Consider the following 57671-nt stretch of genomic DNA (forward strand, 5'->3'; position numbering starts at 1 on the left):
GAAATTCGACTCAGTTTTATCAACTTAGGTCGTTGTCGCGAGGTGGCGTATATTACGCTTTCCTCATTGAGAGTCAAGCTTTTTTTTGCTTATTCTTTTCAGAATCTCTCGCTGCCGGTTCAGTGTTCATCGCGCTTTGCGTTGGCTTGTTCCCGGTCAGTGGATGCGCATTATAGGGAGTCAGAAAAATCTGGCAACCCTTTTTTTGATGTTTTTTTTCGTTCGCTCAGCTTTTCAACGAATTTAGCTTAAATTGCCAATTTTTTCAGCGATTTGAAGCCTTCAGCCTCTAAAACAGGGCGTAATTCTTGTAAACTCTCATTCATTAATAAGCAATAAGCAAAGTCTTCTTCATTTGAATCTGTTACTTCAGCCTGATTATTGATGAGCCAAACGGTTCTTCTGGCAATTGCGGCGCCAGAATCAATAAATCGAGTACCGTTAGGAAGCACTTTTTCGAGTTCTTCTACTATAAGAGGAAAATGGGTGCAACCTAGGATCACGGTATCAGGTGCTTCTTTCATTTTTAGCCATGGTTTGACTGCTTGAGCGATCTCATCGAGCGGTAGCATTTCGCCATGTAATTTTCTTTCTGCTAACTGTACTAGTTCCGCTGAACCTAAAGAAATCACTTTGCAGTCTGTCGCAAAACGCTCAATAAGCTCTTTAGTGTATTCTCGATTCACCGTACCTTTCGTAGCAAGTAAGCCCACTACCCCATTACGTGTCAGCTTCGTCGCCGGCTTAATAGCAGGAACGACACCCACAATAGGAAAAGTAAAATGAGCTCGTAAGTTGGGTAAGCTCACCGTACTTGCTGTATTGCAGGCAATAACGGCAATGGTGAGTGGGTGTTTTTTTGCGATGGCATTAACGATTTGGTACACCCTATCAATAATAAACTCTTCACTTTTTTCACCATAAGGGAAGGCTTCATTATCAAATGCATATATATAGTGTGCATTAGGGATCAATTTTTTGACTTCACGATAGACAGATAACCCGCCCACTCCAGAGTCAAACACCAGAATGGTCGGGCGAACAGATAGGTTGTTATCAGAAGTTGTAGCTTCCTGTGAGGAAATATTCTCTTCCAGCGGTGCGATAACCATACGCGGTCTCATAGTCTTTATCGAACATATTAGCTATTTTACCACGAATTGTGAGATGTGAAGTGATTGGATATGCAGCAGTGATATCCCAAAGGCTAACGCCCCCGAGTTTTAGGCTTTCTGACTTACCATTCTCATAATAAGCAGTATCATGTCGTGAGCCGATATATTGATAGGTCAAGCCCATATCGAGTTTTTCTATATTCCAATCTAACTGATACTTAACTTGTTGCTGAGCTCGGCGTTCCAATACCTTATTGGTATCTTTATTACGAGGATCAATATATTGATACGTAAATTGGTGATGGAACATCCACGTATCAAACTCGCCAACCCATTCCACACCTTTAATTTCAGCCTTACCAATATTTTCATAAGAATTGAACTGCGCACCAGATTTATATGCGATTAAATTGTCAATATCATTATGGTAAGCATTGAGTTGCCAGAATAAAGGACCTGTTGTACCTTCTAAACCAATTTCCCATTGTTGGCTTTCTTCAGGTTTTAGGTCTGGATTTCCTTTCATTTTCCATGAAGGGTTATCTACATATAACTGATTTAAATTAGGAGCTTTATAGGCGGTGGCATAAGAACCAACAAGTTTGTAGCCATCATAAAACTCCCAGCTCAGCCCAGACTGCCATGTCGTATGCCAATCAAACTCTGAGTGGTGATCGGAGCGTATAGCTGCTTCAGCAATCACTGAATCTATTAGTGCATATTGCCCCGTAAGATAGATTCCCGTGTTATTAACTGTTTCTTTTTTACTCGTATTTGTGTAACCACCTGGCTCAACGCTTTGACGTTGATAATCAACGCCGGTGCTAAGACTACCTTTACCAAATTGGTAGTTATTGCCCCATTGCAAATTATATTGTTTCGACTCATCCAGATTAGAATACAACCCATATTGACCATATCTTGGATCGTAATTGTAATCTTTAGAGTGGCTATAACTTCCTAGCAGTGATGTTGAGTAATTGCCTTGATGGTATTTCAGACCTGTTTCATAAGTTCGACTCGAGAACTTACGTGTATCAACAAGGTAATGCTGCATATTTGTATAATCGGTATCATAGCTACCATCATAATCAGTGCGGTTATCATAACCATAGCCACGGGCATAAGCCGAAACATTCGGAGAGAATTGATGTTCAATTCCCAACCATAGTGTTTTATTTAAGAAACCGTCTTTATCTGACTGGGGATATCCATTTGGATAATTCCCTGTACTTCCTCTTGCCTCCACATCAAACCCTTTTGTATAGGTATAAGCCGCCGCGCCCGTAACGGTTGTATTTTCACCAATTTTTTGCTGCGTTGAACCGTTATAGTTTTGATAGCCATAAGAACCAATGCCCGCATTTAATGTGGTTCCATCATTATCGCGACGCGTAATGATATTGATAACACCACCTACCGCATCAGAGCCATAAACTGCTGAACGGGCGCCACGAATATATTCAATACGCTGAACTAATGAGATTGGAATTTGGCTCATATCCGAAGAACCAGAAATTCCCGCTTGATTAAGACGAACACCATCAATTAAAACCAAAACATGGCGTGATTCTGTTCCTCTAATAAAGAGGGAACTTTGTTGCCCTATTCCCCCATTCTGAGCAACATCCACACCCGGCAAACGCCTTAATACATCAATCACGGTATTTGACTGCCAATGATCAATATCTTCACGGGTCACAACGGTAACTGGCGCTAATATAGAAGAGATGGGTTGTTCGAAACGGTTAGCAGACACCACCATTGCATCAGCCGAGTTTGGATTCGCACTTGCCAACGAGGAAATGCCACACAACACTGCCAGAGCTGCCACCGATAATGGTAGCGACTTGTTATTATTCATTATATTTACACTCGGAAAATCAATAGAATTAACATTCCGCGACGCCGAAAATCAGATCCGCGCTGAAATTCAACAAAGCGATAAGAAGTGTGGTAGGTATCGGACTTATAAAGTGACAAGTTGGGTTTCTATATATGAAGCGATATATAAAATGAAAATTCGACCTGTTATATCCCCTAAATAATTCAAGCTGCATGTAGGCGGCAAGCGAAGATATTCCTAGGAGCATACTGAAGTATGTGACTAGGATAGCTGAGCGATGCCAACACCCATGTAGCTTGAAGAATGACAGGGATACCTTAATTACCGTTGCGCGTCAGTTCTGGACTCTCACCAAATTCCCTCAACCACAGCACATAATCCTAAATTGAATAGTTATCAGTGTCCATGAATCGATAATGAAAACTGGACATCTTCGCAGCTTGCCCTACAATTTCGCCCCTGACGTGAATTTTGACTGTTTTATGGGGCCATATGATGCAAAACACCTTGCACACCGAAGATTACCAACTGCAACTTGCAGAGAAAGTTGACCGCCTGAAGAGCTTAATGGCCCCTTATGCTGCGCCTGAACCTGAAATTTTTTCATCACCAACATCCCATTATCGGATGCGTGCAGAATTTAGAATTTGGCACGAAGGCGATGACCTATTTCATATTATGTTTGATAAAGAGACTAAAGAACGTATCCGAATGACGTCATTTCCAGTCGCTAGCCAGCTAATCAATGACATGATGGCTGAACTGCTTCCTTTATTAAAACGCACTGAACTACTACGCCATAAATTATTTCAGATAGATTACTTATCTACGCTAAGCAATAAGCTAATCGTTTCTCTGCTCTACCATAAAAAACTCGGGGATGAGTGGACTGAACAAGCGAAACAATTAAAAGAAGATCTCGTTGCGAAAGGTTTCGACGTTCAGATTATTGGTCGTGCCTCCAAAACAAAAATTATGCTCGACCACGATTATGTTGATGAAATTTTACCTGTAAAAGGTAAAGACATGGTTTATCGTCAAGTTGAAAATAGTTTCACTCAGCCTAACGCGCAGGTAAATATTAAAATGTTAGAGTGGGCAATTGATGCAACTCAACATTCAACAGGCGATTTATTAGAGCTTTACTGTGGGAATGGTAATTTTTCATTAGCGCTAGCTCAAAATTTTAATAAAGTTTTAGCCACTGAAATTGCCAAGCCTTCCGTGCATGCGGCTCAATACAATATTGAAGCTAACAAAATAAATAATGTGCAGATTATCCGAATGTCGGCGGAAGATTTTACCCAAGCCATGAATGGTGTCCGTGAATTTAACCGTTTAGAAGGCATTAATTTAGCGGATTATCAGTGCAATACTATCTTTGTTGACCCTCCGCGTAGTGGCTTAGATGACAAAACGGTTCAGTTAGTACAAGAATATGATCATATTCTGTATATTTCCTGTAATCCTGAAACACTGTGCGATAATTTAGCTGAACTCACCAAAACCCATAGAATAGAAAAGCTCGCGTTGTTTGATCAATTCCCGTACACCCATCATATGGAAAGTGGTGTGTTATTAACTCGACGCTAATTCTTCACTATAAACATCCCATAAAAAACGCCGCACTATAATGTCGCGGCGTTTCTTTTATAGCTTATTAATATTCGGGCAAATATTAATGCTCAGTTTCGCTTTCTAGTGCTTGTTCTTGCAGATCTTTTTTACGCGCTTTCCAGCTGGTATACATCCACAATGCAATAATGACAATTACGGTTGCAGGGATAAAATTAGAACCAACGTCAGGATGTTGGACACGTAAAATTGCAGCATAGCCGAACATACCTAAGAAAAAACTACCTGCGACAAATTTTGGTAATCCCATTGGCATGGCTTGGTGTAAATAACGCTGGTGTAAACAGTAAACAGCCAAAATTAACGTAACGATGGGGAAAATAGAAAATTCCACAAGGGAATTAAACAGGGTAGAGAACGTTCCATGAGTCGATAAGCCAATTACTAAAGACAGCAGTAATGTGCTTCTCTCATAATTTTTGTGTTCCGTCATTGTCTCTCCTTTAACTATTCGGTTAAGTCAGGGTCTGTATCATTTTGTTTTTCTTGCTCGCGGCGGTACCAGTAATAAGCACCTTTAGCTATCATACGTAGCTGTAATACTAACCGCTCTTCGAGGCGACGACGTTTTTCTTCATCAATATCAAGCGCTTCGGCACCCGCACTAAACACTATGGTGACCATCGCTTCAGCTTGCATTTCAGTGAAATAACGAGGCATACGGTTTTCTAATTCAAGATAATCCGCTAATTCCGCAATAAAATGTTGGATTTCTCGTGCGACTGCGGCACGAAATTCAGCAGAAGTTCCTGAACGCTCACGCAATAATAACCTAAACGCATTCGGGTTATTACCTATAAACTCCATAAAAGTGGAGACTGATGTACGGATCACACTCCCGCCTTTTGCGATACGTTGACGTGCTTGTCTCATCAGCTGACGTAACATCAATCCGCTTTCATCAACCATGGTGAGTCCAAGTTCATCAACATCTTTGAAGTGACGGTAAAACGAAGTTGGTACAATACCCGCTTCACGGGCGACTTCCCGTAAGCTGAGGCTAGTAAAACTGCGTTCTGCACTTAATTGGCTAAATGCCGCTTCCACAAGCGAACGACGAGTTTTTTCTTTTTGTTTTGCTCTAACGCCAATAGTGTTGCTCACGATTTTCCTAGTTTTCTACAATTAAAACGTCGCGAATAGATCAAAATATCACTTTTGAATGCGCCCATTCCCTAAGCATACCTGAAAATCATTAATCTAGTTTAGTGAAAAGATGACTCTCCCATCAATTTTCCCATTTTCAGAATTTCACCCAACTTCGTTTTTTCTACGCTGTGTCTTTTATCGACTTTTTTTTCATAAATTTTTTATATACTTTGCGCTTCTTTATTTTTATCTACTTTCTATACTTATTTGTCTTTAGGATTTCGAATTGAGACAAGATGGCAAACGAATGTTACTATCACAACGTCCCTAGAATTAAAACAGGCTTACCTCATGCAACAACATACCCATTTTGATGCAATTGTCATTGGTTCAGGTCCTGGTGGTGAAGGTGCCGCTATGGGGCTGGTCAAACAAGGAAAAAACGTTGCTGTTATAGAACGTTATAACAGTGTCGGCGGCGGCTGTACCCACTGGGGTACTATCCCTTCTAAAGCGCTCCGTCATGCTGTCAGTAGAATTATCGAATTTAATCAAAACCCGCTATACAGTGATAATTCCCGCAATTTACGCTCCTCTTTTTCTGAAATTCTTACCCATGCCGAAACGGTGATTAGTCAGCAAACTAGCATGCGTGAAGGGTTTTATGAACGCAATGGTTGCCAAATGTTCTCTGGTGAAGCAACTTTTGTTGATGATCAGCATGTTAGTGTGCGCTATGCAGATGGTAGTTGCGATGTCCTTAGCGCGGATAAAATTATCATTGCGACTGGTTCACGCCCTTATTGTCCTCCTGATGTCGATTTTACTCATTCCCGAATTTACAACAGCGATACTATCCTCAACCTCTCTCATGAACCTCGCCATGTCATTATTTATGGTGCGGGTGTGATTGGTTGTGAGTACGCATCAATATTTCGTGGATTAGGGGTCAAAGTCGATTTGATCAATACCCGTGATCACTTACTCGCATTCCTTGATCAAGAAATGTCTGACGCACTGTCTTATCACTTTTGGAATAGTGGCGTTGTTATCCGTCACAACGAAGAATATGAAAAGATTGAAGGTTTAGATGACGGCGTTATCGTTCACCTAAAATCGGGCAAGAAAGTGAAAGCTGACTGTTTACTTTTCGCGAATGGACGTACGGGTAATACCGATAATATCGGCCTAGCGAATGTTGGTATTGAAGCCGATGGACGTGGATTAGTCAAAGTTGATCATGCTTATCGTACCAGCAACGAGCATATCTATGCTGTTGGTGATGTCATTGGCTATCCAAGTTTAGCATCCGCCGCGTATGATCAAGGTCGGATTGCAGCTCGTGCAATCACATCAGGCTTAGGCAATGCTCATTTAGTTGAAAATATTCCAACGGGAATTTATACCATTCCAGAAATCAGTTCTGTGGGTAAAACAGAACAAGAATTGACGGCAATGAAAGTTCCTTATGAGGTGGGTCGTGCTCAATTTAAACATTTAGCGCGAGCTCAAATTGCAGGAATGAATGTAGGTAGTTTGAAAATTCTCTTCCACAGAGAAACGCTTCAAATTTTAGGTATTCACTGTTTCGGTGAGCGGGCGGCAGAGATTATTCATATCGGTCAAGCCATTATGGAACAAAAAGGTGAAGGAAATACCATCGAATACTTTATTAATACTACGTTTAACTACCCTACCATGGCAGAAGCGTTCCGTGTTGCGGCGCTGAATGGTCTAAATCGACTATTTTAACCGATAATAACGCTTTCCATGTAAGTGATTGCAGGGTTGACTCCCGCAATCACTTTTTTTGTTTCAACGCTTTTTGCTGCATTTAATCTGAGTTCTTACTTTTTATTTCTATAATACTTATCCATTGAGCTATAGATAGTCTCAGCTAGCTGCTCATAACGACCACGTAATGGAGAACCCGGACGGTAGACCAGAACAATTCGGCGTTTAGGTTCTGGCTCAATACAATTCAAATAACAAACCCCATCACGGCAAGCTTCATGTGGTACCGCCAAATCAGGTAGTAATGTAATACCACTACCCGCCGCTACCATGTTGCGCAGTGTTTCTAAGCTGGTTGCACGAAAATGTGTATCTTCTTTTGCACCTGCTTGGAAGCAGAATCCCATCGCTTGATCACGCAAACAGTGACCATCTTCTAGCATTAATAATTTCTCGCCCGCTAATTCCCCCATTTCAACCGTGTCGCGGTCATGCCATGGGTGGCTTTCATAAATGGCGAGTTTCATCGGTTCTTCAAATAATGGAACCACGATAAATGGTTCTGTTTCTTTGACTTCTGCCAGAATAGCGCAATCCAATTTACCACTGTCTAACTGTGCCAATAATTGCTGGGTTTGTGCTTCGTGTAAGTAAATTTCCAGCTTCGGGTGCACTCGATGTAATTCGGGGATAATGTGTGGGAGCAGATAGGGAGCGACTGTTGGGATCAGTCCTATATGTAACGGTCCCGACATGCTTTCGCCTTGTAACGCTGCCATTTCTTGTAAAACTTTAATTTCTCTTAAAATCGTTCTTGCTTGCTCAACGAGCAGTAAACCTTGTTGAGTAAAAAGTACTTTTCGGCTGGTTCTTTCTAATAACATCACGCCAAGCTCTTCTTCAAGCTTACGGATTTGACCGCTCAGTGTAGGCTGACTTACATGGCAAGAATCCGCAGCACGTCTAAAATGTTTGTGCTCAGCAAGTGCAACTAGGTACTCCAGATCACGAATATTCATCCGCCTTTTTCCTCTCGTTATGCCTATCTATATAGATAATACCAATCATTATAGAGAATATATAATGTTTCATCTATCAATAAAATTAAAAAATGCTAGATAAGCTTTTAGGGTTTCTCTCATTTGAGATTAAAACAAAATGCTCCTCTAAGAAAGTAAATGTATTTTCGCTATTTTATTGGAAAAACAACACCAAACAAAATCACAAACCCAAATTACCTTTATTTCAGGTAACCAAATTTATATCAAATTAACATATCCAATATATTTAGAATTAATATTTACCAAACCCAAGTTGAACAAAAATTTAGATATTTTAATTAAGAGGCAAAAAAATGTGAGAGACACTGTCAACCTTAAATGATGCAGCAAAAAACAGTCAGCTACGTTAAAACTAAAACCTGTTCAATACCGATAATATCAAATGTAAATCATACCTTACTTGTCATATCAGTACGGAGTGTTGGCTCTAAGCCATCTAGATAATGATGCTTATGTTTTTATACCATATGATTATTAAAAGCTTTTCAAAACTGATAATGAAAAACAAATCAGAGGCACATTAATAAGATTTAATACCTGAAAATTAGGTAATAACAAGAATAAGAGTGAAATTGTGTAAGTACTATTCCATAGCAATGAAATATTTTGTTATATTCTCTTTCATATTTAATTAAAGTTTGTAAATACATATAAAAGAATATATTAAATTAATCGACATTAAATCAAACACACATTTACACTCACCTAATGAGGCGGATGGCACCAAAACGAATAAACTGGAGTTATTATCTAAAAATAAATGATAAATTGAATTTTTGCACCACAAATATCTCAAAATTAGTTTGAATATGGTTTTTTATTGGTAAGTGTTTACGCTTATACTATATTTTAATTATCCCATATTGTTTAATTTAATTTTAAAATTCCCATACATTTCATTTTCAATATTTACACCTTAATCGAGTTTTTTGTTTTATTATATCCTCCGTCGAATAAAACGAGGTAATTGAAAAAAGAAAAGTAGCCAATATATATATTACGTCACAATAAAATTACTAATTAATACAATTAAATAAATTGATTAAACACAAATCAGTTAGGGGATACTATTATGAAAAATTTAACTTCTATTACTAAAAAAATCTTCTCTCGCGCTGTCATGGCGTTATTATTAGTTCCAACGTTAGGTGCTATCAATGCCTATGCAGACAACAATGGGCACAGTGGCACAATCCAATTTACTGGCGCGATTGTCTATGGAGCATGCTTAAATGAAGTCGGTAATAATAACGTCACTTTAAATTGCCTAGATGATAATGACGATATGGTTGCTAATAATATTGACCTCAAGAAATTAGTAAAAACTCAAGGTTGGACAGTCTTGAATGGTGGTCGAAGTTCCTATTCTTATAATTGGGTGAATAAAGATAAAAAAATCGGAATGTTAACAATTAAATATAGCTAAGCGTCAATGTTATGGAAATTGGGGTAGTCATGCTACCCCCCATTTTTTATTGCATCTTCAAACGAGCTTTCGCATCCCCAATAGCTTTCGCCACCTGCATTTGAGATACCCCACCTTTTGCTAACCGCTTATCTAGGCAAGATTGTAGAGACAGAATCTCATACACATCTAATTGAATTGCAGCACTAAATTTTTGTAAATCACTTAACGCCATCTCTTCTAATGCCTTACCTTGGGCGATTGCAGCCACTACCGCTTCACCGACAATATGGTGCGCTTCACGGAATGGAACGCCTTTTGCGACTAAGTAGTCCGCCAGCTCAGTTGCATTCGCATAGCCTTGCTTAGCGGCATCTTCACAACGAGCACGGCGAATTTGAATGCCATCTAATACTAATACCGCCATATGCATGCAGTCTAACCAAGTATCCAATGCATCAAATAGCCCTTCTTTGTCTTCTTGCATATCCTTATTGTAAGCAAGAGGAAGCCCTTTTAAGGTCATCATCATCCCAGTTAATGCCCCTTGAACACGACCACATTTACCACGAATAAGCTCCAGTGCATCCGGATTTTTCTTTTGTGGCATGAGGGATGAACCCGATGTGACTTTATCTGAAAGCTCAACAAATCCAGCTTCGCCACTATTAAAGAAAATTAAATCTTCAGCGAAACGTGATAAGTGAACCATACCGATACTCGCATCCGATAATAGCTCTAATACATGGTCTCTATCAGAAACAGTATCTAAGCTATTACGTGTCGCAGAGGAAAACCCTAACCATGATGCTAATTGCTCACGGTCAATATCATAGGCCGTACCCGCCAACGCCCCACAACCTAATGGGCTGACATCTAAACGCTTTAAAGTATCTTGCAAACGGCTTTCATCACGAGACAACATTTCGCTATACGCTAAACACCAATGGGCGAATGTCACTGGCTGAGCACGTTGTAAGTGGGTATAGCCTGGCATCACTGCATCTTGGTTATTTTCAGCGGTGATGACCAACGCTTTTTGTAACTCAGTCACAGCTTCTAATAACAGCGCCACTTGGTCTTTACACCACAGTTTTAAATCTGTCGCGACTTGGTCATTACGGCTACGACCTGTGTGCAATTTTTTTCCTAAATCACCGACTTTATCAATCAGTTTACCTTCAACCCAGCTATGAATATCTTCGGCGTCGCTTTGCAGGATAATTTCAGGATCGGCTTGCACTTCCGCCAATAGCACATTGAGTGCTTGCTCGAGAGATTTTTGCTCGCTATCAGATAACACACCAACCGTCACCAATGCTTTTGACCATGCGACTGAGCCAATAATATCTTGCTCCGCTAAGCGATAGTCAAAACGCAGTGAGTCATTAAACTGTTTAAACCGTTGATCTGCCTGCTGACTAAAACGTCCACCCCAAAGTGCCATAACGAGTCCCTACCTGATTGATAAAATAAGTGTCTGCCCGACAGCCTTATTTGGCTATCGGGGTCATACTAATAAAACTATTTTGCTTTGTTCTGCTCTTTCAGCGCACGAATACGTGAAGAGAGTGAGTAGAGGCGGATAAATCCACCAGCATGGCTGTGATCGTAAACTTCATCTTCACCAAATGTTGCAAACTCTTCAGAGTACAGGCTCTTATCTGCTTTCTTCTGGATAGCCGTCACTTGCCCTTTATACAGTTTTAGCACCACTTCACCCGTCACATCCTGAGCTAATGACTCTGCGGCGGCTTGTAAAGAATGGCGTAATGGCGCAAACCAACGACCGTCATACACGACATAAGACATTTCCAGACCTAACTGCTCACGCCATTTGTAACTATCGCGGTCTAATACCAGCTGCTCAACACCACGTAGTGCAGCCATCATGATGGTACCCCCTGGGGTTTCATAGCAACCACGAGATTTCATACCCACTAAACGGTTTTCCACAATATCGATACGACCCACACCGTGTTTTGCGCCCAGCGTATTGAGTGTTTCTAAACAACCCAATGGAGACAATGTATTGCCATTCACCGAAACCACTTCGCCGTGTTTCACGCCAACAGTCACCAGCTCAGCTTCATCCGGTGCGTCTTTCGGATCAACTGTCCATACCCAGCAATCTTGGTTAGCCGCATTCCATGTGCTTTCCAATACGCCACCTTCTGTAGAGATATGCCATGCGTTTTCATCACGGCTGTAGATTTTTTCTAAGCTTGCAGTCGTTGGAATATTACGTTCTTTCAGGTAATCCAATAACGCTTCACGAGAACGCAGATCCCATTCACGCCAAGGTGCAATAACTTTCAGTTGCGGTGCTAATGCTGTATAGGTACTTTCAAAACGAACTTGGTCGTTACCTTTACCTGTTGCGCCATGGGCAACTGCATCCGCACCCACTTTTAGCGCGATTTCAACTTGAGCTTTGGCGATAATCGGACGTGCCATTGATGTCCCCAGCAAATAGCTACCTTCATACAGTGCACCGGTTTTCAATACTGGGTAGATATACTCTTTGATGAATTCTTCACGCAGGTCAACCACGTAGCATTCAGAAGCGCCGGATTGCAGTGCTTTTTTCTCAACGCCCACTAAATCTTCTCTGTCTTGACCCACATCGGCGACGAATGCCACGACTTCACAGTCATCGTAATTCTCTTTTAACCACGGAATGATCGCCGATGTATCTAGTCCACCAGAGTACGCTAATACAATTTTCTTAATGCCCTTTTTCATAACTTACCTATCCCATTAAATGCGTTATTTGTCTGTTTGCTTATTCAGTCCATGACTCAAGAAGCGAGAATTCGTGTACCGATTGCGGTGCCATTAAATAACGATGGCAATTGTTCTGCATGGCGCCAGCTAGCAATATCGACAGGGCGCTGTAAGGTAGAAGCCGCTTCCAGTGCCGCATTCACTTTAACAATCATGCCATCTGTAATAATGCCTTGTTCAATCAGCTTCTGTGCTTTGGTGGTAGTCATTTCATCAATTTTTTGACCTTTACCATCCAAAATGCCACTGACATCAGAAAGCAGTACCAGATCCGCATTCAATGCCTGAGCAATCGCTGTTGCAGCTTGGTCAGCGTTAACATTCATTAATTGCCCATCATTCGTGATCCCGATAGAGCTAATAATTGGCAAGTAACCCGAAGACAGTAAAAGCTTCAGTAATTTCGCATCACCCGCTTTTGCACTACCAACATGACCCAGTTCATCATTAATTTGCGTTACCACTGCGCTGTGACCATCCCCAAGAGACAATCCTACTGCTTGTAGTTGATGTTTAATCGCCCACGCTAATAATGTTTTATTCGCCGTACCGGCTAAAGCACCTACAATAATGTCGATTTGATCAGCTGGAGTCACACGCAGCCCTTGTTTCTTCACGACAGGTAATTGCAGCTTTTGCATCAATTCATCCACTAAACAACCACCACCGTGCACAATGACCAACTCACGTTGATGAGCCTGACGATAGGTTTGGATTGCCGTAAATAATCTTTCTAGCGCTTCTTCGCTATCGAGTAACACACCGCCCAGTTTAATGACTAAAGGTTGCATGGAGATTTATCCTTAATAAATTGCCATAAGAGCATTAAAGTAATGATTGCGTTTCGTTGAAACCAAACCGAATATTCATGCATTGAACCGCTTGTGCGGCGGCACCTTTTAATAGGTTATCTTCTGTCCCGACTAAAATCAGGTGTTCACCTTTCAATACAAATCCGATATCACAAAATGGCGTGCCAACGACCGATTTCAGTGCAGGTACACCTTTGTCATATAAACGAACTAACGGTTTATCGTGATACGCGCCTTTAAATGTTTGGCTAATTTGCTCCGTTGTTACGCCGGCTTTCACTTTACAAGTGATGGTCGCCAGTATACCCCGTGCAAAGTTGCCTAAATGTGGCGTGAAGATGACCTCTCTACCTAGATGTGTGGCTATTTCAGGTTGATGACGGTGGGTAAAAATACCGTATGGCTGCAAGCTCACTTCGCAGAAGCTATTGGTCATTGATGCTTTACGCCCTGCCCCTGAAACACCGCTAGTCGCATTGATCACTGGCCACATGTTTTCATCGAGTAAATCCGCTTCAATCAACGGCTTTAATGAAAGCTGAGAAACAGTTGGGTAACACCCCGGTACAGCAATCAGCTGAGCTTGGCGGATTTTATCTGCCTGCCATTCCGCTAAACCGTAAACTGCTTGCATTAACCACTGGGTGTTTGTATGTTCGAAACCGTAGTATTGCGGATAAAACGCCGCATCTTGAACACGATAAGCACCAGAAAGGTCAAAGACCACACAACCCGCTTCAAGAAACTGAGGCGCGATGTCATGACTCACTTCATGGGCGGTTGCGAGGAAAACAACATCGATACCTTTTGCCGCCTCAGCCACATCTGTGAGGGGTTGGACCGGAAGATCAATGATGCCTTTATACTGGGGATGTAAATCAGAAAAGCATTTACCCGCATCTGCACTTTGTGCAGAAACCATCAATCCAGAAAGATGAATTTCAGGATGACGTTGTAAGTAAGCGGCTAATTCTGCTCCAGTATAACCACTGGCCCCGACAATGAGTGTGTTCAACATGTGTTTTCTACCTTGTACTCGTGACCCAAACAGTTTAATGTGTATTTTTATTCAAATAAAGTGCATGAATATTGATACTATTATGGATAAAGGCTGTCAACAGTGAATATTAAATTACCTGCATTTATTGAGATTTATCGTCAATTAATCGCCACTCCGTCGATCAGTGCGACCGATTCGCAACTCGATCAGAGTAACCGAGCACTCGTGGAGCTCTTAGGTGGATGGTTAGAAACCTTAGGCTTTACGGTGAATATTCAACCGGTCCCTGATACACGAGATAAATATAACCTATTAGCGTCGATTGGTGAGGGCAATGGCGGATTGATGCTCTGCGGTCATACGGATACTGTTCCATTTGATGACGGACGCTGGAGTAAAGATCCTTTCAAGCTCACCGAGCATGACGGCAAGCTATACGGGCTTGGTACCGCCGATATGAAAGGTTTTTTTGCTTTCATTATTGATGCACTGCGCGATGTTGACCTCAGCACCTTAAAACGCCCATTACATATTCTCGCGACCGCCGATGAAGAAACCTCCATGGCAGGAGCGCGCTTTTTTGCTGCTAGCACGGAATTACGCCCTGATTTCGCCATTATCGGCGAACCAACATCCTTGCAGCCTATCCGCGCGCATAAAGGTCACCTTTCTAATGCTATCCGCATTACGGGCCAATCAGGGCACTCCAGTGATCCCGATAGAGGCGTGAATGCGATTGAATTAATGCATGAATCCATCTCTCACCTGATGACCCTAAGAAATACATTGAAAGAACGCTATAACAACCCCGCGTTTGTTATTCCTTATCCAACAATGAACTTTGGTCATATCCATGGTGGTGATGCGGCAAACCGAATTTGTGGATGCTGTGAATTGCATATGGATATTCGCCCACTACCGGGTTTAACCTTGCAAGATCTCGACGAACTTCTCAATGAAACCCTTGAGCCAGTTCGTGCAAAATGGCCGGGTCGTTTAGCGATTGAAGAGATGCATCCCCCAATCCCTGGCTATGAGTGCCCAACGGACCATAAAATGGTCGCTGTGATTGAGCAGCTATTAAATAAAAAAGCAGAGACCGTTAACTACTGTACAGAAGCACCGTTTATCCAAGAACTTTGCCCAACGCTGGTACTCGGTCCCGGCTCTATTGAACAAGCCCACCAGCCTGATGAGTTCATCGATATGAGTTTTATTGAACCAACCCGCCAACTCATCAGCCAAATGGTCGAGCACTTCTGTTTTACTGAATAGTGTTTTACTGAATAATTTTGCACTTCATGCGGAGCCGACCAAGCTCCGCATTTTCTTCATCATGAATTTTTCTCTTGTTGTACCTGAAAAAACATCAATTCTAGATTTGATTTAAGGGTTGACTCTCGCTCAATATCAAGTAATCTCTATCTAGACGTCTAAACGTATAGAAGTTTACATGGATGTATATAATCGGATAGTGAAACTAATAATTAAATAATAAGTCTGTTAAGGCGAGGTCACGGGTATGAGTTTCTTTCACGCAAATCAGCGCGAGGCGTTGAACCAAAATTTAGCTGAATTAGATGGGCAGATTAATGTCTCATTTGAATTTTTCCCACCTCGCTCAACAGAAATGGAACAAACTCTGTGGAAATCCATCGATAGGCTCAAAGTATTAAAGCCGAATTTTGTCTCTGTCACCTACGGAGCCAATTCCGGTGAGCGAGACAGAACCCATAGCATCATTAAAGACATTAAAGATAAAACTGGGCTGGTGGCAGCACCTCACTTAACCTGCATTGATGCCAGTCGTGATGAGTTAAGAGCTATCGCACGGGATTATTGGGATAACGGTATTCGCCATATTGTTGCGTTACGCGGCGATCTCCCCGATAACAGCCAAAAGCCTGAGCTGTATGCTGAGCATCTAGTCGAATTACTGAAAACAGAAGCTGACTTTGATATTTCAGTGGCAGCTTACCCAGAGGTACACCCAGAAGCTAAAAGCGCCCAGGCGGATTTAATTAATTTAAAGAAAAAAATTGAGGCTGGTGCCAACCGCGCAATTACTCAGTTTTTCTTCGATGTGGAAAGCTATCTACGCTTTCGTGATCGCTGCGTTGCAACCGGCATTGATGTGGAAATTGTTCCAGGAATTTTGCCTGTCTCTAACTTCCGCCAGCTCGAACGTTTTGCCAAGCTCACCAACGTGCGTATTCCAAGTTGGATGAACAGAATGTATGAAGGGTTAGATGATGACCCTGAAAGCCGTAATCTTGTTGGTGCATCGATTGCGATGGATATGGTGAAAATTTTAAGTCGTGAAGGGGTAAAGGATTTCCATTTTTATACCTTAAACCGCTCTGAGTTAACGTATGCTATTTGCCATACCTTAGGTGTCAGACCGCAATAACGCTTCTATTCCATATAACTTATCGGGCTATTTCATCAGAAATGAATTAGCTCGATAATATTTCCTATTTATCACGTCACTTGTAAATTACACTCAAAATTAGAGTAAATATAACCCATCATTATTAGACTGGTTTAGGAAGGATATTACAGAAATAATTTCAAAAACACGTCTAAATAGAATTAAATACAGTAAGCTTTTAATTTAAAATATGAAGATAGATCAATCCAAAACAAATAGTCTTTTAATGATGAATTATACAATGTCATTAAAACCCTAGAAAAACGCTACGTTATCTTTAATAATGACAGTACCTCACATCATAGAAATATTAATTTTCAATAACTTACCCCTCTCACCAAAAATCACATCCTATTGATACAGCTCACTTTTTCACATTAAATGACTTAGTGAAATTTCAAATTAACAGCGTTGTAAAATTGTTACTTTGGATTAACTTCAAATTTAAATTATATTTACTATGAAAACAAACCATCAAAATAACCACGATTAAAATAAGACTTTTCCTTAAATGACTTTATTCTAATTTATTTTTATGCTTATATGAAAATATAAGTTCACTGATCCTTCCTAGTAATACTGTCTCAATTATTGAGGAGATTCGTTGTATGAATAATAAATCAGTATCTTCAAAATATAGTGAATTAGATGATATCTATGCATCACTTGATTTATCCCAATCATTACCAAAATCGAAATTCCCAACCAAAGAAAGCGACCCACGAAATGTCTTTAGTGCGGTGCGTGATGAGTTAATGCTAGATGGTAATTCCCGACAAAACTTAGCGACATTTTGCCAAACATGGGTTGATGATGAAATCCGCAGTTTGATGGATCTCTCTATCGACAAAAACATGATTGATAAAGATGAATATCCACAAACTGCCGAAATTGAAAATCGTTGTGTGCATATGCTAGCCGATTTATGGCACTCCCCTGATGCACTCAATACATTAGGTTGTTCAACCATTGGTTCTTCTGAAGCGGCAATGTTGGGCGGTTTAGCGTTAAAATGGCAATGGCGTAAAAAACAAGCCGCCAAAGGAAAACCGACCGATAAACCCAATTTAATTTGTGGTCCAGTACAAATCTGCTGGCATAAATTTGCGCGTTATTTTGATGTCGAACTGCGTGAGATCCCACTGGAAGGCGACCGCCTGATTATGAGCCCTGAAGAGGTCATCAAACGTGTCGATGAAAACACTATCGGTGTTGTTCCAACATTAGGTGTGACCTTCACTTGCCAATATGAACCCGTAAAAGCCGTACATGATGCACTGGATAAACTGCAAAAAGAGACGGGCTTAGATATTCCTATTCACGTGGATGGGGCAAGTGGTGGTTTCCTCGCACCTTTCTGCGCGCCGACATTGGAATGGGATTTCCGTTTACCACGCGTCAAATCCATCAACGCTTCTGGGCACAAATTCGGTTTAGCGCCATTAGGTGCTGGCTGGGTTGTTTGGCGTGAAGCGAAAGATCTCCCTGAAGAGCTCATTTTCAATGTGAACTACCTTGGCGGTAATATGCCAACTTTCGCCTTGAACTTCTCTCGTCCTGGTGGGCAAATTATTGCTCAATACTACAATTTCCTACGCCTTGGTCGCGAAGGCTACGCAAAAATTCATAATGCGTGTTATGCCACCGCTCAATATCTCGCCCGTGAAATTGAAAAACTGGGTCCATTTGAGATGATTTTTGATGGCGATAGTGCCAAAGGTATCCCTGCACTTGCATGGAAATTAAAAGATGGCGTAAAAAACAGTAACTACTCTTTATACGATATTGCTGACAAATTACGTAGTCGCGGTTGGCAAGTTCCTGCCTACTCAATGCCTGCAAACCGCGAAGATCTGGTTATCCAACGTATTCTCGTCCGTCATGGTGTTAGCCTAGACCTTGCCTCATTACTCATTGAAGACTTCAAACGTACTCTCGAATATTTCGAGAAACACCCAGTCAGTACACCACTTTCTGAAGAAGAAAGCGGTGGATTCAATCACAGCTAATCCTTAGTCGTTTATCCAGTCGGCGTATCCATTCATGCGCCGACTGATTTCAGAAACATATGACAGGAGAATGAGCATGGCGACGTCAACAGCAGCTCCGGCCGCAAAACAACTCACCTTGTTAGGTTTTTTTGCGATCACCGCTTCCATGGTGATGGCAGTCTATGAATATCCGACATTCGCCACATCGGGTTTCAGTTTAGTCTTCTTTTTACTCTTGGGGGGATTACTGTGGTTTATTCCTGTTGCCCTCTGCGCTGCCGAAATGGCAACTGTTGAAGGCTGGGAGGAAGGCGGTATTTTCGCGTGGGTTTCCAACACATTGGGAGAACGTTGGGGATTTGCAGCTATTTCATTTGGCTATCTACAAATTGCGATAGGGTTCATTCCGATGCTGTACTTTGTGCTCGGGGCACTATCCTATATTTTAAATTGGCCTGAATTAAACACCGACCCCATCACCAAAACTATCGGCGCACTGGTGATTTTATGGGTACTCGCTTTTACCCAATTTGGTGGTACAAAATATACAGCCAGCATCGCAAAAGTCGGTTTCTTTGCTGGGATTTTATTACCCGCTCTAATTCTCGTTGGATTAGCAATCAGCTATCTCGCGAGCGGTGCACCTTTAGCTATCGAGATGAGCACAAAAACGTTTATTCCTGATTTCACACAAATCGGCACCTTAGTCGTCTTTGTGGCGTTTATCCTGAGTTACATGGGAGTCGAAGCTTCTGCAACTCACGTTAATGAGATGAAGAATCCTGGGCGAGATTACCCAGCAGCAATGTTTTTACTGATGATTGCAGCAATTTGCCTCAGTTCAATTGGTGGGTTATCTGTTGCTGCGGTGATCCCAAACAGTGAAATCAACCTGTCTGCTGGTGTGGTACAAACCTTTGAAGTGCTCGTTAGCCACTTTAATTCAACCCTAGATTGGGCAGTACGAATTATTGCCGCTTTACTATTACTGGGTGTATTAGCAGAAATTGCATCTTGGATTGTGGGACCTTCCCGTGGGATGTATGTGGCTGCCCAGAAAGGCATTCTGCCGAAAAGCTTTGCGAAAGTGAATAAAAATGGCGTGCCCGTCACATTAGTTATTTCACAATTGCTGATCACCACGGTTGCCATTATTGTGCTAACCAATACAGGTGGCGGCGGAAACATGTCCTTCCTTATCGCCTTAGCGTTAACTGTGGTTATTTATCTGTGTAGCTACTTTATGCTGTTCTTGGGTTATATGCATTTAGTCTGCAAACAATCTGATAAAAAACGAGCATTCAACATTCCGGGCGGTAATGGTCTTAAATTGTTAATCGCCGTTGTTGGATTGGTCATTTCAATTTTGGCTTTCGTTGTGTCGTTCTTCCCACCAAGCTCATTACCGGGTGGCGCAGATGACACTACTTACGTCACACTGCTAGCCGTGAGTTTTGTGATAATCTTCCTGCTACCTTTTGTGATTTATGCTTTCCATAATAAAGCCGGAAAATCCACTAACGTTTCCATGGTGCACATCAAAACCCACAATGCCCCCGCAAACCATTTCTTTATCCATCCACGGGCGCGTTCTCCTTATCATTTAATTCATAATGATAAGAACAAAAAATAACCTTCGACCATAAACTAAAAAGGCTGCCAATTGGCAGCCTTTTTACTGACAATAATTAATTGCTAACCTGTATTACGCATACCCGCTGCGACACCAGCAATCGTCACCATCAACGCTTGTTCCACACGAGGGTCTGGATGCTCTTGCTGACGAGAACGCTGAAGTAATTCTGCTTGAAGTACGTTAAGTGGGTCGGTATAGACGTTACGCAGTGCGATGGATTCAGCGATCCACGGTAAATCTGCCATAAGGGCTTCGTCTTTAGACACCGCCAATACGCTCTTAATATCTTCCGATAACTGGTCACGTAGTTTTTGCCCTAACGGCCATAAGCGTTTTTCCACGAGGCAATGGTCATAGTATTCCGCCAGCCATAAATCCGCTTTCGCATACACCATTTCTAACATCGCAATACGCGTTTTGAAGAATGTCCACTCTTGCCACATTTCATCAAGAACGGCTTGCTTGCCTTCTTTTTCAATAACATGTTTCAGTGCTGCCCCAGCACCTAACCATGCAGGTAACATTAGACGGTTTTGCGTCCAAGCAAAAATCCAAGGGATCGCGCGCAGCGTTTCTACCCCACCTGTAGGACGGCGTTTTGCAGGTCGAGAACCTAATGGTAATTTACCTAATTCCAATTCAGGCGTTGCGGCTCGGAAATAAGGAACAAAGTCGGGTTGTTCGCGGACATAATCACGATACATCGCGCAGGAGACATCCGACAGGGAATTCATCACCGATTTCCACGCTTCTTTAGGTTCCGGTGGTGGCAGTAGGTTAGCTTCGAGAATTGCACTTGCATACATCGCCAAACTGCTAATGGTTACTTGCGGTAAACCAAACTTAAAGCGAATCATCTCGCCCTGTTCCGTCACACGCAATCCACCTTTTAGGCTTCCCGGTGGTTGAGAAAGCAACGCAGAATGTGCAGGTGCACCGCCTCGACCAATGGTGCCGCCGCGACCGTGGAACAGTGTCAGTTTCACACCTTCTTTGTCACACAGTTTAATCAACGCATCTTGCGCACGGTATTGCGCCCATGATGCCGCCATCACCCCGGCATCTTTCGCTGAGTCTGAATAACCAATCATCACCATTTGGCGATCGTCAATCAGATCTCGATACCACTCAATACTGAGCAGCTTGGTCATCACACTTTCCGCGTTATTTAAATCTTCCAGCGTTTCAAACAGGGGGGCAACTGGCAATTTGATTGAGGCGCCAGCTTCTTTTAGCAGCAATTTCACGGCTAAAACATCGGATGGTACTTTTGCCATTGAGATCACGTAAGCGGCAATGGAATCATTCTTCGCTTTGGCAATGACGCGACACGTTTCGAATACTTCTTGCGTTTCTGGCGTTGGTTGCCAGTTTTGTGGGATCAATGGACGACGCGATTGCAGCTCGGTCAGTAAGAAATCTTGTTTCTCTTGTTCAGACCAATCGCCATAATTACCCAGCCCTAAATATTCAGTCAGCTCAGACAACGCATCGGTATGACGAGTGCTCTCTTGGCGCACATCGATGCGCACTAATTGCAGACCAAAACTGCGGATACGCCGTAAAGTATCTAACAATGAGCCATTAGCAATAATGCTCATGTTGCAGGCCACCAAAGATTGGTAGCAGGCGTATAGGGGATCCCATAATTGGGCATTATCCGTCAGTAAATCTGCGGGAGGCAGGACTTGCTCGCCCTTCACGCGGCGTTCCAAATATTCCAATGTAGAGAATAACTGACTACGCAAATTTTTGGCTATTTGACGATAGGGTTCATCCACCTCATCACCGCCCGCCAGCGCACGCAACTCAGGCGTTGCTTCCGTCATAGAAAGTTCAGACACCAGCACTTGAATATCTTTTAAGAATAAATCTGCGGCTTTCCAACGACTTAATAATAAAACATGGCGGGTCACTTCAGCGGTGACATTCGGGTTACCATCACGGTCACCGCCCATCCATGAGGTAAAGCGAATTGGGTTTGCTTCAACAGGTAATTGTGCACCAATCGATTCTTCGAGCTGTTCGTTGAATTCCCGTAAAAATGCAGGAACACCTTCCCATAAGGAATTTTCAACCACGGCAAAACCCCATTTCGCTTCATCAATGGGTGTTGGACGAATTTTACGGATTTCATCAGTGTGCCAAGATTGCGCTACCAACTGGCGTAAACGGCGCATGATATTGTTGCGTTCGTAATCCGCTAAATCATCATGATCGAGCTGGGATAAACAGGTGTTCACCTCAACCAATTTATGAATTAAAGTGCGGCGCGCAATTTCTGTTGGGTGAGCGGTGAGAACTAATTCGATAGAAAGCTCTTCAACCGCTTTTTGAATATCTTCGTGGCTAAAATCGTGCTCTTTCAAGCGCCCAAATAGCTTTTGCAGGGCAACAGGATTGCTGGCCGCTTCGCCATGAGGAGAAATACTGTGGTACTGCTCTGCCACGTTGGTTAAGTTTAAGAATTGGTTAAACGCCCTCGCAACGGGTAGTAGCTCATCGTTAGTGAGTGTTTGCAAGGTCATTAATAATTTTTGGCGCTGAACTTCATTACCCGCACGGGAGGATTTGGATAGCTTACGAATGGACTCAACCTTGTCGAGGATATCTTCACCAAGAGCGTCTTTGATGGTATCACCGAGTAGCTTACCCAACATACTGACATTACTGCGCATTGCGGAATATTGCTGATTCATGGGACTCCTGATCTTGTGCTGTTGGCAGGATGCCACCCCGCTTCTGGTGAACGGTTAACAAACTGCGCTGGATTTCCTGTAATAAAATTTCAGTCGGCTAGAATTATGTTTTGTGATGCAGACCGCGAATTTCACCCTGTACCCTATATTCATATCAGAAAAAAAGTGCTTTGGGTGATTTTTATGAAATTTAATTACAGCTCTATTTTTATTAATTTTTCTTATTTAAGTATTGTTTCAGCGCAATCTATCGTCGATTCAGCACTTTTAAGTCATGAATCTTACTTAAGAATAAAATAGGAATGAGAAAATTTGAGAAACAGCGTTAGCGCACGAGTCAATCTACCCCGTGCGCCTTGGATAATAACGGGTAATGCCGTTTATAAAAGCTGAGAAAGTCGATTCAGGTCTGACTGAATTGCACCGGCAGTCACATCTCGTCCAGCCCCCGGACCACGAATGACTAATGGGTTATCACGGTACCAACGGCTTTCTATAGCAAATACGTTGTCGCCCGGTAATAAAGACGCAAGAGGATGCTCAGGTTTAACCGCCTCAACCCCCACTTTCGCTTTGCCTTTTACCGCATCAAAACGCGCCACGTAACGCAGAACCAGTCCCAATTCACGTGCTGCTTCTAAGCGCTGCTGCATCTGCTCGTTAATCACCGCACTATTTTCGAAGAATTCATCCAGTGAACCCGTTTCGGCTTGCGCTGGCACTAAAGATTCCACACGAACCTCATCAGGCTCAATATCATAGCCCGCTTCTCGCGCTAGAATAATCAGCTTGCGCATAACATCTTGCCCAGACAAATCAATGCGAGGATCTGGCTCCGTTAATCCTTGTTGCCACGCTTGCTCCACTAATTCACTGAATGGTACCGAGCCATCAAATTGTAAGAATAACCATGATAATGTCCCAGAGAAGATCCCGCTGATCGCCAAAATGGCATCACCGCTTTCTTTGAGATCACGCACGGCGTAGTTGATCGGTAAGCCAGCACCAACAGTTGCATTGTACAGCCAGTGACGCCCTGTTTTGGCGAATGCGTCACGAATGTCACGATACTGCTGAGTGGGTGCCGCACCCGCTATCTTATTTGCACTGATCACATGGAAACCGTAACTGGCAAAATCCACATAACTATTAGCCAATTCACCACTGGCCGTCACATCCAACACAATCAAGTCATCGTATGGGTGTGCTCGCATCCATAAAAACAGATTATCGTCCTGATGCTCCACCGCTTCATCATCAAAGAAGGCTAACGCACGACTTGGATCAATACCTTGGTAATTCAGTAAGCTACGACGGCTATCGACAACTCCCGCCAGCACAAAATCAAAATCACTGCGTGCTGAAATATTTTGCTGCTCGACTGAAAACAGCTCTAGCCAACGAGCTCCGATATTGCCTTTCCCAAACAACACTAAGCCAATACGCTTTTCGGCGCGGAATAAGCTTTGGTGCATTCCTTGAATAATATGTTCAGTTTGATTAGTACGCAGTACCGCAACTAAGCTAATGCCATCTTCTGAGTGCCAGATAAACTCAACCGGCTGTCCTTTGAGTTCTTCATAGAAACGGTGGCTGTGCAGTGGTTTTTTACACACGCCAGCACCGACCAGAGCGACCAGAGAAAAACCTTCACGTAATGAAAGCGACCCCGGTAGCGCAGCTTCTTCCAACACATTCAATGCGCTTTCCACCACTTCTGAGGTGTAGCAAAGCTGCAAAATTGCACGATCGTGGTGGATGCCCCGCGCCAGTGGGCGAAGCTGTACGCGCTTTAATAATAAATCCACATCTTTGCAAATCTGATTAAAGTCGCGACCTGCTGCAATACGCAACTCAATTAAGCAAACATCATTGTGACTAGTGACAATTTTTGCGCCTGTACCTGATGCTAATACACGCTCAATTTTAGTCGAGCCTTGTTCTGGCTGGTAGCTACAGCGCAGCTGCAAATCAATATTACTGACCGAAACGGGCTGTAAAGTACGCGTGTGCAATACAGGTGCAGCAAGGCGAGCCAATTCACTCGCTTCATCTAAACGTAAAAGTGGGAGCAAACACGCATCCTTGACCTTACGAGGGTCGGCGCTGTATACCCCTGCGACATCACTCCAAATCGTCACTTTATCCACATCCGCTAATGCCCCAACTTGGGTTGCGGAATAGTCGCTACCATTACGACCTAAAAGGACAGTTTCACCTTTTTGGTTACGGGAAATAAAGCCTGTTACCACAAGACGGCGTTGCGGATATTGCACGAGTAGTTGCTGTAACAGCTGGCGAGACTGAATTTCATCCACTTGAGGCTGAGCCGCTCTTTCTGCACGTAGAAATGCGCGTGCATCCAACCAAGCGCTTGCCATATCAAACTGTTCTAGTACAGCGGACATGAGCCGTGCAGACCAAATTTCACCGTGTCCGACGACTTCAGCATAAGTGGCATCATTGATGGGTTTGTCCAATAAACTGCTGAGTCGCTCTAAATCTGCGATAAAAAGTGAATTTAATTCGTCTGCCTGCGCTTCCGGTAATAAACCGGTGATCAAATCTTGTTGATAACGGCGCAGTGTTTGCTGCACTTGATGAGCCGAAATGCGGTCACTCTGACTCAATTTTAGCCAACTAATCAGCTGGTTTGTGGTACTCCCTGCCGCAGAAACAACCATTAAATCGCCGGGTTGGCTATAGTTCGCCATAATGGTAGCAACACGCTGATAACATTTCACATCAGCTAAACTACTTCCCCCAAACTTATGTAACTGTCGGTGACAAGGGATCACCTCAAATGCTGTTATTGCACTCATCAAAAACTCCGCTAACGTTATGACGCAACCTTAAATGCGTGGCTCAAATCTGCGATAAGATCCTGACTATCTTCTAGACCAACCGAAATGCGCAGTAAACTATCCGTAATACCTGCTGCAGCTCGCGCTTCAGAAGACATGCCGGCATGGGTCATGGTCGCCGTATGGGAAATCAAGGTTTCTACACCACCGAGAGATTCCGCTAATGTAAATAGAGTCAGCGCATGTAAAAATTGACGAATTTGCGCTGCATCTCCTGCAAATTCAAAACTTAACATTGCTCCAAAACCTGCTTGTTGTGCGGCAGCAATGTGATGTCCCGGATGATCACTCAAAGCAGGATAATATATTTTCTTCACCAGTGGCTGAGTTTTAAGATATTTTACGATTTCACCCGCATTGGATTGCTGCTGTTTTATACGAGGTAGTAATGTTCTCATGCCTCGAAGTAATAAATAACTGTCGAATGCGCCCCCAGTGACACCAATATTATTCGCCCACCATGCTAATTCTAGAGCCCATTTCTCTTCCTTGGCAATCACAGCCCCCGCAATAATATCTGAATGACCATTAAGATATTTTGTACAAGAATGTACAACAAAATCAGCGCCTAACGCTAACGGTTGCTGTAATGCGGGACTTAAAAAGGTGTTGTCCACCACCACTAATGCCCCGACTTGGTGCGCCAATGCTGCAATATGCTGGATATCGTAAATCCTCAGGAGGGGATTACTGGGTGTTTCGATGAGGACAAGTTTCGGCTTTTTCGCCAGCGCAGCTTGTAATGCTGACTCATCGCTTTGATCTACAAATTCAACCTGATAAGCTCCCTTTTGGCTCAAGCTGTTGAACAATCGATAACTTCCGCCATAACAGTCATGAGGGGCAACGAGCAGATCGCCCGGCTGCAATAATACCGTGCATAATAGATGGAGAGCTGACATTCCACTGTTAGTCATTACGGCACCACTTCCCCCTTCCAGCTGCGCCAGTGTCCGCTGTACGATATCTCGCCCAGGATTACCACGACGAGAATAGTCATGCGCTCTCGGCTCATTAAAATCGGTAAAGTTATAGGTGCTGGATAAATAGATGGGAGGGACAACGCAACCAAATTGCGAGTCTTCATTCAGTCCATTATGTATCGCGATAGTGGATGGCTTGTATGTCATAAACGTCTCTCCAAGTATGGGATAGCTCAAATCATACTCAAAGCAAATTTAGACGTCAACATGTCCGGACGTCTAAACCTCTTTACGTTTATAACAACTAATGGAATAATCAGCCATAATAATTATGTGCCAATGGATAGTTGAATCCCGTTTCTGGCGCAATAATGGCTTTAATTTGTTGATTATTAAATGTATTTAATAATGATTTATGCCATTTGCTCTTAACCTGTATGTCGAGAATGTCTTGAAAAAAATTCATCTTCAGAATTTTGAAATGGGCACTCGCATATGACTTTTATTATTAATGAACATATCCAAGGTATCTCATGGCTGAATGGAATGGTGAATATGTCAGTCCGTATGCTGAACATGGCAAAAAAAGCGAGCAAGTCAAAAAAATCACAGTATCTATTCCTTTAAAGGTACTAAAAATTTTGACGGATGAACGTACACGTCGTCAGGTCAATAACTTGCGCCACGCGACTAACAGTGAGTTACTGTGCGAAGCCTTTTTGCATGCGTTTACTGGTCAACCTCTGCCGGATGATGATGATCTGCGCAAAGAGCGTAGTGATGAGATTCCTGAAGCAGCAAAAGGAATCATGCGCGAGCTCGGTATTGACCCAGATACTTGGGAATATTAAATCCCTCGGCAATTTTTTAACACTCGACACGCAAATGCGAGTCGAGTGTGGTCCACCCTACGCTTTATCTAGTCATATCCCTCATTAATTCTCATTATCTTCATACTGTTAAGCAAACTCATTTACTGCCGATAACCAATGTGCACTTATCATCACGGGTTAATCTCTCAAACCTTTAATTCGTCAAATAAGGTGTGATTATTTTTTCCTATAAAGGTTATTTTTACAGCCAAGTGCTTAATGATATTAAAAATAATAAAGCATGCTGTGTATAACAATTTTATAGGAATACAGCATAGATAAAAAATCGTTATCTATACTCATATTGCGCGATCCGATTACACAGCTAAATGGAATTTATAATGAAAAAAATTATTGCGGTATCTTTACTCAGTTTAGTGTCTAGCACAGCCATTGCGGGCGTAGAAAGCCTGTATGTTTCAGGTAAAATGGGCGCTTCCATTGTTCAAGTATCAAACCAAAAATGGTTAACCAGTGATAACGAATTTGAAAAAACCAATCTCGGAAATACTCATGATTCGGTTTTCGGTGGCAATATCGCCGTCGGTTATGACTTTGCTAAAACCACTAAGTTACCTATCCGTACTGAACTTGAATTTGGCATGAAAGAAAAAGCATCAATAAATCATAATCTTGAATCGTTCAATGACCCAGGAGTTCTCAGCAGTTCCGATGACGCCAAAACGGACATCACATTAAATACTGTGATGGTCAATACATACTATGATTTTAAGAATGCCACTAAATTTACCCCATATGTCAGCGTTGGGTTGGGCATGGCAAGTATCAACCATAAAATGCGCTATGACTATAATGAGCATATTGTGAGTTTGAATCAGTATACTCATGAGCAATATACCCAATCCAAAACCACCAATAACTTTGCATGGAGCGTTGGGTTAGGTTCGCAATATCGAGTGAATAACCATTTTTCGTTAGATATGGGATATCGCTTCTTAGATGCAGGGAAATCTGAAGCGAATTACTACGCAGATGACCAAAAAAACACGTCAAAAGTAAAAGTGAGAAGCCATGATATTATGTTTGGTGTAACTTACCGTTTCTAAGTATTTTTCGTACGCACCTTAATAGATATCATTGAGGTGCCCAACTCTATAATTGAACATTAAATTCAAATATTCATATTAAGACTTAAATTAATTCTTAATATTAGGTGATTATCAGAATTTACATCTAATAACTATTCATTTTATTCTCTCTTTTTAGTTCAATACCTCAAAGTTTCTTACGCTGACTATAACCTCTCCTACATCACTTATACTCCAGTTAAGTTTCTATCTGGAATAATTAACTGGTGCTTAATAATGAAAAATTTACTTTTAGCTTTGAGTTGCTTGTTGTTTGCTAATTTAGCAATAGCATCCAGTCATAATGGTGTTTATATATCAAGTAAAATTGGTGTATCGGTATTGAATATGTATGATTCTAAATTCGAATACAGTAATGAAAAAAAATCTGATTTCAGAGCCTTAAAATTTAATGATAAAAGTCACCCTGCTTTTGGTAATTTTATCGGTATTGGCTATGATTTTTATGACCAATTTTCAGTACCTATACGCACTGAGCTAGAAGTGGGTATGCGAGGGAAAGTTAGCGATACGCACAGCCTTAATGCACTTTCTACCGTTCCAAATAGTTCCGCGGATATGAAAAACGAAGCCACACTGACCACACTAATGCTAAATGGTTATTATGATATGAAAAACCAAACCGCATTTATGCCTTATATTTCCTTTGGACTTGGACTTGCCAGTACTCGCTATGAGAATACACAACACTCTGAGTTTGAAATTTTTGGCCTCAAACAAAATTCTAACCAATCAAGATCTGAGAGGATTAATAAATTAGCTTGGAGCTTAGGAATGGGCGGTCGATATGCTTTCAGTGACAACCTCTCATTTGACTTGGGCTATCGATTTACCGAAGCCGGTAAATATAAAATATCCATGCCAAATTCTTTCGACAAAGATGCCACGGACACCTCAACCATAAACCTAGCCAGCCACGATTTTATGTTTGGTGTTGTTTACCGATTCTAACATCAAGATATACGCTAGTTTTAAGCAATAAAAAAACCTGTTCAATGAACAGGTTTTTTTTACTGAATACGTTAAATCAACTTCAACGTGACAGGTTCGATTACTTTTTAGAACCTGGGATGCTGAAACGCTGGTTGAAGCGATCAACACGACCACCAGTAGCAACATCACGTTGTTTACCAGTATAGAACGGGTGGCAGTTACCACAAACGTCCAGGTTCAGAGAGTGACCAGCTGTTGAGTTAATTTTCATTACGTTGCCGCAAGAACAAGTTGCAGTAACTTCTTCGTATTTCGGGTGAATACCTTTTTTCATGGGAGAACCTCTAATAAGGCCGTGTCGCCATTCCAGCCCTAACGCCGGACACCACACGTCGTGTTGATTAAATTTAGTTTATTGGCAAAACAAAATTAATTGATACCAAAGGCGGCGGATCATACAGAAAATCTGTTTATCACGCAATGAAAATAGCGTGCTTTTTATGTTACTCTAACAGAATACCTTCATATTTTTGTACAAAAAACGGACGGAAATCCAGCTATGATCGTCGTTCAGGTGGCGTTACCTGTTCCTTTAAATCGCACATTTGATTATCTCTTGGGCTCAAATATGCCTATCCCCGTCATTGGTGGACGAGTCATGGTCCCTTTTGGTAAGCGCCAAGCCCTTGGTGTGGTGGTCAATCTGAGCGATAAAAGCGAGTTTCCCGAAGACCAATTAAAAACCGTGGAACTGGTTTTGGATTCACAAACTCTGTTTCCAGATGATCTCTGGCAGCTTTTATTGTGGTCGTCTCAATACTACCATTATCCTATTGGCGAAGTGCTATTCCATGCGATGCCAACCTTACTACGCCAAGGGAAACCAGCCGAATTTACGCCAATTTGGCAATGGCAAGTCACTGAAGAAGGCAACGCCGCGGATCTTAATGAACTAAAGCGATCCCCAAAACAGCAACAAGCTTTAGCATTATTACGTCGCCGCCCTATTTATCGTCATCAAGTTGGGGAATTAGAGATCAGTGAAAGTGCCTTACAGGCACTAAAGAAAAAACAGTACGCTGAATTACATCCCGTTCAACCTGTTGCTGAAAAGTGGCAGTCTCAATTTGCAGTGAGTGGTGAACGTTTACGACTCAATAGCGAACAAGCCACCGCCGTAGGTGCTATCCGTGCAGAAGATAATAATTTTTCACCTTGGCTATTAGCAGGGATCACGGGTTCAGGAAAAACCGAGGTGTACCTGAGCGTCTTGGAAAATATTCTAGCTCAAGGTAAGCAAGCACTGGTTCTAGTACCCGAAATTGGGCTAACGCCACAAACCATTAATCGATTTCGAGAACGTTTTAATGTGCCTGTTGATGTGCTGCACTCCGCACTGAATGATAGTGAGCGCCTAGCCGTTTGGTTACGAGCTAAGCAAGGGTCTAATGGCATTATTATTGGAACGCGCTCCGCACTGTTCACACCCTTTGCCCATCTGGGCATCATTATTATCGATGAAGAGCATGACAGTTCTTATAAGCAACAAGATGGCTGGCGTTATCATGCCCGTGATTTAGCCGTATTTCGCGCCAAAAAAGAAAATATTCCCATCATCATGGGAACCGCAACGCCGTCGTTAGAAACCTTGAGTAACGTCCAGCAAAATAAGTATCGGCAATTAAATTTGACGATTCGAGCCGGTAACGCGCGTCCGGCAGAGCAGCATTTAATTGACTTAAAAGGTCAACCCCTCAAGTTTGGGTTATCCCATTTACTGATTCAACACATTAAAAATCATCTCTCACAAAATAATCAGGTCATTTTATTTCTAAATCGACGAGGTTATTCACCCGCCCTTATCTGTCATGAGTGTGGCTGGATAGCAGAATGTCAGCGTTGCGATCACTACTACACCCTTCACCAAAATTTTCATCAGTTACGCTGCCATCACTGCGATAGCCAGCGACCTGTTCCACGTCAATGTCCGCAATGCGGTTCAACCCACTTAGTCCCTGTTGGTATGGGAACGGAACAGTTGGAAGAAGGTATTTCGGAATTATTCCCAGATGTACCCGTGACTCGTATCGACCGTGATACCACAAGCCGTAAAGGGGAATTAGAGCAACATTTAAACGCGGTGCATGAAGGCGGTGCACGCATTCTGATCGGCACACAAATGTTAGCAAAGGGACACCATTTTCCGGATGTCACCCTCGTGGCGCTGCTGGATGTTGACGGTGCACTATTTTCAAGTGATTTCAGAGCCGCAGAACGCTTCGCACAATTGTACGTGCAAGTGTCGGGGCGAGCAGGGCGAGCAGGCAAACAAGGGGAAGTCTTCTTACAGACCCATCATCCCGAACACCCTCTTCTACTGACTTTGCTAGAAAGTGGTTATGACGCCTTCTCCGCAGAAGCGCTCGAAGAGCGTCGAGTCGCCATGTTGCCCCCATTCACCAGCCATATTTTGATCCGTTCTGAAGATCATAATAATCAGGATGCGAGACAGTTTTTACAAAATGTCCGCCACTATATTAGTCAGCACCCGCAAAGCGACTCCCGATTATGGATTTTAGGTCCAGCGCCCTCCATTCAGGCAAAACGCGGCGGACGTTTTCGTTGGCAGCTGCTACTACAGCATCCATCACGCGCTTACCTTCAACAATTTATGGCGCAACTATTGCCTGAGTTACTAAAACAGCCGGAAAGTCGCAAAGTGAAATGGAATATTGATGTGGACCCTACTGACGGTTAATCATGCTATTTACCTGAGTTTTGAGTAATGTAACTCGCTGACAATCATCACTAAACATTCTTTTTCGCTATAATCTCATGCATTCAGAATTTGGATTAAGTGATTATCACTATAACTATTTTTTAAATTTGCGAGGCAGCTCTAAAAAATGATGCAAGTCACACTTTTTATGTAAACTAGGTAACAGATATTATTGTGAAACTCATTAGAATGTCTTTTAATTAGCTAAATGACGTGTTTGCGCCATTCAAAAAAAGCAATCGATTAACTAGACAAAGGAAGGCGTTGTGGAAAGTAAAAAGCACAATAATACGGCGACCATGAAAGATGTCGCTAGCGCAGCAGGAGTATCAACCGCGACAGTTTCTCGGACGTTGATGAATCCTGAAAAAGTCTCCCTACAAACACGTCAAAAAGTTGAGCAAGCTGTCTTAGACGTGGGTTATTATCCCCATAACCTCGCCCGCAGCTATAAACGCAATGAATCCAAAACCATTCTGGCGATCGTCCCAGACATTAGCGATCCTTTCTTCAGTGATGTGATCTGTGGTATTGAAGAAATCGCCGCCCACGAAGGTTACTTCGTGCTCATTGGTGATTGTAAACATCAACAAAAACAAGAAAATGCCTTTATCAACCTTATCATCACTAAGCAAATTGATGGCATGGTATTGCTTGGCTCTAACTTACCGTTTGATGTATCAACAGAAGAGCAAAAAAACCTACCACCAATTGTTATGGCGAACGAATTTGCCCCAGAGTTAAAACTTCCCACCGTGCATATTGATAACCTCACGGCGTCTTTCAATGCTACCCACTACCTATTAAAGCAAGGGCATAAACGCATTGCGTGCATTGCGGGTCCTGAAGAGATGCCCCATAGCCAATATCGCTTAGAAGGGTACAAAAAAGCGATGCTACGTACTGGTGAAGGGCTTAGAGAAAACTATATTGTGCGCGGCGATTTTTCCCATGAAAGCGGCGCCGAAGCATTAAAAACATTGCTTTCACTGCCCGAACCACCAACCGCTGTTTTTTGCCATACTGATATCATGGCATTCGGAGCCATGTGGCAAGCGAAAAAAATGGGTCTAAAAATCCCAGAGGATATCTCGTTTATCGGTTTTGATAACCTTGAGCAAGCAAAATATACGTTACCCGCACTGACGACAATCAATCACCCTCGTAGGGAAATTGGTCGCCATGCGATGCTATTGCTGCTAGAACAGCTACAAGGAAATAGTGTCACCCCAGGTTCTCGTCTCCTAGATTCTGATTTAATCGTTAGAGAGAGTACAAAAGCGCCTAAATGCTAGGCAAAATCGTTAAGGTTAAGTAACATATGCCTAAAATAACGATTTACAACTGACAACTAGTGAATTAATAGCGTGGCACAAAAAGATTATGTAGCTCGAGGACGGTCGTCCGCTCGCAAAAAAAGCAAAGGCAAATCGAAGAAAGCCCAAGGGCTACCATTAACCACGTTACTTGTGGCGGTTGCTATTGTCGTCTTATTCGTAGGAGGGCTATTCTTTATTACTCACAATAAAAAAGACGCTCCTCAAGCGAATCTCCCAACTCAAGCTGCAAAACCGGGTAGCACGCTGCCACCTAAACCTGAAGAACCTTGGCGCTATAAAAGAGAGCTCGAGGAGCCTTGGCAAGATTATACTTCGCCGGCACAACCAAACACGAATAGCGGTAATATTCGTCAGTCTGATCTCACCACCGAACAGCGCCAATTATTAGAGCAAATGGACTCCGATCGTCGCCAGCCAGTGACGAATCTGCAAGAGGTTCCATTTAATGGTAAACCTGTTCCGCGCTCCCAAGTGGTCATCAACGAACCGGTAAAACCAATTGAAACACCGACGCAGCGTAAGCCTTCTGTGGTTGAAGCTAAACCGGAGACACGCCCAGCCGCACCAGTTCAGCAGGCTCAACCGGCAATAAAACCCGAACCTAAATCCGAGCCTAAGCCCGAAACGACCCCTGTGAATAAAATGCAGAATATGATCGTGCAATGTGGTTCATTCAAAACGGCTGAGCAAGCAGAATCTGTACGTGCAACCCTTGCCTTTGCTGGAATTGAAAGCCGTGTCACCACTGGTGGTGGCTGGCATCGCATCATGTTAGGACCTTATTCTAAGTCCACCGCCGAAAGCATGCGCGACCGCGCGGCAGGTGTTGGCGTGAGTGGTTGCATTCTTCGCGCTTCTGGGGGTTGAAAAATCCCCTCACCTCCCCCATCTACTGTTTTAACGTACTCGTAAGCAGTTATTTTTGAGCTAAATCTCTTTCAAGTGATAGTGAATAACTCACTATCACTTGAAATTTATCTATCAAAAAACGAAATCAACTGCATTCTTTTTGTAACAAAACCAGGGGCTAACTCATGACAACAATCGTAAGTGTTCGCCGTAATGGCCAAGTTGTAATCGGTGGTGATGGACAGGCGACGATGGGTAACACCGTCATGAAAGGCAATGTCCGCAAAGTGCGCCGTTTATATAACGACAAAGTCATTGCAGGATTTGCCGGTGGCACCGCAGATGCATTCACTCTCTTTGAACTGTTCGAACGTAAGCTTGAACTCCATCAAGGACATCTCACTAAAGCGGCGGTGGAATTAGCCAAAGATTGGCGTACCGACCGTATGCTTCGCAAACTTGAAGCACTGCTTGCTGTCGCAGATGAACACACTTCATTAATTATTACGGGTAATGGTGACGTTGTTCAGCCTGAAAATGACCTAATTGCCATTGGATCCGGTGGTCCATACGCACAATCAGCTGCACGCGCCTTACTCGAAAATACAGATTTAAGCGCCCGCGAAATCGCAGAAAAAGCCCTCGCGATTGCGGGAGATATCTGTATTTACACCAACCATAATGTCAACTTTGAAGAAATTTCTTCAAAATCATAAGGATTGCTAGCATGTCCGAAATGACTCCACGCGAAATTGTCAGCGAACTCGACAACCATATTATTGGTCAACATAAAGCTAAACGCTCTGTTGCTATCGCCCTGCGTAACCGCTGGCGCCGTATGCAATTAAATGAGCATCTACGCCATGAAGTGACCCCAAAAAATATTCTGATGATTGGTCCTACTGGGGTAGGTAAAACCGAAATCGCGCGCCGCTTAGCGAAACTAGCCAATGCGCCATTCATCAAAGTTGAAGCAACTAAATTCACCGAAGTGGGTTATGTTGGTAAAGAAGTTGACTCCATCATCCGCGATCTTACTGATTCCGCAGTAAAAATGGTGCGCTTACAATCTATCGAGAAAAACCGTTACCGCGCAGAAGAAATGGCGGAAGAACGTATTCTTGATGTCTTAATCCCACCAGCAAAAAATAACTGGGGGCAAGCAGAGCCGGTTGATGAACAATCACCAGCACGCCAAGCATTCCGTAAGAAATTACGTGAAGGTCAGCTAGACGATAAAGAAATTGAAATTGAAGTCTCTGCGGCACCTATGGGCGTTGAAATCATGGCTCCTCCGGGCATGGAAGAGATGACCAACCAACTGCAATCTATGTTCCAGAACCTAGCAGGTCAAAAACAGAAGCCTCGTAAGATGAAAATCAAAGAAGCTTTCAAACTGCTGGTGGAAGAAGAAGCTGCAAAACTGGTTAACCCAGAAGAACTAAAAGAACAAGCGATTGAAGCCGTTGAGCAAAATGGTATCGTGTTTATTGATGAATTCGACAAAATCTGTAAACGCGGCGGTCAAAGTTCTGGTCCAGATGTTTCCCGCGAAGGGGTTCAGCGTGACCTACTACCACTAATCGAAGGCTGCACCATCTCAACCAAACACGGTATGGTTAAAACTGACCACATCCTATTTATCGCGTCTGGTGCATTCCAAGTCTCTAGCCCATCAGACTTGATCCCTGAACTGCAAGGTCGTCTGCCGATTCGCGTTGAACTAGAAGCACTAACGACGGAAGATTTCGAGCGCATCCTAACTGAACCGAATGCATCATTGACTGAACAGTACAAAGCGCTGATGGCAACCGAAGGTGTTAGTATTGAATTTACCGCTGATGGGATTCGCAAAATTGCAGAATCTGCATGGCAAGTGAATGAATCAACTGAAAATATCGGTGCTCGTCGCTTACATACCGTACTAGAACGTCTGATGGAAGATATCTCTTTCGATGCAAGTGAGCGTGATGGACAAAGCATTACAATTGATGCTGAGTATGTCCGTCAACACTTAGACGAACTCGTTGCGGATGAAGATCTGAGTAGATTTATTTTATAATCTTATTAATTATCAGGTTTTCATGTATCCTTACAAAGTGCAGCTAAAATGCTGCACTTTTGACATATTGAACCCAACTTAATAAAAACATTTACTCTCAATAATTCAAATGGTCACTCAGCAACAAGCCACGTTACCCATTGAAATATCCGAGTACGGTGAATAAATTACATGAACTCATCTTCAATCAGCCGCAAACAAGCTTGGCTAGAAAGTTTACGACCAAAAACCCTGCCATTAGGGGTGATTGCCATCGTGACAGGCTCTGCATTGACCTATTTTACTGGCAACTTTAAGTGGCCAGTGGCTCTGCTTTCAATCATTACAGCAGGCTTATTGCAAATTTTATCTAACCTCGCAAATGATTATGGTGACGCCGTCAAAGGCTCAGATACCGCTGAACGTATTGGTCCCTTGCGAGGTATGCAAAAAGGGATTATCACCAAAGAAGATATGAAAAAAGCCCTGAAGCTCAATATCTTCGCGGCTTGCCTTTCTGGCCTATTACTGATTATTGTCGCGTGCGAAAAGCCTGAAGATGCTATCGGATTTCTTGGCTTAGGGTTAGTCGCAATTGTCGCTGCAATTACCTATACCGTCGGTAAAAAACCCTACGGCTATCTTGGTCTGGGTGATATTTCCGTTCTGATTTTCTTTGGTTGGTTAAGTGTGATTGGCACATTTTACCTGCAAGCCAACAGCTTTAATGTCATCACTATTCTGCCAGCCACTGCCTGTGGATTACTGTCGGTTGCAGTATTAAATATCAATAATATGCGTGATATCGAGAACGATGTTAAAGCGGGTAAAAACACGTTAGCCGTGCGTTTAGGTCCACAAGGTGCCCGCATATACCACGCGATTCTTATCATCGTCTCAATCTTATGTTTGGTCTTTTTTAATTTAATCTACTTAACGGGTTGGGCTGGTTGGCTATTTTTACTGGCAGTACCGATGCTAATGAACCATGTTCGTAAAGTCCTTGCTGATCCTACCCCTGAAGGAATGCGCCCAATGTTAGAAAACATGGTAAAAACCGCGTTAGTAACCAACGTTTTATTCTCCCTTGGCGTTATTCTGAGCAAATAGTCTTAATTATTTGCTGTTTTTTTGACTTTTCCCGCCTATTTTTTGGCGGGAATTTTGCCAATCAGTAACGAAAAGGGATATACTGACCATCCTCTTGCAGCAAAAAAGACCTAAATCCTATGAAATATGATACTTCCGAACTCTGCGACATCTACCAAGAAAGCGTTAATGTAGTAGAACCTTTATTCTCCAACTTTGGTGGACGTACTTCATTTGGCGGTCAAATCATTACAGTAAAATGCTTTGAAGATAATGGCATTCTGTATGATTTGCTGGAAGAAGACGGCCATGGTCGCATCTTGCTTGTTGATGGCGGAGGCTCAGTGCGTAAAGCGCTGATTGATGCTGAACTCGCTCGACTCGCGGTAGACAATGGCTGGGAAGGTATTGTTGTTTACGGTGCCGTCCGTCAAGTCGATGCATTAATGGAGTTAGACCTCGGCATTCAAGCCGTTGCAGCAATTCCTGCGGGCTGCCCTGATGAAGGGGTTGGCGAAAGCGATATCCGTGTCAATTTTGGCGGTGTAACGTTCTTCTCTGGCGATTATCTGTATGCCGATAACACGGGCATGATCTTATCCGAAGAACCACTGACCCAAGCAGCCAACGACGATTTCGACGAAGCCATCGACGAATAATCCCCACCAAATTCCAAAAAAAGGCAGATATCACTATCTGCCTTTTTCTTTTCTGTTTTCCGCTTTCTGTTTTTCTACTACTTTTTACATCTTTCAGAAAACACTCCTCTGCATTCCCAAAATAATTCGAGTCACAGGTAGGCGGCGAGTGGAGGATATCCCGATGAGCATACACAAGTATGTGATTCGGGTATCCAAACGAAGCCAACACCCCTGTGGCTTGAAGTATGAAGGGAATTAGACTTCTTCCATCTTGCCAAGAAGAGTACGTAAACGCTCCTGCCAAGTTGCCTGTTCTTGCTTCAGTTGTTCATTCTCACGAACCAAAGACTCAGTACCTGACTTAGTCGCTTGCAACTCTTGGTTTAATGCACCGTTTTGTTCTTTTAGTTCATCAATTTCCATTTGTAATAATGCGATGGTATCAATGGCTTGTTGAACTTTAGATTCTAGTTTCTCAAATACTTCAAATGACATGTTCTGATCTCCCTTATGAGCGCTTTCCCCCGATTGTAAGTAGCATGATCCTCTCTGTCCAGTGACTTACACTTGATTACAAACATTATTCTTTTAATTGTTGAGAGAGTGACTATTCAAATGTTTGAATTCGACCTTAAAAATGATTGTTTGTTTTCGTTTTTTGGTGATTTGACACACAGTTTTTACAAACAGCAATATTCGATTATCTTTTTTCCCGCTAAATTAACAGAATAAATTTTTGTAACGAAAATTATACTCGTGCAAAACACCTATCTTAACAACTATTGCAGGATGAACATTTATGAGCAAAATGACGCCTTCAACACTGACGGGTCAGTGTATATCGGAATTTTTGGGTACTGCTCTGTTGGTTTTTTTTGGTCTAGGATGTGTCGCAGCAGTACGTATTGCAGGTGCTCAATTAGGTCTTTGGGAAATTAGTGTGATTTGGGGCTTCGGTGTTGCACTTGCCGTTTACCTGACTGCGGGAATTTCTGGTGCCCACTTAAACCCAGCCGTCACATTGGCATTATGGCTATTTGCTTGTTTTGATAAGCGAAAAGTTGTTCCTTACATTATCGCTCAAATGCTAGGGGGTTTCTGTGCCGCCGCCTTAGTGTATTCGATGTACTCCCCTGTTTTTTTCGATTACGAGCAAGTTCACCATATTGTCCGTGGTACACAAGAAAGTTTATTTACCGCAGGTGTCTTCTCCACATACCCTGCCCCACAAATCAGCGTGCTCCATGCTTTCTTTATTGAAGTCGTGATTGCAGCCATTTTAGTCTGCTTAATTTTAGGTTTAACCGATGATGGTAACGGTGTACCTAAAGGTCCACTCGCACCATTACTCATTGGTATCTTAATTGCTGTTATCGGTGGCTCTTTTGGTCCACTGACTGGATTCGCCTTAAACCCAGCCCGTGACTTTGGTCCAAAAGTCGTGGCTTATTTAGCGGGATGGGGTGATATTGCGCTAACAGGCGGACGTGATATTCCTTATTTCCTTGTCCCATTGACTGCACCGATTGTTGGTGGTCTGCTAGGGGCATTCGGTTACCGTAAATTAATTGGTCGCCATCTACCTTGCATGACATGTGAGTCTGATGAAGAAGAGAAAAAAAACTCTTAATACCGCTTCTTATTCCCAAACAATGTTTAACCATTGCTGAACAGGTTTAAATTATGACAACAGAAACCAATATCGTTAAAAAATATATTGTCGCCCTTGATCAAGGCACAACCAGTTCGCGAGCTGTCGTTCTCGACCATGATGCAAACATCGTTAGCATTTCTCAGCGCGAATTCACGCAAATTTACCCAAAACCAGGCTGGGTAGAACATGACCCAATGGAAATTTGGGCAACACAAAGTTCTACGTTGATTGAAGTCCTTGCCAAAGCAGATATTCGCACGGATGAAGTCGCCAGTATCGGGATTACTAACCAGCGTGAAACGACTATCGTTTGGGAGAAAGCAACTGGTAAGCCAGTCTATAATGCGATTGTTTGGCAGTGTCGCCGTACTGCGGATTTCTGTACCCACTTAAAAACCAACGATAAAGAACTCGAAGAGTATATTCGTCAGAACACAGGCTTAGTCGTTGACCCTTATTTCTCCGGTACAAAAGTGAAGTGGATCCTCGATAATGTCGAAGGTGCTCGTGAACGCGCAGAAAAAGGTGAATTATTGTTCGGTACTGTTGATACTTGGTTAGTATGGAAAATGACCCAAGGTCGAGTACATGTGACTGACTACACCAACGCTTCCCGTACTATGTTATTCAACATTCGTAATTTAGAGTGGGATGATAAAATCCTTAAAGCACTGAATATTCCTCGTAATATGTTGCCAGAAGTTCGCCCATCTTCCGAAGTGTACGGTCAAACCAATATCGGCGGTAAAGGCGGGACTCGTATTCCAATTTCAGGCATTGCAGGTGACCAGCAAGCCGCGCTGTACGGTCAATTATGTGTGAAATCAGGGATGGCGAAAAATACCTACGGAACGGGCTGTTTCTTATTAATGAACACTGGCAATACGGCGGTTCGCTCCAATCATGGTCTATTAACGACTATTGCTTGCGGTCCTAAAGGGGAAGTTAACTATGCCCTTGAAGGTGCGGTGTTTGTTGGCGGGGCATCCATTCAATGGCTACGTGATGAGCTGAAACTCATTGATGAAGCAACAGATTCAGAGTATTTCGCAACCAAAGTCAAAGACAGTAATGGTGTCTATGTTGTCCCTGCATTTACTGGATTAGGTGCCCCGTATTGGGACCCTTATGCTCGTGGTGCTATCTTTGGCTTAACACGTGGTGCAAACCGCAACCATATTATCCGTGCCACACTGGAGTCTATCGCATACCAAACTCGCGATGTCCTTGATGCAATGCAAGCCGACTCGGGTGAACGCCTAAAAGCGCTGCGTGTAGATGGTGGCGCGGTTGCCAATAACTTCCTGATGCAATTCCAATCTGACATTCTCGGTACATCCGTCGAGCGTCCTGCTGTACGTGAAAGTACTGCGTTGGGTGCAGCTTATTTAGCCGGTATTGCTGTTGGATTCTGGGAAAGTCTGGATGAGCTGCAAAGTAAAGCCACGATTGAGAAAGTCTTTAAACCTGGCATCGAAACCACAGAACGTAATTATAAATACGAAGGCTGGAAAAAAGCCGTTGCTCGTGCCCAAGAGTGGGAAGACCGCGCGTAGTATTATTTCTCTTTATCTATCAAAGCAGTGCTTCGGCACTGCTTTTTTATTTCCCACTACAGAAATAAATTACTAATTTATAATTAGCAAACAAATAGTTAACTAGTAAATACAATCATGGTTACCTAGACTAATAATAAATTAGAAAGAACCGACTCGCTTATTTAAAATCGTTTCCTGCAATAACAGTGTTTATCTTTTATTTCAGGAGATCAGGTTATGGATAACCAAAAAAAAGGCATTTTTAGTCGCTCAAACCAACATGCTGTACAACTCATATATCAAGATATACTGCAAGGAGAGATACAATTAGGTCTCTACAAAAACCGAGGTCGGGTCGCGAAAATTCATACAGACAGTTTTTATCTTGACGGCTTAAAAAACTCACCACAACAAGATCTCGCCGGACAGAACGCATTTGCACTCACAAATTGGCTACTCGATAAACCCCGTTTACCGGGAGAACAACGCACAAGTTACGTATTAAGTACGGTAGATTCTAGTGAATTCTCAGGCTTTGAATTTCACCCCCAACATAGTGTATGGATTGACAGCTTTAATTCCCCTCACCAATGGCGTGATGGTGAACCTCGCTCCCAAGCTCAATTGGTCGATTTACTCTTACCTAGCGGGCAATGGCATCGTAATTACAATACTGTCATACTCGCCACTGATGCAAACGACTTACAAGTTGAATTAATCAAACATTGGCTGGAGCTGACGGGAGGAAGTGTCATTCTCATTGAAAATGATAAAAACGAAATATCCTTACCCATTCAGCAATTACTTAATGAATTAACCCCCATAGATGTTCATGAGGAAGCACAGGCTATTCAGCCAACGCAAAAATCTGCAGGTCTTCTCGTGACCTCTTACCAACCAGAAAAACGAGTCGAAAGCAGCAACTGCACAATTACAAATTTGAGTTTCTATGATAGCGAATTAGCCGATAACACAGACACTACGGTATGGATTTATGAAAGTGTCATAACACCGACGCAATTTGACGATGTTCGTATTTATGTTGATACCCAGTACCATTCAGAAGAACTCATTCTCGAAGTTGGATCAAATACTCAGATAATTGCCGAGCATAATGAATTCGGTGAAGTTTACCTAAGTAGAGTGAATAAAAACCAACATATCCCCATTAAAATCACGACAAAAACGCAGGGAACAGCTCCAAAAATTCGTTTAGGATGGGGATTTTCTGACAGTGAATCCATCCATGCAATCCCAGATACGGCATTTCATTATGTACCCGCTAACCATATTCCGAATAACCAACCTGAATCGCCGCCAATAATCCAAAAAACTCCCCAGCAAACCACTTTCAACCCGTATGGTTTTCAACAAACGTTGGTTTTACCTGCTACATCGATAAATTCGCTAGCATTAACAGATGACATTCTAAAAAATAGCCACTATTTCACTTTGGTTATCAATAGTTCACGCCAAAATATAGCCCTTAGGCTCGATGATATTACGCTATCCGAATCTGACTCTTGGCATGAGCTAGCCATCAAAATAGAAACTGAAGTTAACCAGCAACTGGTTGCCAATGAATTACCGCCTATCACCCTCCAGTATTCTCAAGGGCGATTATTGCTAGAATGTAAAGGTATGATAGTTTCTCAGTTTCAGTTCAAAGACAGCCAAAAGCACCCAATTCTCATCGTTGAAAATCCAAATGGAAACGCTAATCAACTCGTCATTGGCGCTATTTCAGGTAGGCTTCCAACACACGAAGATATTGCCTACTTTCAACTCATTGAATCTCCGCTGTTTGGCAAAGTAGAACTCAATAGCCAAACAGGCAAGTGGGTATATCGTCCTGATGAACAGCGCCACTTCCAAGGACATGACCAATTTGATGTTTCTGCGGTTATGGAGGACGGTTCGGTATCAGCCCCAATGTCGATTCAATTACAGTCTGAAAGCGCGCCAGATGTCTCCATCCCCGGTCAAAGAACTTTTACCCTTCCTGACCCAATCTATCATCAACCTGAATTACGGGACGACAAAACTCCCGCCGACATGCAAGTATTAAATGTTCAAATGGCACAAACACACTTACTTGCACCTAATTCTCCCCATTTCACATTGACAGCCAACCGCTGGGCATTATTAAAAGTTGACCTCATTAGCCCATCCGCCGCAAATGCACCTGATATTGTCGCTATTATTCGTAATAAATCAGGAATAGAACTCGAACGAGTTATTTTGACTGGTCCCCAAAAACTGCCGACAAACATTGATGAAAAACCCCAAAGTCCCAGCATAGAAGCTCAAGATCTACATCGTAATAGCTACACTGCACCGATTAGAGGGAAATGGATACAACCAGAGATCCAAATACAAATCATGGCGGGTGATACACCAATAATTCAACCTTATACTGATGCTGAAGGTTGGTTTTCTCCCCCCGTTAAACATGTCACACCCATCATTGCTCATGTAACTAATAAAAGCTTATATCAACCAGGTCATGGCAGTTATGCCTATTCACCTTTAAGCTGGGGGCTAGAAGCTGCGGCAAAGCTTCCTACTCATCAATTTTCACTGTTTAGTTACCCATCACTGGCGAAACAACCGAGCTTATTCCCTTACCTTATTAAAGAGGGAAACGCTTATACTGATGATAACAACTTGATTCATCTGCTATACGATGCCCCAAAAACCATTGAAGAACCCTCTAGATCTCAAATTGGGTGGGCCTATCAAGATAGCCAAAAAGCAGCTCGTCGAACCAAGCTATATTCAGAATTTTTTTATTCCTCTATCAATCGGTTACCAATGAGTGGAGGGTCCTCGGGGGTGATTGGACTAGCAACTCATCATTTTGGTGGCGGGATCACTAAATCCAGTATTCTCTGGCATGAAACATTCGGGCATGGACTAAGTTTGGGTCACACCACAGGCTCACGTTATCCTTATGCAGCCGAAAGCCATGGAGAAACTATCGCCTTCGATCAATATCGCCAACAATACACGACCTATTTCGATAAAGATCAAAATAGTGAAATCATGCCTGCTATGTACCCTCGAGACTATGCACATTTCACTGAACAATATGATGCCTTCTTATCTCATGCCGACTATTTAGCGTATCGAGCTCAACAGTTTTTAGCTCGAATAGATGAGCAAGAAATACCCCGTGAATATCTGCCCGTTTATCAACTGAATGGTTCTTTTTTATCTCTCGCTGATGGCTCACTCCATCCTTATAGCCAGCTCACCGTCACACAAACACTAGGGCATTTAATATCCAAAGAATATCTTGATGCCAATCATCATTTAAAAATCACCTATGCAACTCAAAATGGATTACTCACGGAAACAATGCCTATTTCCCTAGGTGGAAATGAACTCAATGTGAATATTGCAAATAAAGGCGAGTTAGTCAGTTTAGAAATTATAAAAGATCAAGATGATACAACGCTCTATCACTACAAAAATCCGGAATCATTAGCGAATCGCCTATTTATTCACGGTAATGGTAAAGCAGTACCAAATGAATTGCAGATGGATAATTACTGGCGAGGCAGTAAATTATTTTGGGCATACGATGGAGACAACCAAGCTTTGTGCGCGACGTGGGTTGAAAATGGGCGGCTTAATCAGCAATATTTTTCATTAAAAATGCCCTTCAATCAGCATCAAGTAAATACTGAGGCAAAGTTTACACCCCTTAACCATCTGAATTTATATTCCGATAGCCAATCTGCATCAGAAACCCATGTTGTATCCGACGTTCGACTGCTTTCTGATGTTCAACTCAATCAGCGGATCGATATTAAACAATTAGGTATACAGACTAACAGCGACACCAACTATTGGGCCACACTACTGGTTTATAATGAGCACGGGGAGCTTCAAGAATATGCACCTCTGGAAACGTGGTACCTTTCAGTGCAAGACGATACGTTGATCGCCAAGGGCACCATAGATAGTACCCCGAACTTAAATATTGCGGGTATCAAAGTCCATATTGACTCACATTTACAAGATGACGCCGCCGCCAGCACTATACTTATCCAACAAAATGAATATGCGCTTGCTGAAAATCGTGAATGGTTAAACTATGACCGCCCTGTGGAATTTAACTCGCTCATTTCACACATGGCGGGAATGAAAGAGGACGCAATCAGCGCACAACAACAAGCTTCTCAATGGGTTGAAGCCATGCATTTCGTACCATTAGCCGCATAAAGATAAAAATAAGGGGGCTTAATTGCCCCCTTATTTTAGATTCTTAAACGAAAGTCTTAGGTTAAACCATTCGCTCAGTGTGGTTCATACGGCGAGCTAACGGCAGCCAGCACAATACCACCAGCATTGACATCAAAAACATCAGTAGACCAAGACTGAATTGTCCATTTTGTGGCATCAACGCTGACACCCATGTCGCCACACCAGAGCCCACATTTTGTAGTCCGCCCACCAATGCCCCTGCCGCACCAGCTAAATAGGGGAATGGCTCCATTGCGCCCGTTGTCGCCAATGGGAATAACATGCCTGCACCGAAAAAGAAAATAGAAGCGGGAACAAGTAGTGTCCATGTATTCATGATGCCGAACCAACCAGGAACCCACATCATGACTCCTGCAGCTAAGCAAATCAGCACAGACTGCCACATAAGTGCCGAGAAACTCTTACCTTCACGCCCTGCATACCAAGCGCCAAAGAATGCCGCGGGAATAGGCAGAATAAACAGAATACTGACCGTGATACTGCTCAGCCCTAACACTCCGCCCATCAATACACCGCTACATGCTTCAAAAACGGCGATCCCAGCTAATGCACCAATCAACATCGTTAAGTAAGAAAGGAACGAACCGTTAGACAATAATTCACGGTATGATGCCACTAAATTATGCTTTTCTGGCGAGATTGGACGGGTTTCTGGCATCCAGCGATACATGCTTAGCAATACCCCTCCGCCCAGTAAGAATAAGAAAATATAGCAGGCATGCCAGCCAAAGAAATAGGCCAATACCCCACCAAACATCGGCGCTAACAGCGGGCTAACTAATACCCCCATATTTAGCAAACTGTTGGCATAACGTAACGCTGTGCCTTTATACAAGTCACGAGGCATGGTTCTTACCATCACACCAGCAACACCGGTTCCTAATCCCTGCAAACCGCTCGCGATCGTTAATACGGTTAACGTTGGCGCGAAAATTGCGACAACCGTTGACACTAAGAAGATGGATAAACCCGCTAAAATCACAGGACGGCGGCCAATTTGGTCAGACAGAGGACCGTATAATAATTGCGAAAAACCGTAAGAAAACAGATACGCCGCCATGACGCGTTGCACAGAACCGGAAGGCTCACCGAAATAAACAGCAATTTCAGCAATAACCGGAACATAGACTGTTTGAGTCATTTGCCCAACCGCAGCGAGGGCAATCAACATCAATAATAAATTAAAATTTTCAAGCTTTCTCATTTTGCTCTCAGACATTCACAATTCCCGAGCACAATATAGCGCTGCATTATTAAGGTTTAATAACGCGAACACCTGCATTCAGGATTAAATAATAGATTTTTGTTTGTTGTTTTGCCCGTTACATTGGAATTATATAACTAGCAAACAATTGAAATTGTTCTTATGTGATTAAGATAACAAAATTTATGAATTTTTCGAGCTGGAACACCATTTTAATTTTCAATGCATTGGCAGTAATATTCGCCACCTCTGTCAACTTAACTGTACATTAAAATTACCAAACCCTCCATTTGCAGAATAATCCACTAAAACACTTTATCGATAAGCATAAACAATGAACTGATCTAGTATGAAATCCTATTAAGTTCAGCAATGTATATCTTAAATAATTCACTGTGCTGAACACTTTCTCTGTGTTTTTTCGATAACAGGATACAGTTATGGCAAATTGGGTAACAGGTCGGGTAGTAGAAACCAAATATTGGACGGACACTTTATTTAGTTTAGTGGTTGATGCCCCAATTCAGCCGTTTATTGCAGGACAATTTGCCAAGCTTGCCCTTGAAGTTAATGGAGAACGCGTTGCTCGCGCCTACTCCTATGTGAATGCCCCTAGTGATAATCGACTCGAATTCTATTTTGTTATCGTCCCAAATGGTAAATTGAGTCCAAAACTTGCTGAGCTACAGGTTGGCGATACACTGCAAATCACCGATGAAGCGTCGGGTTTCTTTGTGTTAGATGAAATTCCTGAATGTCGGCATCTTTGGATGCTTTCTACAGGAACAGCAATTGGTCCATTTCTCTCCATTTTACAAGAGAACAAAGGGTTAGAACGCTTCGATAAAATCGTCCTGTTACATGCCGTCCGCTACCAAAAAGACCTCAGTTACCTGCCACTAATGCAGAAGTTAGAGCAACAATTCGCAGGAAAATTACGCATTGTAACCGTAGTCAGTCGTGAACAAGTCGCCGGCTCACTGTATGGACGCGTTCCCGCATTAATTGAAGATCATCAGTTAGAGACGTTTGTGGGACTACCAATTGACGCAGAAAATTGCCACATTATGCTGTGTGGCAACCCTGAAATGGTGAGAGATACCCGCGATAAACTCAAAGACACTCATGGGCTAATAAAACATTTACGCCGTAAACCGGGGCATATTACCAGCGAGCAATATTGGTAATCGTTTTACTGCTAAGACAGGTAATCCACATTATCTGTCTTTTCTCCATAGGGATTTTCAGTTTCCATTCCCACAAAAACGCCGCAATCAATCAACATAATCATCGTAATCAACAGTGGAAGGAAGCGCCCAATTCCCCATTGCCAAATATCGGCTAATTGGCTCACATCGATGGAATAAAGTGCAAAAGCCAATACGATCAAAGCAAACCAACCTCCCGGTTTGCCTCTATCATGTAAGCGTTTGGTAAAAATCGCCGCAAGGGGATACAGTAGTAAAATAAAGAGCACCACAATGACAGCATCAGGGATGGAAAACGCATTTTGCAGCAACGAAATTAGAGTTACGAGAATAAAGCAGCTGGCTATGCCTGCCCAAAAAGGTCGACGCCCAATTCTGCCTTTAAAGGAAAAAGCCCATTGTAGTAATGTCATTGTGTGTAATCCTGATACAATATTAATCTCTGAAGAATAAGTGGCAGAAAAAATGGCTCAACCAATATTCCGTTCCATGTCCATCATCATAACCGCTTTTGTATGCTATTTTCCACAAATGGCGCTGTCTCAAAAGGTACCCACTTTACCCGATACTGACTTAAGCGTGGCTTATTTAGCGCCCGATGCGCCGACCTTTAATCTCACTATTCCAGAGCTACGCAATCAGTTCAATCAAACGTATAAAGACTTGTATCTTCATGAATACAAAGTTATTGCTAGCCAAGATATCTCCGCACCCTATATCCGTGCCGCATCACGCATTAATCAGCAAATATACTCTTCCGCTGTTCTTGAACGAGGCAGCGAGAAAATTAAAAGCTTGCAGATCACTTTGCTCCCTACTGACAATGAAGCGGATGCACAAGAGAATCGACAATTAATTGAACGTTATATTATCGCCATCATCCACCAATTTGATCCTAACGTTTCAATGGATAAAGCCCCTGAGCTAACAGCCGCACTCAACAAATTTATGGCAAATAAAAATCCAACGCGTGCTGAAGAGGCAAGATTGGGTGCGTTACGGTATATTTTGGTAAAAAGTGATAATAATGTGCTTACTTTTGCTGTTGAACCGATTAAGCTAGAGCAATAAGCTCTCGAAGACGATAAGTTTTCAAAGTCAATAAATAGACTAAATGGATGATGATCACGCTCTGACAATAAGCATGATGAAAAGCAAAGCTATTATTATCCATTGTTCCTATAATGCAGGAACAGCGACAGAAACGTCTCGTTGCGCGTAATTCGTTGATCGCGTGATGAAAAACTAATTGATTAATCATTCAAACTTCTTGGTTGGAGGAAATAACATGCGACATCCATTGGTAATGGGTAACTGGAAACTGAACGGCAGCACCCAGATGGTCAATGAGCTAATTGCTGGTCTGCGTAATGAACTGAGCAGCGTTGATGGCTGTGACGTGGCGATTGCACCACCCGCTATCTACTTAACTCAAGCTAAACACGCTATTGCAGGCAGCCGCATCGCATTAGGCGCACAAAACGTTGACGTCAACCTGTCTGGCGCATTCACTGGTGAAACTTCAGCTGAAATGCTGAAAGACATCGGTGCAAAATACATCATCATCGGTCACTCAGAGCGTCGTACTTATCACAAAGAAAGCGATGAGTTCGTTGCGAAAAAATTCGCAGTGCTGAAAGAGCAAGGATTAATCCCAGTTCTGTGTATCGGTGAAAGCGAAGCTGAAAATGAAGCTGGCAAAACTGAAGAAGTGTGTGCTCGCCAAATCGATGCTGTTCTGAACACATTAGGTGCCGAAGCATTCCAAGGTGCGGTTATTGCTTATGAACCAATTTGGGCTATCGGAACAGGCAAATCAGCAACGCCAGCACAAGCACAAGCTATCCATAAATTCATTCGTAGCCACATTGCGAAGAAAGATGCTGCTATCGCTGAACAAGTCATTATTCAATACGGCGGTTCAGTTAACGCAAGCAACGCTGCTGAGTTATTCACTCAACCGGATATTGATGGTGCTTTAGTGGGTGGAGCGTCCTTAAAAGCAGATGCTTTCGCCGTCATTGTTAAAGCTGCAGCAGAAGCTAAAAAATCAAAATAATTACGTTTTATTTTTAATTAAACGCCTATTTTATTTAAATAGGCGTTTTTATTTTTAATACCCTAAGATTAAATAATAAAAACCAATATTTATAAATAATTTTAAAATTATGACATGAAAATCAAATCACAATGTTTAACTCCACATTAAAATAGTGACAATATAAATATCAGACTATCTTCACTCTCATTGGAAATAACGATAAAAAACCGAATAAACACAGACTGATAGATGCAACCATATTAGCTAACCCACTAATTTAAATAGCTATCACATCAAAAAATAACAATAGACAATATCACGGAAGTTCATTTAGATTGCTTGCATCGGCTTGCCGATTATTTAAGAAAATAATATTTTAGTCATCACACTAATAATATATCAAAGATATCAATGAACCTTATTAATTGTAATTAAACCCTTGGACTTTCAATACAAAAGCCCATATTCAATCTTTTATAATTAATTTGTGCGCCCATTGAAAATAAAATCATTAGATAATTAAAGCATTCTATAAAGGATGAATATGAAGTCTATAACAGGTTTAATTCTTAGCACAGCAATCATTTTTCCAACCATCAGTTATTCTCAATCCACTGAAGACCATTGGCGAGTCAAAACCAATGTGTATCTTGAGCTTGAAGAGTATCAAGGTCAACGAGACTCACAGAATAACAAAGTGTATGACAAAGCCAGCATGATTGGTAAGTTATCACTAACTAATCCAACATCAACGTGGTCTTTTGATCTAGAACACCGAGAATCATTAAGAAATCACGGAAAGAACTTTTCCAACTCTCGCGATTCCTACATTCGTAACCGAACCCAAATCGGAGCAACCAAACAATTTATCAAGGATAAAATCTCTAATCTCGATATCAATTTTACCTATCGCAAAGAATCAAATGATGGAACTCCAGGTACACAATCCCGTTCATCTAATAGTTTGTATTGGCTAATGCCTTCAGGTTCAATCTACCTTGATAGCAGATGGACATTTGATTTTTGGGGGGCTTTTTACTATTACAGCAATTTCTATGAAGCCAACAGCTACGAATTTGAATCAGAAGTGGGCGTGAGCTACAAACTCACCGATGATATTAAGGCCAGACTCAGTTATTACAGCGATAAAGCGTGGGATAATGAATTCACTACGCAATCTTTACAACGTCAGATTCGCCTTGGCTTACCAGTCACCATTAACCAAAACTGGAGTATTTCCCCTTATTTCCGTTATCTCATTGCTGACATTGAATACAACAATAAAGGATATACAACCCAGCAATTACGCAGCGGCTACCGCATCGGAACTCAAGTGGAATACAAAGTGACGCCTAAGTTAGCCTTATGGGCGGGCGCGGCTTACGAACCGACTAACTGGAAATACCCGAAAGGCAATGAAAAAACATCAGGGAATAGCAATAAGCAGACAATGTATCTTGGTCAATTGGGTGTGAAATATAGCTGGTAAGCTATATACCTAGCCGCCCTCCAGCTATCAAGGGCGGCTAGATACTGAATTTTTTCTCTCTCTAATGGCTAACGGCGAATGATTTCATCGAAAACTCCGCCGTTAGCAAAATGTGTTTCCTGTGCTTTTTGCCAGCCACCAAAATTGTCATCAACGGTGAGTAATTTCAATTGAGGAAATTGCCCTTGATACGCTTTCGCGACTTGAGCATCACGAGGACGATAATAATTTTTCGCGGCAATTTCTTGTCCTTTTGGCGAGTACAAGAATTCTAAATAGGCTTGTGCCACTTCACGGTGATCTCGCTTGTCCACGGTCTTATCAACAACCGCAACTGTTGGCTCCGCCAAAATAGAAATACTTGGCGTGACGATTTCAAAATCCCCTTTAGCCCCTAATTCATTAATCGCTAATAGTGCTTCATTCTCCCACGCGATCAAGACATCACCAATACCGCGCTCGACAAAACTGTTCGTTGCCCCTCTCGCTCCGGAATCCAGCACTTCCACATTTTGATATAGCTGTTTTACAAACTGTTTGGCTTTTTCAGGATCATGATGATTTTTTTCTAATCCATATCCCCATGCCGCCAAATAATTCCACCGTGCTCCCCCTGATGTTTTAGGGTTTGGCGTCACGACTGAAACGTCTTTACGAATCAAATCATCCCAATCACGAATATTTTTTGGGTTATCTTTACGCACTAAAAAGACAATAGTCGATGTGTAAGGAGCTGAATTATCTGGTAGTTTTTTCAACCAACCTGAATTAATTTTGCCACTCTGGGCAATCGCATCGACATCATATGCTAATGCAAGCGTGACGACATCCGCCTCTAAACCGTTAATAACGGAGGTTGCTTGTTTACCAGAGCCACCATGTGATTGTCGTACTGTGACGGTATCCCCTGTTTTCGCTTTCCAATAATCACCAAATTCCTGATTATATTGACGATAAAACTCACGAGTTGGATCATAAGAGACATTTAATATTTGAATGTCTTTCGCCCATGTCCCCGCAGTTAATAACAATAAAGAGAATGCCGCTATGGGATAGCGAGAACTTTGCCAGAAACGTACCATCATCCTTTTCTCCATTAATTGAAAACAGGATCAGGCTGACAGATACCCGCAACAACGGGAAATACCGAAAAGGTAAATCTTATACATAAGAGGAATATCGGAGGGAATATGCATAATCTTCGCCGATATGATCAGCCTATAGCCAACCATACCGGTGAGATTTGCAATGACAGAGGAGAAAAATTAGTACAGTTTTTTCGCTGTTTCCAGCCAATCTTTCTTAAAGACGCGTTTCATGTTCATTACCGCATCAATAATATCATGGTGAACTAATTTTTCATTTTGGATCCCAACACAGCGCCCGCCATAGCCTTCAAGCAATAGCTGAATAGAATATGCGCCCATACGAGAAGCCAGAATACGGTCATAAGCCACTGGCGAGCCACCACGCTGAATATGCCCTAATACCGTAGCGCGAGTTTCATGGTGAGTTTCTGCTTCAATATATTTCGCTAACTCGTCAACATCACAAACGTGCTCAGTGATCGCCACAATCGCATGACGCTTACCTTTTTCAATGCCACGCTTAATTTCAGCTAATAATTCTTCACGGTTAAATGGCATTTCTTGTTCTGGCAGCACTAAGAATTCACAGCCGCCCGCTATCGCCGCAGATAGCGTTAAATCACCACAATAGCGCCCCATCACTTCCACGATAGAGATACGTTTATGGGAAGTGGATGTATCACGTAAGCGGTCAATCGCTTCAACAACGGTTTCTAGCGCAGTGAAATAACCAATTGTGTAGTCTGTTCCAGCAACGTCATTATCAATCGTGCCAGGTAAACCAATACATGGGAAACCTAATTCAGTTAAGCATTTTGCACCTAAGTAAGAACCATCACCACCAATGACAACAAGTGCATCGATATGATTTTTCTTCAGGTTTTCAACTGCTATCGCACGGACTTTTTCATCACGGAATTGAGGGAAACGCGCAGAACCTAAGAATGTGCCGCCACGGTTGATCATATCTGAAACGCTATAACGGTCTAATTGCTTCATACGGTTTTCATAAAGACCGAGGTATCCATCAAAAATACCCATAACTTCCAAGCCTTCCGCTAACGCCGCACGAACCACGCCGCGAATTGCTGCGTTCATACCCGGTGCGTCTCCACCGCTCGTTAAAACCCCAATTCTTTTAATCTGCTTGACCATGATGACCTCTGATTAATGAACATAAATTGCAAATCTATGAAAAAACTACCGCACTATTTCCGCTTCCGCCTGGCAAACTGTTCCGCCTAACAGGCAGTTAATACTCACCACACCATAGTGCTGAATTGATTCACCTAGCGAAATAATACGACAGCGCAGGGATTATGCATGCGTTTTACCGCCAATTTTTATGTTTTCTTGTGATCTCGATTACATAATTTTAGCTCAAATGACGAAAATCAACCTATCGCGCACAATCATCTTACTTCGAAGTACAAATTAAGTCTCGATGATAGCATGTTAATCTATATGCGACGCCATCATTACAAGCTGAACACGACTTTCCTATAAAAAAAGCACCCGAAGGTGCTTTTTGCTATTTAGCGATTTGCCCATAATATAAAAAATTAAGTATAAAAATAACGGGTTAAATGGAAGAAAATAGGTGCGGCAAAACATAAAGAGTCAATTCTATCTAGCATTCCGCCATGCCCTTCAATAATCGCGCCAAAATCCTTAATCCCGCTATCACGCTTAATTGCAGACATACACAAACCGCCCACAAAGCCCATTAACGTAATCGCCAATGACATTAACCCTGCCGCCCACCAACTAAATGGGGTGACCCAGTACAAGCAAATACCAATGAGCACCGAGCTTAATATGCCGCCGATAAACCCTTCCACCGTTTTATTTGGGCTCAACTTAGGCACGATAGGGTGTTTACCGAGTAGCTTACCGAAGACATATTGCAACACATCAGAAATCTGCGTCACCACAATTAGGAACAGCAACAGCTTCACGTTTTCCCCTTGATACCCTTCAATATTCAGCATCAATAACGCGGGTACATGACTTAAACAAAAAACCGTGACCAACATGCCCCACTGAATTTTGGCGGTACGTTCTAGGAAATGGTAGGTATCCCCAGCCAAAGCGATACGTGTCGGTAAAAATAAGAACACAAATACAGGGACAAAAATCGAAAACATCCCGTACCATTCAATACCAACCAATACATATTGCAGCGGCAGGAAGACAAAGAAACACCAGAAAAGCGCCTCGTGATCACTACGACGCGTTGGCGCTAACGTCACAAACTCCCTTAATGCAAAGAAAGAGATCAGCGCAAATAAAATCACCACGCCAATATGACCAATCACTACCGCCAAAACGCAGATAATACACATCACCCACCAAGCACGGATGCGCGCATTCAGGTTATCAATCGTCGGATTGCTTTTCTCGCCAGAATAACGGTATGCCAAGATGCCGCCAATGACGCTGGCGACCATCAAGACACCGAAAACACCGGATAATAATAGGGCTAATTCGCCATCCCAAAGACTCATGGCATCATCTCCTCAAGTGCAGCTTTTGCTCTTTGCAAAAAATCTGCTTTATTTTCGTTTTCCGTTAACGGTGATAACGGCTTACCGACAGTTGCTGAGCAAATGATAGGAACCACGAGCTTTGTTCCTTTCGGTAGTACTCGATTTAAATTTTCCAAATACACTGGCACCACTTCAACATTGGGGTATTTTTTCGCTAAATGATAAATCCCGCTTTTGAAGCTACCGAGCTCTTCGCCATCTCCACGGGTTCCTTCAGGAAATAAAATCAGCGAATGGTTAGCGGTGAGTACCGCTTCTAGCGGTTCAAGGACAGACTCTTTAGCGGGCTTGTCCCCTTTTCTATCAACCAGCACAGCTCGAAATACGTTATTAACGAGATAACGACGAAATGACGAACCGTCCCAATAATCTTTGGCAGCAACAGGGTGAACAAAATGGCGCATTAATGGCGGTAATCCCGACCAAATCACTAAACCGTCGAGGTGACTTGAATGATTGGCATAGTAAATACGGGGAGTAATTGCAGGCTGACATCCTACCCAACGTGTACGGACTCCTGTTAATAAACGACAAGTGCCGGACAACAGCATTCCCATTCCTTTCGCCAATAGAGAAACTCGCTGTGTTTTTTCCATCTTTTTTCCTTGCTCTTTCATCGAGCACAAATAAGGCAATGATAAAAAAATTCTTAATCGTATTTTCTTAATAAGATAGGCAGCGCCGAGCAAGAGTACAACAGGATAAGTTCTGATTTGTGACTTTCTTTTTACCGCCAGAATTGAGATAAAATGCAAAATATCTATAAAACCCAAACGCCAGATAAAAAATGGGGAAGCCTTAGCTTCCCCATTAATACCATTAGAGATAAAAATTATTTTTTATCTGCCTCAATGCGGTCACGAATATGTTGTGCTCGCGCATCTGATGGTGGGTGAGAATCAAACATGCTGGTTTCTTTGCTGCCCAATTTTGCTAATTTGTCAAAACCAGTCACTAAACCTTTGGTATCTACACCACGTTTTTTCAGCAGATCATAAGAGAAATCATCCGCTTGGCTTTCTTGGTGTTGAGAAAACTGAGAGTTAACCAGTTTTTGACCCAGCTCACCTAATTGTGAAGAACTTAATTGAGTCGCTACATCGTTACCTGATGCCGCTACCGCGGTACGAGCGGCTACCGCTGCATAAGCAACTTGCATCGCTTTACGGGTATGACCTAAAGCAACGTGACCCATTTCATGCCCCAGAACGCCTTCAACTTCGTTGTCGTTCATGATATCCATCAGACCGCTGTATACACGTACACAACCATTTGCCATCGCCCATGCATTGACATCTTTAGTCATGTAAACTTTATAGTTAACTGGCGTTCCTTCAACTTCACTACCCAACGCTTTAGCAATTTTGTTTAAGCGTTGTGTGTATTTGCTTGAAGCTGGTGCAATTTTGTTTTCTGCATCCATTTCTTTACAAGCATCATCGCTGAATTTTTTAACATCTGCATCAGATAATGTTGCAGCTTGGAATAATTGCATTCCAGAGTTGGTCATCAGCCCAGTGTCCATACTCTTACAACCCGTCATAATGACCGCAGAAACTGCGACTGCAACAAGCGCCTTCATTTTCATCTTATTTTTTCCTTGCTAGAAAACTCTATTACTATTTTTAATAAACCATTCGAGGCTACAGCCTAAAGATTCTTTTTAAAATCACAATAAGAATAAAGCCATTAAATAAGTAATCTATGAATTCGATAACAATTTTATTCGAAGAGTGAAATTATCAGAATTATCCGCTAACTAAATAGTCGTGAATTGACGGAGTTGCATCACTCTAAAATAACTTGAATGGCTTTGTAGTGTTATCTTTCAAATAGTTCGATAACACAAAAATCGCCAAATAGTTCAGCCGAGGCAATGTATTGTGCAGGTACACTCTCTTTTTGCACCAATAAGGTTTCAAAATCATTTAGCACCCAGTGTTTCCC

47 protein-coding genes (1 of these 47 running past the window's edge) are annotated in these 57671 nt (G+C 42.4%); 25 read left to right on the forward strand and 22 right to left on the reverse strand.

What is annotated here, in order from left to right; translation table 11 throughout:
* Positions 1-252, forward strand: a 252-nt coding sequence (locus PROVALCAL_RS19895; RefSeq protein ID WP_207383148.1) for a hypothetical protein, incomplete at its 5' end; no start/stop codon positions are given.
* On the opposite strand, the gene murI is transcribed toward PROVALCAL_RS19895, so the two are convergent.
* Together murI and btuB are read right to left on the reverse strand one after the other, a co-directional pair.
* The gene (gene murI, locus PROVALCAL_RS16575; RefSeq protein WP_006663170.1) at positions 249-1112 is read right to left on the reverse strand and encodes a glutamate racemase; all 864 of its coding nucleotides are present in this window, start codon (positions 1110-1112) and stop codon (positions 249-251) included. The two genes, PROVALCAL_RS19895 and murI, sit on opposite strands and share 4 nt — an antisense overlap.
* Positions 1057-2979: a TonB-dependent vitamin B12 receptor BtuB gene (gene btuB, locus PROVALCAL_RS16580; protein WP_039862286.1), complete on the reverse strand. Its 1923-nt coding sequence runs from the start codon at positions 2977-2979 to the stop codon at positions 1057-1059. Before btuB ends, murI begins: the two co-directional genes overlap by 56 nt.
* A gap of 477 nt (positions 2980-3456) precedes the next feature.
* Here btuB and trmA point away from each other — a divergent pair, with 477 nt between their 5' ends.
* Positions 3457-4554, forward strand: coding sequence for a tRNA (uridine(54)-C5)-methyltransferase TrmA (gene trmA / locus PROVALCAL_RS16585; RefSeq protein WP_039862288.1), 1098 nt, complete (start codon positions 3457-3459; stop codon positions 4552-4554).
* A gap of 85 nt (positions 4555-4639) precedes the next feature.
* Here the strand turns inward: trmA and PROVALCAL_RS16590 are convergent, their stop codons facing one another.
* Together PROVALCAL_RS16590 and fabR are read right to left on the reverse strand one after the other, a co-directional pair.
* On the reverse strand, positions 4640-5029 hold the full coding sequence (locus PROVALCAL_RS16590) for a YijD family membrane protein (protein ID WP_006663173.1): 390 nt from the start codon (positions 5027-5029) through the stop codon (positions 4640-4642).
* A 14-nt stretch (positions 5030-5043) separates the two neighbouring features.
* Positions 5044-5700 (reverse strand): HTH-type transcriptional repressor FabR, encoded by a 657-nt coding sequence (fabR, locus tag PROVALCAL_RS16595; RefSeq protein WP_006660489.1) that lies wholly within the window; start codon positions 5698-5700, stop codon positions 5044-5046.
* Positions 5701-6036: 336 nt separating this feature from the next.
* Between fabR and sthA the strand changes: the two genes are divergently transcribed.
* Positions 6037-7437 (forward strand): Si-specific NAD(P)(+) transhydrogenase, encoded by a 1401-nt coding sequence (gene sthA / locus PROVALCAL_RS16600; RefSeq protein WP_006660490.1) that lies wholly within the window; start codon positions 6037-6039, stop codon positions 7435-7437.
* Between the two features lie 95 nt (positions 7438-7532).
* Here the strand turns inward: sthA and oxyR are convergent, their stop codons facing one another.
* The gene (gene oxyR, locus PROVALCAL_RS16605) at positions 7533-8438 is read right to left on the reverse strand and encodes a DNA-binding transcriptional regulator OxyR (RefSeq protein ID WP_006660491.1); all 906 of its coding nucleotides are present in this window, start codon (positions 8436-8438) and stop codon (positions 7533-7535) included.
* A 1114-nt stretch (positions 8439-9552) separates the two neighbouring features.
* Between oxyR and PROVALCAL_RS16610 the strand changes: the two genes are divergently transcribed.
* On the forward strand, positions 9553-9906 hold the full coding sequence (locus tag PROVALCAL_RS16610) for a hypothetical protein (RefSeq protein ID WP_006660493.1): 354 nt from the start codon (positions 9553-9555) through the stop codon (positions 9904-9906).
* 46 nt (positions 9907-9952) lie between these two features.
* Here the strand turns inward: PROVALCAL_RS16610 and argH are convergent, their stop codons facing one another.
* The 4 genes from argH to argC form a co-directional block, all read right to left on the reverse strand.
* Entirely contained in the window at positions 9953-11332 is a 1380-nt protein-coding gene (argH, locus tag PROVALCAL_RS16615; protein ID WP_006660494.1) for an argininosuccinate lyase, read from the reverse strand.
* A 77-nt stretch (positions 11333-11409) separates the two neighbouring features.
* Positions 11410-12630: an argininosuccinate synthase gene (locus tag PROVALCAL_RS16620; protein ID WP_006660495.1), complete on the reverse strand. Its 1221-nt coding sequence runs from the start codon at positions 12628-12630 to the stop codon at positions 11410-11412.
* Between the two features lie 56 nt (positions 12631-12686).
* Positions 12687-13463 (reverse strand): acetylglutamate kinase, encoded by a 777-nt coding sequence (gene argB, locus PROVALCAL_RS16625; protein WP_006660496.1) that lies wholly within the window; start codon positions 13461-13463, stop codon positions 12687-12689.
* Positions 13464-13497: 34 nt separating this feature from the next.
* Positions 13498-14502 carry an N-acetyl-gamma-glutamyl-phosphate reductase gene (gene argC / locus PROVALCAL_RS16630; protein ID WP_006660497.1) on the reverse strand — a complete coding sequence of 335 codons (1005 nt, stop codon included), beginning with the start codon at positions 14500-14502 and terminating at the stop codon, positions 13498-13500.
* A 102-nt stretch (positions 14503-14604) separates the two neighbouring features.
* Here argC and argE point away from each other — a divergent pair, with 102 nt between their 5' ends.
* The 4 genes from argE to gadC all read left to right on the forward strand — a co-directional run bounded on the left by argE (position 14605) and on the right by gadC (position 20539).
* The gene (argE, locus tag PROVALCAL_RS16635; RefSeq protein ID WP_006660498.1) at positions 14605-15759 is read left to right on the forward strand and encodes an acetylornithine deacetylase; all 1155 of its coding nucleotides are present in this window, start codon (positions 14605-14607) and stop codon (positions 15757-15759) included.
* Between the two features lie 247 nt (positions 15760-16006).
* Complete coding sequence (gene metF, locus PROVALCAL_RS16640; protein ID WP_006660499.1) at positions 16007-16894, forward strand: methylenetetrahydrofolate reductase; 888 nt, start codon at positions 16007-16009, stop codon at positions 16892-16894.
* 629 nt (positions 16895-17523) lie between these two features.
* Entirely contained in the window at positions 17524-18924 is a 1401-nt protein-coding gene (gene gad, locus PROVALCAL_RS16645) for a glutamate decarboxylase (protein ID WP_006660500.1), read from the forward strand.
* A 76-nt stretch (positions 18925-19000) separates the two neighbouring features.
* Positions 19001-20539 carry a glutamate/gamma-aminobutyrate antiporter gene (gene gadC, locus PROVALCAL_RS16650; protein WP_006663179.1) on the forward strand — a complete coding sequence of 513 codons (1539 nt, stop codon included), beginning with the start codon at positions 19001-19003 and terminating at the stop codon, positions 20537-20539.
* Between the two features lie 62 nt (positions 20540-20601).
* On the opposite strand, the gene ppc is transcribed toward gadC, so the two are convergent.
* The 3 genes from ppc to metB all read right to left on the reverse strand — a co-directional run bounded on the left by ppc (position 20602) and on the right by metB (position 27235).
* Positions 20602-23241, reverse strand: coding sequence for a phosphoenolpyruvate carboxylase (gene ppc, locus PROVALCAL_RS16655; RefSeq protein WP_006660503.1), 2640 nt, complete (start codon positions 23239-23241; stop codon positions 20602-20604).
* Positions 23242-23621: 380 nt separating this feature from the next.
* Positions 23622-26063 (reverse strand): bifunctional aspartate kinase/homoserine dehydrogenase II, encoded by a 2442-nt coding sequence (locus PROVALCAL_RS16665; protein WP_006660505.1) that lies wholly within the window; start codon positions 26061-26063, stop codon positions 23622-23624.
* A gap of 17 nt (positions 26064-26080) precedes the next feature.
* Entirely contained in the window at positions 26081-27235 is a 1155-nt protein-coding gene (gene metB, locus PROVALCAL_RS16670) for a cystathionine gamma-synthase (protein ID WP_006660506.1), read from the reverse strand.
* Between the two features lie 326 nt (positions 27236-27561).
* On the opposite strand from metB, the gene metJ reads away from it, so the two are divergent.
* The 3 genes from metJ (at position 27562) to PROVALCAL_RS16685 (ending at position 29960) form a co-directional block, all read left to right on the forward strand.
* Positions 27562-27879, forward strand: coding sequence for a met regulon transcriptional regulator MetJ (gene metJ / locus PROVALCAL_RS16675; protein ID WP_006660508.1), 318 nt, complete (start codon positions 27562-27564; stop codon positions 27877-27879).
* Positions 27880-28241: 362 nt separating this feature from the next.
* On the forward strand, positions 28242-28967 hold the full coding sequence (locus PROVALCAL_RS16680) for an outer membrane protein (RefSeq protein ID WP_039862292.1): 726 nt from the start codon (positions 28242-28244) through the stop codon (positions 28965-28967).
* Positions 28968-29225: 258 nt separating this feature from the next.
* Entirely contained in the window at positions 29226-29960 is a 735-nt protein-coding gene (locus tag PROVALCAL_RS16685) for an outer membrane protein (RefSeq protein WP_006660510.1), read from the forward strand.
* A gap of 100 nt (positions 29961-30060) precedes the next feature.
* Here PROVALCAL_RS16685 and rpmE read toward each other — a convergent pair whose 3' ends face one another.
* Positions 30061-30276 (reverse strand): 50S ribosomal protein L31, encoded by a 216-nt coding sequence (gene rpmE / locus PROVALCAL_RS16690; protein WP_004265313.1) that lies wholly within the window; start codon positions 30274-30276, stop codon positions 30061-30063.
* Positions 30277-30501: 225 nt separating this feature from the next.
* Between rpmE and priA the strand changes: the two genes are divergently transcribed.
* The 7 genes from priA (at position 30502) to rraA (ending at position 38699) form a co-directional block, all read left to right on the forward strand.
* The gene (gene priA, locus PROVALCAL_RS16695) at positions 30502-32700 is read left to right on the forward strand and encodes a primosomal protein N' (protein WP_006660511.1); all 2199 of its coding nucleotides are present in this window, start codon (positions 30502-30504) and stop codon (positions 32698-32700) included.
* A gap of 287 nt (positions 32701-32987) precedes the next feature.
* Positions 32988-34016 carry a DNA-binding transcriptional regulator CytR gene (gene cytR, locus PROVALCAL_RS16700; RefSeq protein WP_006663185.1) on the forward strand — a complete coding sequence of 343 codons (1029 nt, stop codon included), beginning with the start codon at positions 32988-32990 and terminating at the stop codon, positions 34014-34016.
* 72 nt (positions 34017-34088) lie between these two features.
* Positions 34089-34928: a cell division protein FtsN gene (gene ftsN / locus PROVALCAL_RS16705; RefSeq protein WP_006660513.1), complete on the forward strand. Its 840-nt coding sequence runs from the start codon at positions 34089-34091 to the stop codon at positions 34926-34928.
* Between the two features lie 167 nt (positions 34929-35095).
* Entirely contained in the window at positions 35096-35626 is a 531-nt protein-coding gene (hslV, locus tag PROVALCAL_RS16710; RefSeq protein WP_006660514.1) for an ATP-dependent protease subunit HslV, read from the forward strand.
* Positions 35627-35637: 11 nt separating this feature from the next.
* The gene (gene hslU, locus PROVALCAL_RS16715) at positions 35638-36972 is read left to right on the forward strand and encodes an HslU--HslV peptidase ATPase subunit (protein ID WP_006660515.1); all 1335 of its coding nucleotides are present in this window, start codon (positions 35638-35640) and stop codon (positions 36970-36972) included.
* A 171-nt stretch (positions 36973-37143) separates the two neighbouring features.
* Positions 37144-38061, forward strand: coding sequence for a 1,4-dihydroxy-2-naphthoate polyprenyltransferase (locus tag PROVALCAL_RS16720; protein WP_006660516.1), 918 nt, complete (start codon positions 37144-37146; stop codon positions 38059-38061).
* Positions 38062-38180: 119 nt separating this feature from the next.
* Positions 38181-38699 (forward strand): ribonuclease E activity regulator RraA, encoded by a 519-nt coding sequence (gene rraA, locus PROVALCAL_RS16725; RefSeq protein ID WP_006660517.1) that lies wholly within the window; start codon positions 38181-38183, stop codon positions 38697-38699.
* Positions 38700-38936: 237 nt separating this feature from the next.
* Here the strand turns inward: rraA and zapB are convergent, their stop codons facing one another.
* On the reverse strand, positions 38937-39176 hold the full coding sequence (zapB, locus tag PROVALCAL_RS16730; protein ID WP_006660518.1) for a cell division protein ZapB: 240 nt from the start codon (positions 39174-39176) through the stop codon (positions 38937-38939).
* Positions 39177-39480: 304 nt separating this feature from the next.
* Here zapB and PROVALCAL_RS16735 point away from each other — a divergent pair, with 304 nt between their 5' ends.
* The 3 genes from PROVALCAL_RS16735 (at position 39481) to PROVALCAL_RS16745 (ending at position 46103) form a co-directional block, all read left to right on the forward strand.
* Complete coding sequence (locus PROVALCAL_RS16735; protein WP_006660519.1) at positions 39481-40311, forward strand: MIP/aquaporin family protein; 831 nt, start codon at positions 39481-39483, stop codon at positions 40309-40311.
* A 53-nt stretch (positions 40312-40364) separates the two neighbouring features.
* Positions 40365-41891, forward strand: coding sequence for a glycerol kinase GlpK (glpK, locus tag PROVALCAL_RS16740; RefSeq protein ID WP_006660520.1), 1527 nt, complete (start codon positions 40365-40367; stop codon positions 41889-41891).
* A 219-nt stretch (positions 41892-42110) separates the two neighbouring features.
* Entirely contained in the window at positions 42111-46103 is a 3993-nt protein-coding gene (locus PROVALCAL_RS16745) for a hypothetical protein (RefSeq protein ID WP_006660521.1), read from the forward strand.
* A 61-nt stretch (positions 46104-46164) separates the two neighbouring features.
* Here PROVALCAL_RS16745 and emrD read toward each other — a convergent pair whose 3' ends face one another.
* A complete protein-coding gene (gene emrD, locus PROVALCAL_RS16750) occupies positions 46165-47349 on the reverse strand; it encodes a multidrug efflux MFS transporter EmrD (protein ID WP_039862336.1) in 1185 nt (394 codons plus the stop codon).
* Between the two features lie 440 nt (positions 47350-47789).
* On the opposite strand from emrD, the gene fpr reads away from it, so the two are divergent.
* A complete protein-coding gene (fpr, locus tag PROVALCAL_RS16755) occupies positions 47790-48536 on the forward strand; it encodes a ferredoxin--NADP(+) reductase (protein ID WP_006660523.1) in 747 nt (248 codons plus the stop codon).
* 11 nt (positions 48537-48547) lie between these two features.
* On the opposite strand, the gene PROVALCAL_RS16760 is transcribed toward fpr, so the two are convergent.
* Positions 48548-48970, reverse strand: a complete 423-nt coding sequence (locus PROVALCAL_RS16760; protein WP_006660524.1) for a DUF805 domain-containing protein — start codon at positions 48968-48970, stop codon at positions 48548-48550.
* 52 nt (positions 48971-49022) lie between these two features.
* On the opposite strand from PROVALCAL_RS16760, the gene PROVALCAL_RS16765 reads away from it, so the two are divergent.
* The 3 genes from PROVALCAL_RS16765 (at position 49023) to PROVALCAL_RS16775 (ending at position 52087) form a co-directional block, all read left to right on the forward strand.
* Positions 49023-49628 (forward strand): DUF1454 family protein, encoded by a 606-nt coding sequence (locus PROVALCAL_RS16765; protein ID WP_006663191.1) that lies wholly within the window; start codon positions 49023-49025, stop codon positions 49626-49628.
* Between the two features lie 217 nt (positions 49629-49845).
* Positions 49846-50616 carry a triose-phosphate isomerase gene (gene tpiA, locus PROVALCAL_RS16770; RefSeq protein WP_006663192.1) on the forward strand — a complete coding sequence of 257 codons (771 nt, stop codon included), beginning with the start codon at positions 49846-49848 and terminating at the stop codon, positions 50614-50616.
* 520 nt (positions 50617-51136) lie between these two features.
* A complete protein-coding gene (locus PROVALCAL_RS16775; protein WP_006660527.1) occupies positions 51137-52087 on the forward strand; it encodes an OmpG family monomeric porin in 951 nt (316 codons plus the stop codon).
* A gap of 68 nt (positions 52088-52155) precedes the next feature.
* Here the strand turns inward: PROVALCAL_RS16775 and PROVALCAL_RS16780 are convergent, their stop codons facing one another.
* From PROVALCAL_RS16780 to PROVALCAL_RS16805, 6 genes are all read right to left on the reverse strand, one after another.
* A complete protein-coding gene (locus PROVALCAL_RS16780; RefSeq protein ID WP_039862297.1) occupies positions 52156-53172 on the reverse strand; it encodes a sulfate ABC transporter substrate-binding protein in 1017 nt (338 codons plus the stop codon).
* A gap of 180 nt (positions 53173-53352) precedes the next feature.
* The gene (pfkA, locus tag PROVALCAL_RS16785) at positions 53353-54330 is read right to left on the reverse strand and encodes a 6-phosphofructokinase (protein ID WP_006660529.1); all 978 of its coding nucleotides are present in this window, start codon (positions 54328-54330) and stop codon (positions 53353-53355) included.
* Between the two features lie 407 nt (positions 54331-54737).
* A complete protein-coding gene (locus PROVALCAL_RS16790) occupies positions 54738-55682 on the reverse strand; it encodes a phosphatidate cytidylyltransferase (protein ID WP_006660530.1) in 945 nt (314 codons plus the stop codon).
* Complete coding sequence (locus tag PROVALCAL_RS16795) at positions 55679-56320, reverse strand: lysophospholipid acyltransferase family protein (RefSeq protein WP_006663196.1); 642 nt, start codon at positions 56318-56320, stop codon at positions 55679-55681. The genes PROVALCAL_RS16790 and PROVALCAL_RS16795 overlap by 4 nt, the downstream gene beginning before the upstream one ends.
* 236 nt (positions 56321-56556) lie before the next feature.
* Positions 56557-57312 carry a metalloprotease LoiP gene (gene loiP, locus PROVALCAL_RS16800; RefSeq protein WP_006660532.1) on the reverse strand — a complete coding sequence of 252 codons (756 nt, stop codon included), beginning with the start codon at positions 57310-57312 and terminating at the stop codon, positions 56557-56559.
* Between the two features lie 233 nt (positions 57313-57545).
* On the reverse strand, positions 57546-57671 hold the 3' end of the coding sequence (locus PROVALCAL_RS16805; RefSeq protein WP_006660533.1) for a HutD/Ves family protein. 456 nt of this gene lie beyond the right edge of the window; the window shows 126 of its 582 coding nt (coding positions 457-582); its start codon lies off the right edge, out of view — the gene reads right to left on this strand; it ends in the stop codon at positions 57546-57548.

The organism is Providencia alcalifaciens DSM 30120, from assembly GCF_000173415.1.
In the GTDB taxonomy this organism is placed as follows: domain Bacteria; phylum Pseudomonadota; class Gammaproteobacteria; order Enterobacterales; family Enterobacteriaceae; genus Providencia; species Providencia alcalifaciens.

What these genes read in the sequence shown, in the direction of transcription:
- loiP (WP_006660532.1), bottom strand. Translation starts at nt 57,312, where the DNA reads ATGAAAATGAAGGCGCTTGTTGCAGTCGCAGTTTCTGCGGTCATTATG.
- priA (WP_006660511.1), top strand. Translation starts at nt 30,502, where the DNA reads ATGATCGTCGTTCAGGTGGCGTTACCTGTTCCTTTAAATCGCACATTT.
- sthA (WP_006660490.1), top strand. Translation starts at nt 6,037, where the DNA reads ATGCAACAACATACCCATTTTGATGCAATTGTCATTGGTTCAGGTCCT.
- PROVALCAL_RS16780 (WP_039862297.1), bottom strand. Translation starts at nt 53,172, where the DNA reads ATGATGGTACGTTTCTGGCAAAGTTCTCGCTATCCCATAGCGGCATTC.
- pfkA (WP_006660529.1), bottom strand. Translation starts at nt 54,330, where the DNA reads ATGGTCAAGCAGATTAAAAGAATTGGGGTTTTAACGAGCGGTGGAGAC.
- oxyR (WP_006660491.1), bottom strand. Translation starts at nt 8,438, where the DNA reads ATGAATATTCGTGATCTGGAGTACCTAGTTGCACTTGCTGAGCACAAA.
- hslV (WP_006660514.1), top strand. Translation starts at nt 35,096, where the DNA reads ATGACAACAATCGTAAGTGTTCGCCGTAATGGCCAAGTTGTAATCGGT.
- PROVALCAL_RS16665 (WP_006660505.1), bottom strand. Translation starts at nt 26,063, where the DNA reads ATGAGTGCAATAACAGCATTTGAGGTGATCCCTTGTCACCGACAGTTA.
- PROVALCAL_RS16610 (WP_006660493.1), top strand. Translation starts at nt 9,553, where the DNA reads ATGAAAAATTTAACTTCTATTACTAAAAAAATCTTCTCTCGCGCTGTC.
- PROVALCAL_RS16795 (WP_006663196.1), bottom strand. Translation starts at nt 56,320, where the DNA reads ATGGAAAAAACACAGCGAGTTTCTCTATTGGCGAAAGGAATGGGAATG.
- hslU (WP_006660515.1), top strand. Translation starts at nt 35,638, where the DNA reads ATGTCCGAAATGACTCCACGCGAAATTGTCAGCGAACTCGACAACCAT.
- ppc (WP_006660503.1), bottom strand. Translation starts at nt 23,241, where the DNA reads ATGAATCAGCAATATTCCGCAATGCGCAGTAATGTCAGTATGTTGGGT.
- glpK (WP_006660520.1), top strand. Translation starts at nt 40,365, where the DNA reads ATGACAACAGAAACCAATATCGTTAAAAAATATATTGTCGCCCTTGAT.
- PROVALCAL_RS16775 (WP_006660527.1), top strand. Translation starts at nt 51,137, where the DNA reads ATGAATATGAAGTCTATAACAGGTTTAATTCTTAGCACAGCAATCATT.
- PROVALCAL_RS16745 (WP_006660521.1), top strand. Translation starts at nt 42,111, where the DNA reads ATGGATAACCAAAAAAAAGGCATTTTTAGTCGCTCAAACCAACATGCT.
- fpr (WP_006660523.1), top strand. Translation starts at nt 47,790, where the DNA reads ATGGCAAATTGGGTAACAGGTCGGGTAGTAGAAACCAAATATTGGACG.
- PROVALCAL_RS16620 (WP_006660495.1), bottom strand. Translation starts at nt 12,630, where the DNA reads ATGAAAAAGGGCATTAAGAAAATTGTATTAGCGTACTCTGGTGGACTA.
- PROVALCAL_RS16760 (WP_006660524.1), bottom strand. Translation starts at nt 48,970, where the DNA reads ATGACATTACTACAATGGGCTTTTTCCTTTAAAGGCAGAATTGGGCGT.
- tpiA (WP_006663192.1), top strand. Translation starts at nt 49,846, where the DNA reads ATGCGACATCCATTGGTAATGGGTAACTGGAAACTGAACGGCAGCACC.
- PROVALCAL_RS16720 (WP_006660516.1), top strand. Translation starts at nt 37,144, where the DNA reads ATGAACTCATCTTCAATCAGCCGCAAACAAGCTTGGCTAGAAAGTTTA.
- rpmE (WP_004265313.1), bottom strand. Translation starts at nt 30,276, where the DNA reads ATGAAAAAAGGTATTCACCCGAAATACGAAGAAGTTACTGCAACTTGT.
- argH (WP_006660494.1), bottom strand. Translation starts at nt 11,332, where the DNA reads ATGGCACTTTGGGGTGGACGTTTTAGTCAGCAGGCAGATCAACGGTTT.
- rraA (WP_006660517.1), top strand. Translation starts at nt 38,181, where the DNA reads ATGAAATATGATACTTCCGAACTCTGCGACATCTACCAAGAAAGCGTT.
- zapB (WP_006660518.1), bottom strand. Translation starts at nt 39,176, where the DNA reads ATGTCATTTGAAGTATTTGAGAAACTAGAATCTAAAGTTCAACAAGCC.
- PROVALCAL_RS16765 (WP_006663191.1), top strand. Translation starts at nt 49,023, where the DNA reads ATGGCTCAACCAATATTCCGTTCCATGTCCATCATCATAACCGCTTTT.
- trmA (WP_039862288.1), top strand. Translation starts at nt 3,457, where the DNA reads ATGCAAAACACCTTGCACACCGAAGATTACCAACTGCAACTTGCAGAG.
- metF (WP_006660499.1), top strand. Translation starts at nt 16,007, where the DNA reads ATGAGTTTCTTTCACGCAAATCAGCGCGAGGCGTTGAACCAAAATTTA.
- emrD (WP_039862336.1), bottom strand. Translation starts at nt 47,349, where the DNA reads ATGAGAAAGCTTGAAAATTTTAATTTATTATTGATGTTGATTGCCCTC.
- argB (WP_006660496.1), bottom strand. Translation starts at nt 13,463, where the DNA reads ATGCAACCTTTAGTCATTAAACTGGGCGGTGTGTTACTCGATAGCGAA.
- PROVALCAL_RS16680 (WP_039862292.1), top strand. Translation starts at nt 28,242, where the DNA reads ATGAAAAAAATTATTGCGGTATCTTTACTCAGTTTAGTGTCTAGCACA.
- gadC (WP_006663179.1), top strand. Translation starts at nt 19,001, where the DNA reads ATGGCGACGTCAACAGCAGCTCCGGCCGCAAAACAACTCACCTTGTTA.
- gad (WP_006660500.1), top strand. Translation starts at nt 17,524, where the DNA reads ATGAATAATAAATCAGTATCTTCAAAATATAGTGAATTAGATGATATC.
- metB (WP_006660506.1), bottom strand. Translation starts at nt 27,235, where the DNA reads ATGACATACAAGCCATCCACTATCGCGATACATAATGGACTGAATGAA.
- argC (WP_006660497.1), bottom strand. Translation starts at nt 14,502, where the DNA reads ATGTTGAACACACTCATTGTCGGGGCCAGTGGTTATACTGGAGCAGAA.
- murI (WP_006663170.1), bottom strand. Translation starts at nt 1,112, where the DNA reads ATGGTTATCGCACCGCTGGAAGAGAATATTTCCTCACAGGAAGCTACA.
- PROVALCAL_RS16685 (WP_006660510.1), top strand. Translation starts at nt 29,226, where the DNA reads ATGAAAAATTTACTTTTAGCTTTGAGTTGCTTGTTGTTTGCTAATTTA.
- btuB (WP_039862286.1), bottom strand. Translation starts at nt 2,979, where the DNA reads ATGAATAATAACAAGTCGCTACCATTATCGGTGGCAGCTCTGGCAGTG.
- metJ (WP_006660508.1), top strand. Translation starts at nt 27,562, where the DNA reads ATGGCTGAATGGAATGGTGAATATGTCAGTCCGTATGCTGAACATGGC.
- PROVALCAL_RS16735 (WP_006660519.1), top strand. Translation starts at nt 39,481, where the DNA reads ATGAGCAAAATGACGCCTTCAACACTGACGGGTCAGTGTATATCGGAA.
- PROVALCAL_RS16590 (WP_006663173.1), bottom strand. Translation starts at nt 5,029, where the DNA reads ATGACGGAACACAAAAATTATGAGAGAAGCACATTACTGCTGTCTTTA.
- PROVALCAL_RS16790 (WP_006660530.1), bottom strand. Translation starts at nt 55,682, where the DNA reads ATGAGTCTTTGGGATGGCGAATTAGCCCTATTATTATCCGGTGTTTTC.